General features: G+C 68.1%; 67 protein-coding genes (2 of these 67 only partly in view). 55 read left to right on the top strand and 12 right to left on the bottom strand.

Going from position 1 to position 52,664, the window contains the following annotated elements; all coding sequences use genetic code 11:
* On the bottom strand, positions 1 to 787 hold the 5' portion of the coding sequence (locus D8I30_RS10020; RefSeq protein WP_162938856.1) for a hypothetical protein. The gene continues 383 nt to the left of window position 1, outside the view; only the first 787 of its 1,170 coding nucleotides appear in the window; its start codon is at positions 785 to 787; the stop codon falls past the left edge of the window.
* Between the two features lie 560 nt (positions 788 to 1,347).
* Here D8I30_RS10020 and rpsL point away from each other — a divergent pair.
* The 7 genes from rpsL (at position 1,348) to D8I30_RS10055 (ending at position 9,234) form a co-directional block, all read left to right on the top strand.
* A complete protein-coding gene (gene rpsL, locus D8I30_RS10025; protein WP_003165508.1) occupies positions 1,348 to 1,722 on the top strand; it encodes a 30S ribosomal protein S12 in 375 nt (124 codons plus the stop codon).
* A 69-nt stretch (positions 1,723 to 1,791) separates the two neighbouring features.
* Entirely contained in the window at positions 1,792 to 2,265 is a 474-nt protein-coding gene (rpsG, locus tag D8I30_RS10030) for a 30S ribosomal protein S7 (RefSeq protein WP_121482613.1), read from the top strand.
* A 152-nt stretch (positions 2,266 to 2,417) separates the two neighbouring features.
* Positions 2,418 to 4,496: an elongation factor G gene (gene fusA / locus D8I30_RS10035; protein WP_121482614.1), complete on the top strand. Its 2,079-nt coding sequence runs from the start codon at positions 2,418 to 2,420 to the stop codon at positions 4,494 to 4,496.
* Positions 4,497 to 4,607: 111 nt separating this feature from the next.
* Entirely contained in the window at positions 4,608 to 5,798 is a 1,191-nt protein-coding gene (gene tuf / locus D8I30_RS10040; RefSeq protein WP_121482615.1) for an elongation factor Tu, read from the top strand.
* 348 nt (positions 5,799 to 6,146) lie between these two features.
* The gene (locus D8I30_RS10045) at positions 6,147 to 7,304 is read left to right on the top strand and encodes a GNAT family N-acetyltransferase (RefSeq protein WP_121482616.1); all 1,158 of its coding nucleotides are present in this window, start codon (positions 6,147 to 6,149) and stop codon (positions 7,302 to 7,304) included.
* A gap of 15 nt (positions 7,305 to 7,319) precedes the next feature.
* Entirely contained in the window at positions 7,320 to 8,252 is a 933-nt protein-coding gene (locus D8I30_RS10050; protein ID WP_121482617.1) for a cupin-like domain-containing protein, read from the top strand.
* A gap of 85 nt (positions 8,253 to 8,337) precedes the next feature.
* Positions 8,338 to 9,234 carry a GIN domain-containing protein gene (locus D8I30_RS10055; protein WP_121482618.1) on the top strand — a complete coding sequence of 299 codons (897 nt, stop codon included), beginning with the start codon at positions 8,338 to 8,340 and terminating at the stop codon, positions 9,232 to 9,234.
* Positions 9,235 to 9,379: 145 nt separating this feature from the next.
* On the opposite strand, the gene D8I30_RS10060 is transcribed toward D8I30_RS10055, so the two are convergent.
* Positions 9,380 to 10,126: a hypothetical protein gene (locus D8I30_RS10060; RefSeq protein ID WP_121482619.1), complete on the bottom strand. Its 747-nt coding sequence runs from the start codon at positions 10,124 to 10,126 to the stop codon at positions 9,380 to 9,382.
* Positions 10,127 to 10,693: 567 nt separating this feature from the next.
* Here D8I30_RS10060 and rpsJ point away from each other — a divergent pair.
* From rpsJ to D8I30_RS10205, 29 genes are all read left to right on the top strand, one after another.
* Positions 10,694 to 10,999 carry a 30S ribosomal protein S10 gene (gene rpsJ / locus D8I30_RS10065; RefSeq protein ID WP_003164367.1) on the top strand — a complete coding sequence of 102 codons (306 nt, stop codon included), beginning with the start codon at positions 10,694 to 10,696 and terminating at the stop codon, positions 10,997 to 10,999.
* A 23-nt stretch (positions 11,000 to 11,022) separates the two neighbouring features.
* Complete coding sequence (gene rplC / locus D8I30_RS10070) at positions 11,023 to 11,769, top strand: 50S ribosomal protein L3 (RefSeq protein WP_121482620.1); 747 nt, start codon at positions 11,023 to 11,025, stop codon at positions 11,767 to 11,769.
* A complete protein-coding gene (gene rplD, locus D8I30_RS10075) occupies positions 11,769 to 12,407 on the top strand; it encodes a 50S ribosomal protein L4 (protein ID WP_121482621.1) in 639 nt (212 codons plus the stop codon). Before rplC ends, rplD begins: the two co-directional genes overlap by 1 nt.
* Positions 12,407 to 12,712, top strand: a complete 306-nt coding sequence (locus D8I30_RS10080) for a 50S ribosomal protein L23 (RefSeq protein ID WP_003164370.1) — start codon at positions 12,407 to 12,409, stop codon at positions 12,710 to 12,712. Before rplD ends, D8I30_RS10080 begins: the two co-directional genes overlap by 1 nt.
* 4 nt (positions 12,713 to 12,716) lie before the next feature.
* The gene (gene rplB, locus D8I30_RS10085; protein WP_121482622.1) at positions 12,717 to 13,553 is read left to right on the top strand and encodes a 50S ribosomal protein L2; all 837 of its coding nucleotides are present in this window, start codon (positions 12,717 to 12,719) and stop codon (positions 13,551 to 13,553) included.
* 2 nt (positions 13,554 to 13,555) lie between these two features.
* Positions 13,556 to 13,834: a 30S ribosomal protein S19 gene (rpsS, locus tag D8I30_RS10090; RefSeq protein ID WP_003164372.1), complete on the top strand. Its 279-nt coding sequence runs from the start codon at positions 13,556 to 13,558 to the stop codon at positions 13,832 to 13,834.
* Between the two features lie 3 nt (positions 13,835 to 13,837).
* Positions 13,838 to 14,218 carry a 50S ribosomal protein L22 gene (gene rplV, locus D8I30_RS10095; protein ID WP_121482623.1) on the top strand — a complete coding sequence of 127 codons (381 nt, stop codon included), beginning with the start codon at positions 13,838 to 13,840 and terminating at the stop codon, positions 14,216 to 14,218.
* On the top strand, positions 14,218 to 14,964 hold the full coding sequence (rpsC, locus tag D8I30_RS10100) for a 30S ribosomal protein S3 (protein WP_003164374.1): 747 nt from the start codon (positions 14,218 to 14,220) through the stop codon (positions 14,962 to 14,964). The genes rplV and rpsC overlap by 1 nt, the downstream gene beginning before the upstream one ends.
* A gap of 6 nt (positions 14,965 to 14,970) precedes the next feature.
* The gene (gene rplP, locus D8I30_RS10105; RefSeq protein ID WP_121482624.1) at positions 14,971 to 15,408 is read left to right on the top strand and encodes a 50S ribosomal protein L16; all 438 of its coding nucleotides are present in this window, start codon (positions 14,971 to 14,973) and stop codon (positions 15,406 to 15,408) included.
* On the top strand, positions 15,408 to 15,605 hold the full coding sequence (rpmC, locus tag D8I30_RS10110; RefSeq protein WP_003164376.1) for a 50S ribosomal protein L29: 198 nt from the start codon (positions 15,408 to 15,410) through the stop codon (positions 15,603 to 15,605). Before rplP ends, rpmC begins: the two co-directional genes overlap by 1 nt.
* A gap of 10 nt (positions 15,606 to 15,615) precedes the next feature.
* Positions 15,616 to 15,858 carry a 30S ribosomal protein S17 gene (rpsQ, locus tag D8I30_RS10115; RefSeq protein ID WP_121482625.1) on the top strand — a complete coding sequence of 81 codons (243 nt, stop codon included), beginning with the start codon at positions 15,616 to 15,618 and terminating at the stop codon, positions 15,856 to 15,858.
* Positions 15,859 to 15,876: 18 nt separating this feature from the next.
* Positions 15,877 to 16,245, top strand: coding sequence for a 50S ribosomal protein L14 (rplN, locus tag D8I30_RS10120; protein WP_003164378.1), 369 nt, complete (start codon positions 15,877 to 15,879; stop codon positions 16,243 to 16,245).
* 2 nt (positions 16,246 to 16,247) lie between these two features.
* Positions 16,248 to 16,556, top strand: coding sequence for a 50S ribosomal protein L24 (gene rplX / locus D8I30_RS10125; protein ID WP_121482626.1), 309 nt, complete (start codon positions 16,248 to 16,250; stop codon positions 16,554 to 16,556).
* Positions 16,556 to 17,113 (top strand): 50S ribosomal protein L5, encoded by a 558-nt coding sequence (rplE, locus tag D8I30_RS10130; protein ID WP_121482627.1) that lies wholly within the window; start codon positions 16,556 to 16,558, stop codon positions 17,111 to 17,113. Before rplX ends, rplE begins: the two co-directional genes overlap by 1 nt.
* Positions 17,114 to 17,132: 19 nt before the next feature.
* Positions 17,133 to 17,438: a 30S ribosomal protein S14 gene (gene rpsN, locus D8I30_RS10135; protein ID WP_003170022.1), complete on the top strand. Its 306-nt coding sequence runs from the start codon at positions 17,133 to 17,135 to the stop codon at positions 17,436 to 17,438.
* A gap of 15 nt (positions 17,439 to 17,453) precedes the next feature.
* The gene (gene rpsH / locus D8I30_RS10140; RefSeq protein ID WP_121482628.1) at positions 17,454 to 17,852 is read left to right on the top strand and encodes a 30S ribosomal protein S8; all 399 of its coding nucleotides are present in this window, start codon (positions 17,454 to 17,456) and stop codon (positions 17,850 to 17,852) included.
* Between the two features lies 1 nt (position 17,853).
* Entirely contained in the window at positions 17,854 to 18,387 is a 534-nt protein-coding gene (gene rplF / locus D8I30_RS10145) for a 50S ribosomal protein L6 (protein WP_121482629.1), read from the top strand.
* 3 nt (positions 18,388 to 18,390) lie between these two features.
* Positions 18,391 to 18,747 (top strand): 50S ribosomal protein L18, encoded by a 357-nt coding sequence (gene rplR / locus D8I30_RS10150; RefSeq protein ID WP_121482630.1) that lies wholly within the window; start codon positions 18,391 to 18,393, stop codon positions 18,745 to 18,747.
* Positions 18,748 to 18,760: 13 nt separating this feature from the next.
* A complete protein-coding gene (rpsE, locus tag D8I30_RS10155; RefSeq protein ID WP_121482631.1) occupies positions 18,761 to 19,360 on the top strand; it encodes a 30S ribosomal protein S5 in 600 nt (199 codons plus the stop codon).
* Between the two features lie 3 nt (positions 19,361 to 19,363).
* Positions 19,364 to 19,558: a 50S ribosomal protein L30 gene (gene rpmD / locus D8I30_RS10160; protein WP_121482632.1), complete on the top strand. Its 195-nt coding sequence runs from the start codon at positions 19,364 to 19,366 to the stop codon at positions 19,556 to 19,558.
* Positions 19,559 to 19,723: 165 nt separating this feature from the next.
* On the top strand, positions 19,724 to 20,317 hold the full coding sequence (gene rplO / locus D8I30_RS10165) for a 50S ribosomal protein L15 (RefSeq protein WP_121482633.1): 594 nt from the start codon (positions 19,724 to 19,726) through the stop codon (positions 20,315 to 20,317).
* Positions 20,318 to 20,476: 159 nt separating this feature from the next.
* Positions 20,477 to 21,853 carry a preprotein translocase subunit SecY gene (gene secY, locus D8I30_RS10170; RefSeq protein ID WP_121482634.1) on the top strand — a complete coding sequence of 459 codons (1,377 nt, stop codon included), beginning with the start codon at positions 20,477 to 20,479 and terminating at the stop codon, positions 21,851 to 21,853.
* Between the two features lie 24 nt (positions 21,854 to 21,877).
* The gene (locus D8I30_RS10175; protein ID WP_121482635.1) at positions 21,878 to 22,441 is read left to right on the top strand and encodes an adenylate kinase; all 564 of its coding nucleotides are present in this window, start codon (positions 21,878 to 21,880) and stop codon (positions 22,439 to 22,441) included.
* A 67-nt stretch (positions 22,442 to 22,508) separates the two neighbouring features.
* Positions 22,509 to 23,219, top strand: coding sequence for an energy transducer TonB (locus D8I30_RS10180; RefSeq protein WP_205570693.1), 711 nt, complete (start codon positions 22,509 to 22,511; stop codon positions 23,217 to 23,219).
* A 141-nt stretch (positions 23,220 to 23,360) separates the two neighbouring features.
* Positions 23,361 to 23,729, top strand: coding sequence for a 30S ribosomal protein S13 (gene rpsM, locus D8I30_RS10185; RefSeq protein ID WP_003164389.1), 369 nt, complete (start codon positions 23,361 to 23,363; stop codon positions 23,727 to 23,729).
* Between the two features lie 16 nt (positions 23,730 to 23,745).
* On the top strand, positions 23,746 to 24,135 hold the full coding sequence (gene rpsK / locus D8I30_RS10190) for a 30S ribosomal protein S11 (RefSeq protein ID WP_003164390.1): 390 nt from the start codon (positions 23,746 to 23,748) through the stop codon (positions 24,133 to 24,135).
* 87 nt (positions 24,136 to 24,222) lie between these two features.
* Positions 24,223 to 25,242 carry a DNA-directed RNA polymerase subunit alpha gene (locus D8I30_RS10195; RefSeq protein WP_121482637.1) on the top strand — a complete coding sequence of 340 codons (1,020 nt, stop codon included), beginning with the start codon at positions 24,223 to 24,225 and terminating at the stop codon, positions 25,240 to 25,242.
* A 114-nt stretch (positions 25,243 to 25,356) separates the two neighbouring features.
* Positions 25,357 to 25,776, top strand: a complete 420-nt coding sequence (gene rplQ / locus D8I30_RS10200) for a 50S ribosomal protein L17 (RefSeq protein WP_121482638.1) — start codon at positions 25,357 to 25,359, stop codon at positions 25,774 to 25,776.
* Between the two features lie 130 nt (positions 25,777 to 25,906).
* Entirely contained in the window at positions 25,907 to 26,380 is a 474-nt protein-coding gene (locus D8I30_RS10205) for a GNAT family N-acetyltransferase (protein WP_121482639.1), read from the top strand.
* A 131-nt stretch (positions 26,381 to 26,511) separates the two neighbouring features.
* Here the strand turns inward: D8I30_RS10205 and D8I30_RS10210 are convergent, their stop codons facing one another.
* Together D8I30_RS10210 and D8I30_RS10215 are read right to left on the bottom strand one after the other, a co-directional pair.
* Positions 26,512 to 27,372 carry a hypothetical protein gene (locus tag D8I30_RS10210; protein ID WP_121482640.1) on the bottom strand — a complete coding sequence of 287 codons (861 nt, stop codon included), beginning with the start codon at positions 27,370 to 27,372 and terminating at the stop codon, positions 26,512 to 26,514.
* Positions 27,362 to 28,282, bottom strand: a complete 921-nt coding sequence (locus tag D8I30_RS10215; protein ID WP_121482641.1) for an ABC transporter ATP-binding protein — start codon at positions 28,280 to 28,282, stop codon at positions 27,362 to 27,364. The genes D8I30_RS10210 and D8I30_RS10215 overlap by 11 nt, the downstream gene beginning before the upstream one ends.
* A gap of 102 nt (positions 28,283 to 28,384) precedes the next feature.
* Between D8I30_RS10215 and D8I30_RS10220 the strand changes: the two genes are divergently transcribed.
* The 3 genes from D8I30_RS10220 (at position 28,385) to D8I30_RS10230 (ending at position 32,619) form a co-directional block, all read left to right on the top strand.
* Positions 28,385 to 29,623 (top strand): ectonucleotide pyrophosphatase/phosphodiesterase, encoded by a 1,239-nt coding sequence (locus D8I30_RS10220; RefSeq protein ID WP_121482642.1) that lies wholly within the window; start codon positions 28,385 to 28,387, stop codon positions 29,621 to 29,623.
* A gap of 270 nt (positions 29,624 to 29,893) precedes the next feature.
* Complete coding sequence (locus D8I30_RS10225; RefSeq protein WP_121482643.1) at positions 29,894 to 31,135, top strand: TCR/Tet family MFS transporter; 1,242 nt, start codon at positions 29,894 to 29,896, stop codon at positions 31,133 to 31,135.
* A gap of 95 nt (positions 31,136 to 31,230) precedes the next feature.
* Positions 31,231 to 32,619: a Do family serine endopeptidase gene (locus D8I30_RS10230; protein ID WP_121482644.1), complete on the top strand. Its 1,389-nt coding sequence runs from the start codon at positions 31,231 to 31,233 to the stop codon at positions 32,617 to 32,619.
* Positions 32,620 to 32,621: 2 nt separating this feature from the next.
* Here D8I30_RS10230 and D8I30_RS10235 read toward each other — a convergent pair whose 3' ends face one another.
* Both D8I30_RS10235 and D8I30_RS10240 read right to left on the bottom strand, forming a co-directional pair.
* Positions 32,622 to 32,993, bottom strand: a complete 372-nt coding sequence (locus tag D8I30_RS10235; protein WP_205570694.1) for a VOC family protein — start codon at positions 32,991 to 32,993, stop codon at positions 32,622 to 32,624.
* A 75-nt stretch (positions 32,994 to 33,068) separates the two neighbouring features.
* Positions 33,069 to 33,488 (bottom strand): VOC family protein, encoded by a 420-nt coding sequence (locus tag D8I30_RS10240; protein ID WP_121482646.1) that lies wholly within the window; start codon positions 33,486 to 33,488, stop codon positions 33,069 to 33,071.
* A gap of 67 nt (positions 33,489 to 33,555) precedes the next feature.
* Between D8I30_RS10240 and D8I30_RS10245 the strand changes: the two genes are divergently transcribed.
* The 9 genes from D8I30_RS10245 (at position 33,556) to D8I30_RS10285 (ending at position 40,131) form a co-directional block, all read left to right on the top strand.
* The gene (locus D8I30_RS10245; protein ID WP_121482647.1) at positions 33,556 to 34,866 is read left to right on the top strand and encodes a replication-associated recombination protein A; all 1,311 of its coding nucleotides are present in this window, start codon (positions 33,556 to 33,558) and stop codon (positions 34,864 to 34,866) included.
* A complete protein-coding gene (locus tag D8I30_RS10250; RefSeq protein ID WP_121482648.1) occupies positions 34,863 to 35,246 on the top strand; it encodes a VOC family protein in 384 nt (127 codons plus the stop codon). The genes D8I30_RS10245 and D8I30_RS10250 overlap by 4 nt, the downstream gene beginning before the upstream one ends.
* Before the next feature lie 78 nt (positions 35,247 to 35,324).
* The gene (locus D8I30_RS10255; RefSeq protein ID WP_121482649.1) at positions 35,325 to 35,768 is read left to right on the top strand and encodes a hypothetical protein; all 444 of its coding nucleotides are present in this window, start codon (positions 35,325 to 35,327) and stop codon (positions 35,766 to 35,768) included.
* A gap of 11 nt (positions 35,769 to 35,779) precedes the next feature.
* A complete protein-coding gene (locus D8I30_RS10260; RefSeq protein WP_121482650.1) occupies positions 35,780 to 36,505 on the top strand; it encodes an RluA family pseudouridine synthase in 726 nt (241 codons plus the stop codon).
* 257 nt (positions 36,506 to 36,762) lie between these two features.
* On the top strand, positions 36,763 to 37,257 hold the full coding sequence (locus tag D8I30_RS10265) for a CC0125/CC1285 family lipoprotein (protein ID WP_121482651.1): 495 nt from the start codon (positions 36,763 to 36,765) through the stop codon (positions 37,255 to 37,257).
* 50 nt (positions 37,258 to 37,307) lie between these two features.
* The gene (crcB, locus tag D8I30_RS10270; protein ID WP_121482652.1) at positions 37,308 to 37,694 is read left to right on the top strand and encodes a fluoride efflux transporter CrcB; all 387 of its coding nucleotides are present in this window, start codon (positions 37,308 to 37,310) and stop codon (positions 37,692 to 37,694) included.
* A complete protein-coding gene (locus D8I30_RS10275) occupies positions 37,691 to 38,686 on the top strand; it encodes an RluA family pseudouridine synthase (protein ID WP_121482653.1) in 996 nt (331 codons plus the stop codon). Before crcB ends, D8I30_RS10275 begins: the two co-directional genes overlap by 4 nt.
* Positions 38,683 to 39,357, top strand: coding sequence for an HAD-IA family hydrolase (locus D8I30_RS10280; protein WP_121482654.1), 675 nt, complete (start codon positions 38,683 to 38,685; stop codon positions 39,355 to 39,357). The genes D8I30_RS10275 and D8I30_RS10280 overlap by 4 nt, the downstream gene beginning before the upstream one ends.
* A gap of 9 nt (positions 39,358 to 39,366) precedes the next feature.
* Complete coding sequence (locus tag D8I30_RS10285; RefSeq protein ID WP_121482655.1) at positions 39,367 to 40,131, top strand: ATP12 family chaperone protein; 765 nt, start codon at positions 39,367 to 39,369, stop codon at positions 40,129 to 40,131.
* Here the strand turns inward: D8I30_RS10285 and D8I30_RS10290 are convergent.
* Positions 40,121 to 40,879 carry a pseudouridine synthase gene (locus D8I30_RS10290; protein WP_121482656.1) on the bottom strand — a complete coding sequence of 253 codons (759 nt, stop codon included), beginning with the start codon at positions 40,877 to 40,879 and terminating at the stop codon, positions 40,121 to 40,123. The two genes, D8I30_RS10285 and D8I30_RS10290, sit on opposite strands and share 11 nt — an antisense overlap.
* 396 nt (positions 40,880 to 41,275) lie before the next feature.
* Here D8I30_RS10290 and D8I30_RS10295 point away from each other — a divergent pair, with 396 nt between their 5' ends.
* Entirely contained in the window at positions 41,276 to 41,677 is a 402-nt protein-coding gene (locus D8I30_RS10295; RefSeq protein ID WP_121482657.1) for a hypothetical protein, read from the top strand.
* Positions 41,678 to 41,806: 129 nt separating this feature from the next.
* Here D8I30_RS10295 and D8I30_RS10300 read toward each other — a convergent pair whose 3' ends face one another.
* Positions 41,807 to 42,445 carry a DUF938 domain-containing protein gene (locus D8I30_RS10300; RefSeq protein ID WP_121482658.1) on the bottom strand — a complete coding sequence of 213 codons (639 nt, stop codon included), beginning with the start codon at positions 42,443 to 42,445 and terminating at the stop codon, positions 41,807 to 41,809.
* Positions 42,446 to 42,652: 207 nt separating this feature from the next.
* Here D8I30_RS10300 and D8I30_RS10305 point away from each other — a divergent pair, with 207 nt between their 5' ends.
* A complete protein-coding gene (locus tag D8I30_RS10305) occupies positions 42,653 to 44,497 on the top strand; it encodes a phosphoenolpyruvate carboxykinase (GTP) (RefSeq protein WP_121482659.1) in 1,845 nt (614 codons plus the stop codon).
* 52 nt (positions 44,498 to 44,549) lie between these two features.
* A complete protein-coding gene (locus tag D8I30_RS10310; protein ID WP_121482660.1) occupies positions 44,550 to 45,572 on the top strand; it encodes an NAD(P)/FAD-dependent oxidoreductase in 1,023 nt (340 codons plus the stop codon).
* On the opposite strand, the gene D8I30_RS10315 is transcribed toward D8I30_RS10310, so the two are convergent.
* Positions 45,569 to 46,306 (bottom strand): energy transducer TonB family protein, encoded by a 738-nt coding sequence (locus tag D8I30_RS10315; protein ID WP_162938857.1) that lies wholly within the window; start codon positions 46,304 to 46,306, stop codon positions 45,569 to 45,571. The genes D8I30_RS10310 and D8I30_RS10315 overlap by 4 nt on opposite strands.
* Positions 46,307 to 46,455: 149 nt before the next feature.
* Between D8I30_RS10315 and D8I30_RS10320 the strand changes: the two genes are divergently transcribed.
* Both D8I30_RS10320 and D8I30_RS10325 read left to right on the top strand, forming a co-directional pair.
* Positions 46,456 to 47,250 carry a transglycosylase SLT domain-containing protein gene (locus D8I30_RS10320; protein WP_121482661.1) on the top strand — a complete coding sequence of 265 codons (795 nt, stop codon included), beginning with the start codon at positions 46,456 to 46,458 and terminating at the stop codon, positions 47,248 to 47,250.
* Between the two features lie 93 nt (positions 47,251 to 47,343).
* A complete protein-coding gene (locus D8I30_RS10325; protein ID WP_121482662.1) occupies positions 47,344 to 48,486 on the top strand; it encodes a DUF2336 domain-containing protein in 1,143 nt (380 codons plus the stop codon).
* Positions 48,487 to 48,679: 193 nt separating this feature from the next.
* Here D8I30_RS10325 and D8I30_RS10330 read toward each other — a convergent pair whose 3' ends face one another.
* From D8I30_RS10330 to D8I30_RS10340, 3 genes are all read right to left on the bottom strand, one after another.
* Entirely contained in the window at positions 48,680 to 49,150 is a 471-nt protein-coding gene (locus D8I30_RS10330) for an Hpt domain-containing protein (RefSeq protein WP_162938858.1), read from the bottom strand.
* 66 nt (positions 49,151 to 49,216) lie between these two features.
* Positions 49,217 to 49,996 (bottom strand): NAD kinase, encoded by a 780-nt coding sequence (locus D8I30_RS10335; RefSeq protein WP_121482664.1) that lies wholly within the window; start codon positions 49,994 to 49,996, stop codon positions 49,217 to 49,219.
* A gap of 31 nt (positions 49,997 to 50,027) precedes the next feature.
* Complete coding sequence (locus D8I30_RS10340; protein ID WP_121482665.1) at positions 50,028 to 51,134, bottom strand: DUF2336 domain-containing protein; 1,107 nt, start codon at positions 51,132 to 51,134, stop codon at positions 50,028 to 50,030.
* Between the two features lie 174 nt (positions 51,135 to 51,308).
* On the opposite strand from D8I30_RS10340, the gene D8I30_RS10345 reads away from it, so the two are divergent.
* A complete protein-coding gene (locus D8I30_RS10345) occupies positions 51,309 to 52,070 on the top strand; it encodes a class II aldolase/adducin family protein (protein WP_121482666.1) in 762 nt (253 codons plus the stop codon).
* Positions 52,067 to 52,664, top strand: the 5' portion of a protein-coding gene (locus tag D8I30_RS10350) for a hypothetical protein (protein WP_240387215.1). The gene runs 209 nt beyond the window's last position; only the first 598 of its 807 coding nucleotides appear in the window; it begins with the start codon at positions 52,067 to 52,069; the stop codon falls past the right edge of the window. Before D8I30_RS10345 ends, D8I30_RS10350 begins: the two co-directional genes overlap by 4 nt.

Raw genomic sequence — 52,664 nt, forward strand, 5'->3', positions numbered from 1 at the left:
AGGTCCGCAGGGCGCGGGCGTTGCGGCCGTCCTGGCCTTCGGGGGCCACGCGCCAGGCGTCGGACACGCCCGCCACGCCCGAGGCGGCGGCCGAGGGCGCGCCGGGCGCCGGATTGGCCAGGCGCGGCGCGGGCGGCGCAGGCAGGCCGTCGCGGCCTTCCTCTTCGTCCTTTTTGCGCGGGCGGATCGGCGCGACGACGACGGGCGCGGACGGGGCCTGTTCCAGGGCGGCGGCGGGCGGAGCCGTGGCGGGCGCCTGTATCGGGGCGGGCGCCTGCTGCGGCGCGGCCTCGGGCGTCGGAGCGGGAACGGGCGCCACGCGCGGAAGGCTCTTGGGGGCGAGCGGCGGCGTCGGCTGCGCCGTGGGCGCCGTCACCGTGACCGGGGCGGGCTTCGGAACCGGGGCCAGCGTCGGCGCTGCGACGGGCGCGGGCACAGGCGTCGGGGCAGGCACGGGCACAGGCGCCGGCGCAGGCGCAGGCCTGGGAGGCTGCTCCTGCATCCGCTCGAGCGCAGGCTCGGGGAGCGGCGCTGGCGCGGGGACCGGCAGCGGGGGCCGGGGCTGGGGCGGCGTCGGCAGCGGCGGGACGGGGCGTTCGATCTCGAGGTGAAGGATCGTCGGAGGCGGGGGCAGGGGCGGAACGCCGCTGCGTTCGGTCTTCGCCAGGTAGATCATCCCGCCCAGCACGACCACATGCATCAACAGGGAGGCGCTCGCCGTCAGGGCTCGCCTGAGACCCGGACGCATGCGTTGGGCTGGAGGCCGGGTCAGAACGGCGATGCTCATGGCGGCTCCCCCAATCGTTGAAGCGAATGATGCCTATGCAAGCATGACGGTATATTGGCGCAATATCACTGATCCTTGAATAGGGAACGAAGACCCGGGTAAGGACCTTCGTCTCGCCTGTATCGACGCCTGGCCTCGTTGGCCGCCGCAGCGCGGGCGAAGGGATGGTCAGCGGGCAGGTCGGGGCGAGTCTCGACGGTGGGAAGCCAGCGTGACCGTTTTGAGGCGTCCGTGATCGGCGAACGAAAGTCGTTGTCTCCCGTAGGAAAGGGCGACGCGGGCGCGCATAGCCCGAATCTCTTGACCTCTTAACGGATCGCGCGTAGAAGCCGCGCACTTTCGAGACGTGGGCGGTTCGCCGTCCGCTGAGATCGTGACAATCGACGGACGGGCTGTGTCCCGCCGGAACGCCCGAAGCGCGCGTTCCGGTTTTTCTGTTTGAGCGCCACGGACTCGGCTCGATAACACCCGGGCGGGGCTTCGGCCCCATCCAAAAGAAGGCTCATGAGGCGCTCCGGCCGAAAGGCACACGCCTCCATATCGAAAAGAGACGAATTCGAATGCCCACGATCAACCAGCTGATCCGCAAGCCCCGCAAGCCGAAACCGGTCCGCAACAAGGTCCCGGCCCTGGAGGGTTCGCCCCAGCGCCGCGGCGTCTGCACCCGCGTCTACACCACGACCCCGAAGAAGCCGAACTCGGCTCTGCGTAAGGTCGCCAAGGTCCGTCTGGCCAAGAACGGCGTCGAAGCCGTGTGCTACATCCCCGGCGAAGGCCACAACCTGCAGGAGCACTCGGTCGTGCTGATCCGCGGCGGCCGCGTGAAGGACTTGCCCGGCGTTCGCTACCACATTCTGCGCGGCGTGCTCGACACCCAGGGCGTCAAGGACCGCAAGCAGCGTCGTTCGCACTACGGCGCCAAGCGTCCGAAGTGATCTGAAGCGAAGTGAAAGATCATCCCGGCGCAGGCCGGGATCCAGACCAAGAATTCAAGGGAATAACCCATGTCGCGTCGTCACCGCGCCCAGAAGCGTGAAGTTCTGCCGGATCCGAAGTTCGGAGACCTGGTGGTCACCAAGTTCATGAACTACGTCATGTACGAAGGTAAGAAGGCCGTCGCCGAGAACATCGTCTATGGCGCCTTCGACATCCTGGCCGAAAAGAAGAAGGAGCAGACCGCGGTCGAGACCTTCCACGCCGCCCTGGACAACGTCGCTCCGGCGGTCGAAGTTCGTTCGCGTCGCGTCGGCGGCGCCACCTATCAGGTGCCGGTCGAGGTCCGTCCGGACCGTCGTCGCGCCCTGGCCATCCGTTGGCTGGTCAACGCCGCTCGCAACCGCGGCGAAAACACCATGACGGAAAAGCTGGCCGCCGAGCTGCTGGACGCCTCGAACAACCGCGGCACCGCGGTCAAGAAGCGCGAAGACACCCACAAGATGGCCGAAGCCAACCGCGCCTTCAGCCACTACCGCTGGTAACCGTCTTAAAACCGTCCCCCTTTCGAGGGTATGGGGCGGTGATTACCTGACGATCCGCGGCGCGGGTGGCTGATACGCAGTCGCCCGCGCCGACCTATCCGATACTCTCCAGGGCGCTCTTCGCGTCCGCGAAGCACCCGAAGGCAACCCAAATGCCCCGCACGCATAAAATCGAAGACTACCGCAACTTCGGCATCATGGCCCACATCGACGCGGGCAAGACGACGACGACCGAGCGGATCCTGTTCTACACCGGCAAGAACCATAAGATGGGCGAGACGCACGACGGCTCGGCCACCATGGACTGGATGGACCAGGAGCAGGAACGCGGCATCACCATCACCTCGGCCGCGACGACCGCCTTCTGGAAAGAGAAGCGCCTCAACATCATCGACACCCCCGGCCACGTGGACTTCACCATCGAGGTCGAGCGTTCGCTGCGCGTCCTCGACGGCGCCGTGACCGTGCTGGACGGCAACGCCGGCGTCGAGCCGCAGACGGAAACCGTCTGGCGCCAGGCTGACAAGTACAACGTTCCGCGCATCGTCTTCGTCAACAAGATGGACAAGATCGGCGCCGACTTCGAGAAGTCGGTGGAGTCGATCCGCGACCGCCTGGGCGCCAAGGCTGTGCCGATCCAGCTGCCGATCGGCTCGGAGGCCAACCTCAAGGGCGTGATCGACCTGGTCGAGATGAAGGCCCTGGTTTGGGAAACCGATCAGGTCGGCGCCAACGCCGACGTGCGCGACATCCCGGCCGACCTGGCCGACGCCGCCGCCGCGGCCCGCCAGTACCTGGTCGACAACGCCGTCGAGATCGACGACGAGGCCATGGAATCCTACCTCGGCGGCGAAGAGCCCTCGGTTGAAGTGCTGAAGCGCTGCATCCGCAAGGCCGTCATCAGCGGCGCTTTCTACCCGATCCTGTGCGGCTCGGCCTTCAAGAACAAGGGCGTGCAGCCCCTTCTGGACGCCGTCGTCGACTACCTGCCGTCGCCGGTCGATATCCCGGCCATTCCGGGCCTCGACTTCAAGACGGAAGAGCCGGTTTCGCGCAAGGCGTCGGACGACGAGCCCCTGTCGGTCCTGGCGTTCAAGATCATGGACGACCCCTTCGTCGGCTCGATCACCTTCTGCCGCGTCTATTCGGGCACGATGGAGACCGGCCAGTCGCTGCTGAACTCGTCGCGTGACAAACGCGAGCGCGTCGGCCGCATGCTGCAGATGCACTCCAACAACCGCGAAGACATCAAGATCGCCTACGCTGGCGACATCGTGGCCCTGGCCGGCCTCAAGGAAACCCGCACCGGCGACACCCTGTGCGACCCGCTGAAGTCGCCGGTCATCCTCGAGAAGATGGAATTCCCGGCCCCGGTGATCGAGATCGCCGTCGAGCCCAAGACCAAGGCCGACCAGGAGAAGCTGGGCGTCGCCCTGGCCAAGCTGGCTGGTGAAGACCCGTCCTTCACCGTCTCGACCGACCACGAGTCGGGCCAGACGATCCTGAAGGGCATGGGCGAGCTGCACCTGGACATCAAGATCGATATCCTGAAGCGCACCTACAAGGTCGAAGCCACCATCGGCGCCCCGCAGGTCGCCTATCGTGAATCGATCAGCCGCAAGGTCGAGATCGACTACACCCACAAGAAGCAGACCGGCGGTACGGGCCAGTTCGCCCGCGTCAAGCTGGTGTTCGAGCCGGGCGAGCCGGGTTCGGACTTCGTCTTCGAGTCGGCCATCGTCGGCGGCGCCGTGCCCAAGGAATACATCCCGGGCGTGGAAAAGGGTCTGAAGTCGGCCAAGGAAAACGGCCTGCTGGCCGGCTTCCCCGTCATCGACGTCAAGGCGACCCTGATCGACGGCGCCTTCCACGACGTGGACTCCTCGGTGCTGGCGTTCGAAATCGCTTCGCGCGCCGCCTTCCGCGAACTGCGTGAGAAGGGCGGGCCGAAGCTGCTCGAGCCGATCATGGCCGTCGAGGTCGTGACCCCGGAAGAGTACCTGGGTTCGATCATCGGCGACCTGAACGGCCGTCGCGGCATGATCCAGGGGCAGGACATGCGCGGCAACGCCGTGGTCGTCCACGCCTTCGTGCCGCTGGCCAACATGTTCGGCTATGTGAACACCCTGCGCGGCATGTCTCAGGGCCGCGCCCAGTTCACCATGCAGTACGACCACTACGAAGCGGTGCCGCAACACGTCGCCGACGAAGTGATCAAGAAGTACGCCTAAGTCCGTCGCTTCTGACGGGCCCACTTGAAAACGGGGCGATTTGCGCGCAGATCGCCCCACCTATCCCCAAACCTATTTGGACCCCGGTTCGGGGAATCCAGGAGCTAGAGAATGGCCAAGGAAAAGTTCGAACGCACCAAGCCGCACTGCAACATCGGCACGATCGGCCACGTTGACCACGGCAAGACGACGCTGACGGCGGCGATCTCGATGACGCTGTCGAAGGCCGGCGGCGGCAAGGCGATGAACTACGCCGACATCGACAACGCGCCGGAAGAGAAGGCGCGCGGCATCACCATCAACACCTCGCACGTCGAGTATGAGACGGAAAACCGTCACTACGCTCACGTCGACTGCCCGGGCCACGCCGACTACGTGAAGAACATGATCACGGGCGCGGCTCAGATGGACGGCGCGATCCTGGTGTGCTCGGCCGCTGACGGCCCGATGCCGCAGACCCGCGAGCACATCCTGCTGTCGCGTCAGGTCGGCGTTCCGGCCCTGGTGGTGTTCCTGAACAAGGTCGACATGGTCGACGACGAGGAGCTGCTCGAGCTGGTCGAGATGGAAGTTCGCGAACTTCTGTCGTCCTACCAGTTCCCGGGCGACGACATTCCGGTGATCAAGGGCTCGGCCCTGGCCGCGGTCGAAGACCGTGACCCGCAGATCGGCGCCGAGCGCATCCTGGAGCTGATGGCGGCGGTCGACGCCTACATCCCGCAGCCGGAACGTCCGGTCGACATGCCGTTCCTGATGCCGGTCGAAGACGTGTTCTCGATCTCGGGCCGCGGCACCGTCGTCACGGGTCGCGTCGAGCGCGGCATCGTCAAGGTCGGTGAAGAAGTCGAGATCGTCGGCATCCGTCCGGTTCAGAAGACGACCTGCACGGGCGTCGAAATGTTCCGCAAGCTGCTGGACCAGGGCCAGGCCGGCGACAACGTGGGCGTGCTGCTGCGCGGCACCAAGCGTGAAGACGTCGAGCGCGGCCAGGTGCTGTGCAAGCCGGGTTCGATCACCCCGCATACCAAGTTCGTGGCCGAGGCCTACATCCTGACCAAGGAAGAAGGCGGCCGTCACACGCCGTTCTTCACGAACTACCGCCCGCAGTTCTACTTCCGCACGACCGACGTGACCGGCATCGTGAAGCTGAAGGAAGGCGTGGAAATGATCATGCCGGGCGACAACGCCGAGCTGGACGTCGAGCTGATCACCCCGATCGCCATGGAAGAGAAGCTGCGCTTCGCCATCCGTGAAGGCGGCCGCACCGTCGGCGCCGGCGTCGTGGCCAAGATCGTCGAGTAATCGACGATCTTCGCCACGCGAGACCAAGGGCTAGGCGGGAGCCTCCGCTCCCGCCGGGGCCAAGATCGTCGAGTAATCGACGTTTGGAATGGGCGAGAGCCTCGGCCCTCGCCGGTTTGACAGTAAGAGTAGCGTAAGCGTACCGGCCTCGAGCCGCCCGCAAGGGTGGTAGGCCGAAAGTAAAGCGTAACAATGCGGCCCCCCGGAGCGATCCGGGGGGCCGTTTTGGTTTGCGGCCGGTTCGCCGGTCGCGGGTCGGTCGTCGCACGCCGATCTTCTCCCGGACCGCGACATGGGTCAGGATGGCCGCTGGAACGGGTTTTGCAGGGCCCGCCCGCGAGGAGAGCCATGTCGGGTCATTTGACATCGGAAATGCGCGACCTGGCCGAGTTGTCGGAACAGGAAAAGGCGCAGTGGAACGATTGGGCGCGCGGGGATCCGGCCCTGTCGAGCCCGTACTTTCGCGTGGAGTTCGCCCAGTCTGCCGCACGGTTCAGTCCGGGGTCGGCCGTTGCCGTGTTCAAGCGGGATGGCGAGACTGTCGGCTATTATCCACATCAGAGGCGGGGGGCGACGATCCAGCCCCTGGCGGCGCCGATGAGCGACTATCACGGGGTGATCGGCCCGCGCGAGGCCAAGCCGACCCTGGCCGAGGCCGCGGCGTTGATGCAGGCGCGGAGGTTCGCCGTCAGCGCCTGGGTCGGCCAAGCGCCGACAGGCGCGCTGAGGGACGAGAGCATACTCTCGGAGGTGGCCGAGGGGGGCTATGCCGCATGGTACGCCGCGCGCCGCCGAGCCTTCCCCAAATACTTCAAGGACAAGGAGCGCGCCCGGCGTGGGCTGGACGCGGCCTTCGGTTCGGTGGAGTTCGAGGTGGGGCTGCGCGACCATGACCTGCTGGACGGACTGATCCGCCAGAAGAGCGCGCAATACGTCCGCACCGGGCGGCACGACATCTTCGCCTGCGGCTGGACGGCCCAGGTGCTGCACGCCCTGATGGACGCGGACGGCGAGGACGGCTTCGGCGGGTCGCTGGCTGTTCTGCGGGTCGACGGCCGGGTCGGCGCCGTGGAATATTCCCTGCACGCAGGCCGCACCTTCCACATGTGGTTCCCGGCCTATTCGGCCGATCTGGCGCGCTGGGCGCCCGGCATATTGCTGAGCATGGAGACGATCCGGATCGCCTCGGAGCGAGGCTATCGCGAGTTCGACTACGGCGTCGGCGGGGGCAACGCCTACAAGAAGCACTTCAGCGATCGGACCGCGCCCGTGGCCGAGATCACGCTGCGGCAGCCCGGCCTAGGCGCGGCTCTGACCGCAGCGGGATCGGCGATGACGCAGGCGGTCGGCGCTGACCGGGCGGGACGAATCCGCGACAGCCTGCGCCGCCGCTGGGCGGTCATCGAGGCGTGCGAGACGCATCCGCTGGCGCGGCTGAAGGGCGCGGGACGCGCCGGACTGGCCGCCCTCGGCAAGGCGCGCGGCCGCGCCGCCCTCAAGGCTTGAACAAGGAAATCGGCGATGACTGAACGCAGGACGCGCTATCCCGGCCCGATCGCGGCGGCGGCGGTGCATCCGCACGGCCTGGTCGCCCAGGGTTTCGCCGAGGACGCGGCGCTGGCCGCCGTGCTGGACCGCTATCCGGCCGACCTCTTCGACATCAATCTGTATGACTACGACGACGAGGGCCAGGTCTCCCTGCGCACCGGCGCGCGGGGGCGGTTGGACGGCGGCCAGCTGCTGGAGGCGATCCAGCAGGGGCGCCTGTGGGTCAATATGCGCGACGTCGAGCGCGGCTGGCCCGAGCTGTGGCGGGCGACCATGGCCGAGTTCGACCGGGTCATGGGCGACGCCTATCCCGGACTGAAGGCGGCCAGCCGCAACGGCCAGCTGATCCTGTCCTCGCCCAAGGCGCGCGTGCCCTATCACTTCGACGCGTCCGGGGTGATCCTGTTTCACTTGCGCGGCCGCAAGCGGCTGTTCGTGTTTCCCGGCGACGAGGCCCACCTGCCGGAACGCAGCATGGAGCAGGTGATCGCCCGTCAGACGACTGAGGAAATTCCCTACGTCCGCGCCTTCGAGCAGGACGCCCAGGCGATCGACCTAGAGCCCGGCCAGGCGCTGACCTGGCCCTTCTTCGCGCCGCATCGGGTCGAGAACCTGGATCGGTTCTGCGTCTCCCTGTCGGTGGATTTCCAGACCTGGGCCTCGCGGTTCAGGCGGGGCGCGCTCTACACCAACGCCGTGCTGCGCAGCCGGGGCGGGACGCCGCGCTCGACCGACCGGATGGGGCAGGCGGAGCTGGCCGCGCGCTGGGCGGCGTCGGTGCTGCTGAAACGGACCGGCGCGCTGAAGAGCCGCCTGGAGGGGTTCGAGCGGGACTTCGAGCCCGATGTCGGCGCCGTGGACGGCGCCGGGCGGCTGAGCGTCGATCCTGCGGGGGGCCAAGGTTAAAAGGGGTTCATGACCTCGATTTAAACTGACATTCGGCCTCGCGGCGCTCAGCTTCCTCTCACAACGAACCTAGGGGAAGCTTGTGATGAAGCCCGCTGTATCCGCCGCCGCCGCCCTGTCCGTCCTGGCCGCATCGGCCGTTCTGGCCGCGCCGGCCATGGCCCAGGATGTCGAGATTCGCCACGCCGTGGCCCGAGTCATCGTGATTCCGGAAGACCGGACCGACGTGGCCGTGGAGATCACCCAGGGGACGTCCGGCCTGCCGCAACTGCAGGTCGATCGCCGCGGCGGCAAGGTGCGCATCGACGGCGGCCTGGGGCTGACGCGCGGCTTCGGCTTCGGCGCCGACGAGATCCGCAGCTGCCGCAGCGGGGCGGCCGAAGCGCGCCAGCCGGGCGAGGGGGCCTCGGCCCAGGTCCGGCGCATCGGCTGGGTCCGGCTGGAGGACGCGCCGCTGATCGTGCTGCGGACGCCTCGCGATGTCGACGTCAGCGGCAGCGGGGCGGTGTTCGGCGCGGTCGGGCGGGGCGCGCGCTCGGTCGATCTGGGCAACGCAGGCTGCGGCGCCTGGACGGTGGCCAATGTCGAGGGCGCTGTCGATCTGTCGGTGGGGGGCTCGGGCTCGATCCGGGCGGGCAGTTCGCAGACGCTGTCGGCCTCCGTCGGCGGTTCGGGTTCGATCTACGCCGGGTCGACGGGAGCTCTGGCGGCCAATGTCGGCGGTTCGGGCGCGATCGACGTGGCGCGGGTGGACGGCGATGCGAAGGTCGCCATCGGCGGATCCGGCGACGTGCGGATTCGCGGCGGCCAGGCTTCGCGGCTGGCGGTCTCCATCGGCGGTTCGGGCGACGTGCGGTTCGACGGCCAGGCGGGCGACGTCTCTGTCTCCATCGCCGGCTCGGGCGACGTGCAGGTGGCCGAGGCTACGGGCCGGGTATCGCGCTCGGTCGTCGGTTCGGGGACTCTGCGGATCGGCCGCTGACGCCGACGCGATCCCACGAGAGAAGGCCCGGGAGCGTGGAACCCCCCGGGCCTTTTTCATGTCTGCCTGCGCCCACGAAAAAGCCCCGGCGGATCGCTCCGCCGGGGCTTCGTCGTTACGACAGCCGAGGCCGTCGAGACGAGGCTTAGTTGCCCAGCAGCTGGGCCACGCCGGCCGAACGGCCCAGGTTGGCGCCGGCTTGGTCGCGGGCTTGCAGACCGCCGCCGAAGCTGTAGCGCATGCCGATCGAGAAGACGTTGGCGTCCATGTCCAGGTCCGACGACTTCACGTAGTCGTAGCCGCCGAACACCGAGTACGGCGAGTTGGCGAACTGGTACTCGGCGCCGACGCCGGCGGCCCAGCCCTCGACGTCGCCGCCGACGAACAGGTTCTCGGCGTTCGAGTACGAAGCGCCGGCGTTCAGGCGCAGCTGCGGCGTGGCGTAGAAGGCGGCGTCGCCGGCCACGGTCCAGATGTCGGCGTCATGCACGGTGCCGTAGGAGGCCACGCCCGTCAGGGTGGCGCGGTCCAGGTACTTCTGACCTTCCAGGCCGAAGGTGGTCATGGTGCCGCCCAGGACTTCCGAAGCGCCGACGAAGCCGCCGAAGCGCATGTCTTCGATCTTCTTGGTCAGGTGCACGGCCCCGGCCAGGGTGGTGTCGTCGCCCATGCCGTCCACGTCCGTGTAGGCGCCTTCAGCGTTGAAGGTCACGGTCCAGTCGCCGAACACCGGCGAGGCCACCGTGCCGTCGACCACGGCGCGGTTCACGTCCGTGCCTTCGACGTCGGCGTAGTTGTAGGCGACGCCGACCGAGCCGATGGCGTTCTGAGCGAGGGCCGGAGCGGCGATCAGGGTCGCGGCGGCGACCGAAGCGAGAAAGACGGTTTTCATTTTCTTGTCCTTATGGATTGCCGCCGCGGCGCCTGAGCTCCTCGGCGGATGTGCGAGAGATAGGTTGGAAAACGCGCCTTTGCCGTAACAAACTTGTCATTCTTCGGCGTCATGGGGATCGATGTTGCCCAAATGCGACGCATTGCGGCATAACTGCGTCATTCCTCGGCAGCGATTGCGGCGGCGCCTTTCCGTCGTGTTCATGTGGCCGCTTTCTGGTCCCAGTCGTTAATCGGGGGCAGGGAGGCGGCGGCGAAGGCGGTTGCCTCTGCGGAGTCGCAAACCCCGACGGGGCGGGCATTTGCACGCTTGACGGAAACGGAATCGGAGGGCATAAGCGCCCCTCTTGTTGGACCGGCTGTGCACTTTCGGGTGCAGACGCGGTTCGCAGGGACGACCTAAGTTACTGTTCTTTGCAGCTTCTTGGGACTTTACGGCCTTCGCGGGGGACTGCGTGGGCCGCTCGTTTTTGCGGATTTGCGTTTCCTGGGGGCTCTGCCCCAGGGCTTCGGTCTTTGAAATGGTTCACAGGGACGCGGTTCCGGCCGCATGGGAATAACAACCGATATGGATCAAAGCATCCGCATCAGGCTCAAGGCCTTCGATCATCGCGTCCTCGACTTTTCGACGCGCGAAATCGTCAACACCGCCAAGCGCACCGGGGCGACCGTTCGTGGTCCGATCCCGCTGCCGACCCTGATCGAAAAGTTCACCGTGAACCGCTCGCCGCACGTCGACAAGAAGTCGCGCGAGCAGTTTGAAATCCGCACGCACAAGCGCGTGCTCGACATCGTCGACCCCACCCCGCAGACCGTGGACGCGCTCATGAAGCTCGACCTGTCCGCCGGCGTGGACGTCGAGATCAAGATCTAAGAAAGAAAGAGGCGGGATCCGACATGCGCACGGGCGTGATCGCCAAGAAGCTGGGGATGACCCGCGTGTTCGCCGATGACGGCGCGCACGTTCCGGTCACTGTGCTCCAGCTCGACGGCTGCCAAGTCGTCGGCCAACGTACCAAGGAGCGCGACGGCTACGTCGCCCTTCAGCTGGGCGCTGGCGTTAAGAAGGCCAAGAACACGGCCAAGGCTCAACGCGAAGCTTTCGCGAAGGCCGAGGTCGAGCCGAAGGCCTATGTTACCGAGTTCCGCGTGGGCGAAGACGCCCTGCTGGACGTGGGCGCCGAACTGTCGGCCGACCACTTCCTCGCGGGTCAGAAGGTCGACATCCAGGGCCATACCATTGGTAAGGGCTTTGCCGGCGCCATGAAGCGCTGGAACTTCGGCGGTCTGCGCGCGTCGCACGGCGTGTCGATTTCGCACCGCTCGCACGGTTCGACCGGCCAGCGTCAGGATCCGGGTCGCGTCTTCAAGGGTAAGAAGATGGCCGGTCACCTGGGCCAGGAAGTCGTCACCACCCAGAACCTGACCGTCGTCCGCGTCGACGCCGAGCGTGGCCTGATCCTGATCAAGGGCGCTGTCCCGGGTCACGACGGCGCCTACGTCAAGATCAGCGACGCCATCAAGAAGGCCCGCCCTGCGGACGCCCCGTTCCCGGGCGCCGTGAAGTCGGCCGCTGCTCAACCCGCTTCGACGCCGGCTGAAGAAGCTCCGGCCGTGGAAGCGACCGAAGGCGGTGAAGCGTAATGAAACTCTCGGTCATCAAACTCGACGGCAAGGCTGCTGGCGACGTTGAGCTGTCGGACGCCGTCTTCGGCATCTCCGACATCCGCGGCGACCTGCTGGCCCGTTACGTCAACTGGCAGCTGGCCAAGCGCCGCGCCGGCACCCACAAGGTTCAAACCCGCAACGAGAACTCTCGTACGGGCAAGAAGATGTACAAGCAGAAGGGCACGGGCGGCGCCCGTCACGGCTCGCGTCGTGCGCCCCAGTTCGTCGGCGGTTCGCCGGCGTTCGGCCCGGTCGTCCGCGACCACGGCTTCTCGCTGCCCAAGAAGGTCCGCGCCCTGGCCCTGAAGCACGCCCTGTCGTCCAAGGTTAAGGCCGGCGACCTGGTCGTCGTCGACAGCGTCTCGGTCAAGGAGCCGAAGACGGCCGCCCTGCGCGACACCTTCGGCAAGCTGGGCTGGACCAAGGCCCTGATCATCGCGGGTCCGGAAGTCGACGCTAACTTCGGCCTGGCCGCGCGCAACATCCCGCACATCGACGTGCTGCCGAACGCCGGCCTGAACGTCTATGACATCCTGCGGGCGGACAAACTGGTGCTGACCAAGGCCGCCGTTGAGGCGATCGAGGCCCGCTTCGCTGAGAAGGAAGCCGCATAATGGCCGCCGCTCAACCCACCGCCAAGCACTACGACACCATCCTGGCTCCGGTGATCACCGAGAAGGCCACGATCCTGTCGGAGCAGAACAAGGTCGTGTTCCGCGTCGCCGGCACGGCGACCAAGGACGAGATCGCCGCTGCGGTCGAAAGCCTGTTCAAAGTCAACGTCCTCAAGGTCAACACCCTGGTTCAAAAGGGCAAGACCAAGCGCTTCCGGGGCATCCTCGGTCGCCGCGTGGACATCAAGAAAGCGATCGTGACGCTGGCCGAAGGCCAGTCGATCGACGTCACGACGGGGCTCTAAGAACATGGCTCTGAAGCACTACAATCCGACGTCGCCGGGCCGCCGCGCCCTGGTGCTGGTCGATCGGTCCGAGCTCCACAAGGGCCGTCCCGAGAAGTCGCTGACCGAAGGCCTGACCAAGTCGGGCGGTCGCGGGCAGGGCGGTCGCATCGCGGTCCGCTTCCGCGGCGGCGGCGCCAAGACCCTGTACCGCAAGATCGACTTCAAGCGTCGCAAGTTCGACGTGGTCGGCACGGTCGAGCGTCTGGAATACGACCCGAACCGCACGGCCTTCATCGCCCTGGTGGTCTATCCGGACGGCGAGAAGACCTACATCATCGCTCCGCAGCGCCTGCACGCCGGCGACACCATCGTCGCGGGTGAAAAGGTCGACGTGAAGCCGGGCAACGCCATGCCCCTGCGTTCGATGCCGGTCGGCACCATCATCCACAACGTGGAGATGAAGCCGGGCAAGGGCGCTCAGCTGGCCCGTTCGGCCGGCGCCTACGCTCAGCTGGTCGGCCGCGATCAGGGCTACGCCCAGATCCGTCTGGGCTCGGGCGAGCTTCGCATGGTTCTGGACGGCTGCATGGCCGTTGTCGGCGCCGTGTCGAACCCCGAGCACATGAACCAGAACCTGGGCAAGGCGGGCCGCAAGCGTCACATGGGCTGGCGTCCGCACGTCCGCGGCGTCGCCATGAACCCGATCGATCACCCGCATGGTGGTGGTGAAGGCCGGACCTCTGGTGGTCGTACCCCGGTTACGCCGTGGGGCAAGGACACCAAGGGCACCCGTACCCGCAAGAACAAGGCCACGGACAAGTTCATCATCCGTAGCCGTCACGTGAAGAAGGCTCGCTAAGAATGGCCCGCTCCTCCTGGAAAGGCCCGTTTGTCGACGGGTATCTGCTCAAGAAGGCCGACGCCGCTCAATCGTCGGGCCGCAAGGACGTGATCAAGACCTGGTCGCGCCGCTCCACCATCCTGCCGCAGTTCGTCGGTCTGACGTTCGGTGTCCACAACGGCCAGAAGCATGTGCCGGTGTCGGTCTCCGAAGAAATGGTCGGCATGAAGTTCGGCGAGTTCGCCCCGACCCGGAACTTCCCGGGCCACGCGGCGGACAAGAAGGCCAAGAGGAAGTAATCCATGGCCCAGACCAAGAACCCCCGTCGCGTTGCGATGACCGAGGCCCGCGCCAAGCTGGTCAACGTCCGCATCAGCCCGCAGAAGCTGAACCTGGTCGCCGCCTCGATCCGCGGCCTGCCGGTGCAGAAGGCTCTCAACGAGCTGGAGTTCAGCCGCAAGCGCATCGCCGGTGACGTCCGCAAGGTCCTGTACTCGGCCATCTCGAACGCCGAGAACAACCACAACCTCGACATCGACAACCTGGTCGTCGCCGAGGCCTTCGTGGGCAAGAACCTGGTGATGAAGCGTTTCGCGAGCCGCGCTCGCGGTCGCTCCTCGCGCATCCTGAAACCCTTTAGCGAGATCACCATCGTGGTCCGCGAAGCCGGCGAGGCTGCCTGATGGGACAGAAAATCAATCCGATCGGTCTGCGCCTCGGCGTGAACCGCACGTGGGACAGCCGCTGGTTCGCCGGCGGCGCCGACTACGCCAAGCTGCTCCACCAGGACCTGAAGCTGCGCACGTGGCTGAAGGAACGCCTGTCGGCCGCCGGTGTGTCGCGCATCATCATCGAGCGTCCGCACAAGAAGTGCCGCGTGACGATCTACGCCGCCCGTCCGGGCGTCGTGATCGGCAAAAAGGGCGCTGACATCGAGAAGCTGCGCAAGGACATCTCGGCCCGCACCGAAGGCGAAGTTCACCTGAACATCGTCGAGGTCCGCAAGCCGGAAACCGACGCCCAGCTGATCGCCGAGAACATCGCTCAGCAGCTGGAGCGCCGTATCGCGTTCCGTCGCGCCATGAAGCGTTCGATGCAGTCGGCCATGCGCCTGGGCGCCAAGGGCGTCCGCATCAACGTCTCGGGCCGTCTGGGCGGCGCCGAAATCGCTCGTATGGAGTGGTACCGCGAAGGCCGCGTGCCGCTGCACACCCTGCGCGCCGACATCGACTACGGCTTCTATGAAGCCAAGACGACCTACGGCATCATTGGCGTGAAGGTCTGGGTGTTTAAGGGTGAAGTGCTCGAGCACGACCCGATGGCTCAGGACAAGCGCTGGGCCCAGGAAGCCTCGGGTCCGTCGTCCAACGAAGGCCGTGAGCGCGGCCCCCGCGGTGATCGCGGTCCGCGCCGTGGTCGTGAGGGCTGATAGGCCATGTTGCAACCGAAAAAGACCAAGTACCGCAAGGCCTTCAAGGGCCGCATCCACGGCTCGTCCAAGGGTGGTTTCTTGCTGAACTTCGGCTCCTACGGTCTGAAGGCCGTTGAGCCGGAGCGCATCACGGCGCGTCAGATCGAAGCGGCTCGCCGCGCGATCACCCGTCAGATGAAGCGTCAGGGCCGCGTCTGGATCCGTATCTTCCCGGACGTGCCGGTCTCCGGCAAGCCGGCCGAAGTGCGGATGGGTAAGGGCAAGGGCGCGGTGGACCACTGGGCCGCTCGCGTGGCCCCGGGCCGCATCATGTTCGAAATCGACGGCGTGCCGGACGACGTGGCTCGTGAAGCGCTGCGCCTCGGCGCCGCCAAGCTGCCGATCCGCACCAAGGTGGTCACCCGCCTGGACGCCGGCATCGTTACGGAGCAAGCCGCCTAATGACCAAGATCGCCGATCTCCGGTCGCAAACCGTCGACCAGCTGTCCGACGAGCTGCTGAAGCTCAAGAAGGAACAGTTCAACCTGCGCTTCCAGGCCGCCACCGGCCAGATGGAAAAGACCCACCGGGTCTCGGAAGTGCGCAAGGACATCGCCCGCATCTCGACGCTTCTGCGCGAGAAGCGTGCGGCCTCGTAAGGAAACACCGATGCCCAAACGCATTCTTGAAGGCGTGGTCGTCTCCGACAAGGGCGACAAGACCGTCGTCGTGAAGGTCGAGCGCACCCTGCTGCACCCGCTGCTTCGCAAGACGGTTCGTAAGTCCAAGAACTACCACGCCCACGATGAGGCCAACGCTCTCAAAGTCGGCGATATCGCGCGCATCATCGAATGCGCCCCCAAGTCCAAGCTGAAGCGCTGGGAAGTCATTTCCCCGGCCTCGGCTTCGTAAAAAGAAGGATCGGATCCCATGATCCAGATGCAAACTAACCTGGAGGTCGCCGATAACTCGGGCGCTCGCCGGGTCATGTGCATCAAGGTGTTGGGCGGCTCCAAGCGCCGCTACGCCTCGATCGGCGACACCATCGTCGCCTCGGTGAAGGAAGCGATTCCGCGCGGCCGTGTGAAGAAGGGCGACGTCGTTCGCGCCATCGTCGTGCGCACCGCCAAGGACATCCAGCGCAAGGACGGCTCTGTCATCCGTTTCGACAAGTCGGCCGCCGTCATCGTCAACAAGCAGAACGAGCCGGTCGGCACCCGTATCTTCGGCCCGGTTCCGCGCGAACTGCGCGCCAAGAACCACATGAAGATCATCTCGCTGGCTCCGGAGGTCCTGTAACCATGGCCGCCAAGATCAAGAAGGGCGACAACGTCGTCGTCCTGACCGGCAAGGACAAGGGACGCACCGGCCAGGTGCTGAAGGTCCTCCCGACCGAAAACCGCGTCGTCGTGCAAGGCGTCAACATGGTCCAGCGCCACACGCGCCCGACCCAGGCTGACCCGCAAGGCGGCATCAAGCACAAGGAAGCCTCGCTTCACCTGTCGAACGTCGCCATCGTCGACGCCAACGGCAAGGCGACCCGCGTGGGCTTCAAGGTCGAGGGGGACAAGAAGGTCCGCTTCGCCAAGTCGACGGGAGACGTCATCTGATGGCCGACACCAAGTACACGCCGCGCCTCAAGGCCGACTATCAGGCCCGCATCCGCGGCGTCCTGAAGGAAAAGTTCGGCTACACGAACGAGATGCAGATCCCCAAGCTGGACAAGATCGTCCTGAACATGGGCATCGGCGAAGCCGTGGCTGACTCCAAGAAGGCCAACGCGGCCCTCAAGGACCTGACGGCCATCGCCGGTCAGAAGGCCGTCCCGACGAAGGCTCGTAACTCCATCGCCGGCTTCAAGCTGCGCGAAGGCATGGTCATCGGCGGCAAGGTTACGCTGCGCGGCGCCCAGATGTACGAGTTCCTGGACCGGTTCATCACGATCGCCCTGCCGCGCGTGAAGGACTTCCGGGGCCTTAAGGGCACTTCGTTCGACGGTCGCGGCAACTACGCCACGGGTCTGAAGGAGCACATCGTGTTCCCGGAGATCAACTACGACCAGATCGACCAGATGTGGGGCATGGACATCGTTGTCTGCACCACGGCCAAGACCGATGAGGAAGCCAAGGCTCTCCTCACCGAGTTCAAGTTCCCGTTCGTGAACTGAGCGGGAAGGGAAGAGAACAATGGCTAAGAAAAGCGCCGTAAACCGCAACGAAGCCGTCAAGGCCCTGGTTGCGAAGTATGCCGCGAAGCGGGACGCCCTGAAGGCGATCGCCAACGACGAGAGCCTGCCGCTTGAGGAGCGCTTCGACGCGCGCCTGAAGCTGGCGGCCCTGCCGCGCAACTCGGCTCCGAGCCGCATTCGCAACCGTTGCGAAGTGACGGGTCGTCCGCGGGCTTACTACCGCAAGCTCAAGATGAGCCGTGTCGCCCTGCGCGAGCTGGGCAACATGGGTCAGATCCCCGGCTTGACGAAGTCGAGCTGGTAAGGGGAGCGAACAGATATGATGATCAACGATCCCCTGAGCGACATGATCGCTCGCATCAAGAACGCGGCCACCCGCAAGCGTTCGTCGGTGCTCACCCCGGCTTCCCGCCTGCGCCAGCGCGTCCTGGACGTGCTGCAGGACGAGGGCTACATCCGCGGCTACAACCTGGTTCAGAACCCGGGTGAGTTTCCGCAGTTCGAGATCGAGCTGAAGTACTTCGACGGCCAGCCGGTGATCGCCGAGATCGCCCGCGTGTCGAAGCCCGGCCGTCGCGTCTATTCGGCCATCGGCGATCTGAAGCCGGTCAAGAACGGCCTCGGCATCTCGATCCTTTCGACTTCCAAGGGCGTCATGTCTGACGCTGCCGCTCGCGACGCTAACGTCGGCGGCGAAGTCCTGTGCAGGGTCTACTGATATGTCTCGTATCGGCAAGAAAACCATCGCTGTGCCGAAGGGCGTGACTGTCACGCTCGACGGCCAGAACGTCACCGTGAAGGGTCCCAAGGGCGAACGCTCCTGGACCGTCGCCGAAGAGATCGAAGTCAAGCAGGAAGGCGACGAACTGTCGCTGACCCCGCGTTCGGACACGCAGCGCGCCAAGGCCATGTGGGGTCTGTCGCGCACCCTGGTCGCCAACATGGTGACCGGCGTGACCGACGGTTTCGAGAAGACCCTGGAACTGGTCGGCGTGGGTTACCGCGCCGCCCTGAAGGGCAAGGATCTGTCGCTGCAACTCGGCTTCTCGCACGACGTCGACATCGCTCCGCCGGAAGGCGTCACCTTCGCCGTGCCGAAGCAGACCGAGATCAAGATCTCGGGCGCCGACAAGCAGGTCGTTGGTGAAATCGCCGCCGTCATCCGCAAGATGCGTCCGCCGGAGCCCTATAAGGGCAAGGGCGTGCGCTACCAGGGCGAAACCGTCCGGCGCAAGGAAGGCAAGAAGAAGTAAGTCATGGCTCTCTCTCTTCAACAACAAGCCAAGCGCCGCGCCGAGCGCACTCGTCGTCGCCTGAAGGCTGTCGCCAACGGTCGCCTGCGTCTGTCGGTCCACCGTTCGGACAAGAACATCTCGGCTCAGATCATCGACGATGCCCAGGGCATCACGGTGGCCGCCGCCTCGTCGCTGGAAGGCGGCAAGGGTTCCAAGGGTTCGGACGTCGCAGCCGCCGCCAAGATCGGCAAGCTGATCGCCGAGCGCGCCATCGAGAAGGGCGTCACGGACGTCGTCTTCGACCGTGGCGGCTACATCTATCACGGCCGGGTGAAGGCGCTGGCGGAAGCCGCGCGCGAAGCCGGCCTGAACTTCTAAGGGAACGGCAAGCATGGCTCGTGAACCCCAACGCGGCGGCGGCGATCGCAACCGTCGCGACCGCAACGCTCCGGCGGCCGAAGGCCCTGAAAGCGACATCATCGAGAAGCTGGTGCACATCAACCGCGTCGCCGCCACCGTCAAGGGCGGCCGCCGGTTCTCGTTCGCGGCCCTGATGGTCGTCGGCGACGGCAAGGGCCGCGTCGGCTTCGGTCATGGCAAGGCGCGCGAAGTGCCGGAAGCCATCCGCAAGGCGACCGAAGAAGCCAAGAAGACCATGATCAAGGTTCCGCTGCGCGAGAACCGCACCCTGCACCACGACGGCTCGGGCCGTTGGGGCGCCGGCAAGATCATGATGCGCGCTGCCCCTCCGGGCACCGGCGTCATCGCCGGCGGTCCGATGCGTGCGGTCCTCGAAACCCTCGGCGTCCAGGACGTCGTGGGCAAGTCGACCGGCTCGTCGAACCCGTACAACATGATCCGCGCCACCTTCGAGGCGCTCAAGGTCCAGTCGTCGCCGCGCCAGATCGCCTCCAAGCGGGGCAAGAAGGTCGCCGACCTGATGGGCCGCCGCAACGACGGCGCTTCGGCGCCGGAAGCTGTGGAGGGCTGATAGATGGCCAAGCAGGACAAGAAGACCGTCACCATCCGCCAGACGGGCAGCCCGATCCGCCGCACGGCCGATCAGCGCGCCACCCTGGTGGGCCTGGGTCTGAACCAGATCGGCCGCGTGTCGACCCTGGAAGACACCCCCTCGGTCCGCGGGATGATCGCCAAGGTCGCCCACATGATCGAAGTGGTCGAAGGCTAAAAGTCGTTTCGCCCTCTCCCGCTCGCGGGGGAGGGCGTTTCGCTTTATGCAGGAAGCATCTTGCGATGCTGACGCGGGTCGCCTAATCAGCGGCCCTTCAATTTTTCCAACGCCGAGTCAGGATCGCCTGGCGGACCTGGCGCTAGAACCCGAAAGGATCAGGCAATGAAGCTCAACGAAATCCGTGACAACGAAGGCGCCCACAAGAAGCGCATGCGCGTCGGCCGCGGCCCGGGCTCGGGCAAGGGCAAGACCGCCGGTCGCGGCGTCAAGGGTCAGAACTCGCGTTCGGGCGGCGGCAAGGTCGGCTTCGAAGGCGGCCAGATGCCGCTGTACATGCGTATGCCGAAGCGCGGCTTCAACACGCCGAACACGCTGAAGCTGGCTGAAGTCAACCTGTGGCGCCTGCAGGAAGCCGTCGACGCCGGCAAGCTGGACGCCAAGGCCGAGATCAACGGCGAAGCCCTGGTGGCCGCCGGCGTGATCCGTCGCGTCAAGGACGGCGTGCGCGTCCTGGGCGAAGGCGAGCTGAAGGCCAAGCTGAACCTGGTGGTGTGGTCGGCCTCGGCCGGCGCCATCAAGGCGGTGGAAGCCGCCGGCGGTTCGGTGACCCAGCAGCGCATCGAAGCTGAAGCCAAGGCCGCCGCGCGCCTCGAGAAGCGCAACGCCGCCCGTGGCAAGGCCCCTGAGCCCAAGGCTCCGAAGGGCGACGCCAACAAGGTCTCGGCCCGCGCCAAGCGCACCGCCGCCAAGGCCTAATTCCGATATCGTCATCCCGTCGGAGGCGCGCTTCTCGCGTTTCCGCCGGGATCGTCCGGACCGGGATGACGATTTTCCGAAAGCGGCCCTCGCAAGAGCGCCGCTTTCCGCCTATCTGACGACGGGCATAGAGATGGTGACCGTCTGGGGGACCGCCTGATGGCTTCGGCCGCTGAACAACTTGCTGCCAATATGAACATGGGCTCGTTCGCCAAGGCGACCGAGCTGCACAAGCGCCTGCTGTTCACGCTGGGCGCGCTGCTGGTCTATCGGATCGGCACCTATGTTCCGATCCCTGGGATCAACGGCGAGGCCTTCCTGGCCTTCTTCCAGAACCCGGACGGCCAGCGCGGCATCCTGGACATGTTCAACATGTTCTCGGGCGGCGCCGTCGAGCGCATGGCCGTGTTCGCCCTGAACGTCATGCCCTACATCTCGGCGTCGATCATCGTCCAGCTGATGGGCGCGGTGTATCCGCCGTGGGAGAAGCTGAAGAAGGAAGGCGGCGAGTCGGGCCGCAAGCAGCTGAACCAGTACACCCGCTATCTGACGGTGTTCCTGGCCCTGGCGCAGTCCTTCGGCATCGCCGTGGGCCTGAACGCCCAGCCCGGCCTGATCGACCAGCCCGGCCTGTTCTTCATCATCTCGACGGTCACCACCCTGACCGGCGGCACCATGTTCCTGATGTGGCTGGGTGAGCAGGTGACGGCGCGCGGCGTCGGCAACGGCATCTCCCTGATCATCTTCGCCGGCATCGTGGCGGTCCTGCCGTCGACCGTGGCGCGCATGCTGGGCCTGGCTCAGCAGGGCCAGATGTCGGCCTTCACCCTGCTGTTCATCGCCATCATGGCGGTGGCGGTCATCGTCTTCATCGTCTTCATGGAGCGCGCCCAGCGCCGTCTCCTGATCCAGTATCCGAAGCGCCAGGAAGGCAACCGCATGACCGGCGGCGAGCGCAGCTTCCTGCCGCTGAAGGTCAACACCGCGGGCGTGATCCCGGCCATCTTCGCCTCGTCGCTGCTGATGCTGCCGACGACGGTGGCCCAGTTCACCGCCAATGCGAACCTGCCGGACTGGATGAGCTGGCTGCCCCTGGTGACGGCCCAGCTGACCCACGGCCAGCCGGTGTTCATGATCCTGTACGCCCTGCTGATCGTCTTCTTCTGCTTCTTCTACACCTCGATCACCTTCAACCCCGAGGACACGGCCGAGAACCTGCGCAAGTACGGCGGCTTCCTGCCGGGCATTCGTCCGGGCAAGCGCACGGCCGAGTATCTGGACTACGTCCTGACGCGCCTGACGGTGATCGGCGCCGCCTACATCACCGCCGTCTGCCTGCTGCCGGAGTTCCTGGTCAGCAGCCTGGGCAACAGCCTGTACTTTGGCGGAACGTCTATCTTGATCGTGGTCTCGGTGACGATGGACACTGTCGCCCAGATCCAGTCGCACCTGCTGGCGCACCAGTATGAGGGGCTGATCAAGAAGGCCAAGTTGCGCGGCCGTGGCCGGGGCGGTTCCGCTCCTGCCCGTCGCTGATCGGGTAGGGGGCCCGAAGACATAATGAACCTGATCCTGTTCGGGCCGCCCGCGGCCGGCAAGGGCACCCAGGCCAAGCGTCTGGTCGAGGGGCGAGGCATGGTCCAGCTGTCGACCGGCGACATGCTGCGCGCGGCCATCGCCTCCGGCTCCGAGCTGGGGCTGAAGGTCAAGGACGTGCTGGCGCGCGGCGACCTCGTCACCGACGAGATCGTCATCGCCCTGATCGAGGCCCGCCTGCCGGAGGCCGAGGCCGCCGGCGGCGCCATCTTCGACGGCTTCCCCCGCACGGTGGCCCAGGCCGAGGCCCTGGATGCCATGCTGGCCAAGCGCGGCGCCCAGATCGACCGCGTCATCCGCCTCAAGGTCGACGACGCCGCCCTGACCGACCGTATCGGCAAGCGCTTCGCCGAGCAGGGCCGGGCCGACGACAACCCCGAGACCTTCAAGGACCGCCTGGCCGTCTATAATCGCCAGACCGCGCCGCTGCTCCCCTACTATGAAGAGCAGGGCAAGCTGACCGAAGTGGACGGCATGGGCGACATCGCTGCGGTTGCCGGCGCCATCGACGCGGCCCTGGACGCCTGACGGCGACCAGATCTGATCCCGTCGCCGTCTGAAGCGTTAGCTTTCAGGGGCCGTGCGGGAGAGGCGATTGCAGCCGAAACGAATGAAGCATTGGCGCTGGGGCGCGGCGGGGCTTGTGGCTCTTCTGCACCTCGGCGCCTTTGCGCTTTTGGGGCAGGTGCGGCCCGAGGCGCGTTTCACGCCCGCCGTGGCGCCGATCATCGTCGACCTGGTCCGGCCGGAGGCCCCGCCGCCGCCGCCGCCACCGCCGCCGCCTGAACCGGCCCGCACTCAGGGCGGCGGCGCGCCCGCCGCGCCTTCCGTCGTCCGCCCTGCGCGCCCGCGTCCCGTCCAGCCGAGGCCGGAGGTCACGGCGCCGCCGCGACCTGCGCCCGAACAGCCCCTCGTCGTCGGCGCGGCGCCCGCGCCCAGCCCGACGCCCGGGCCGGGACAGGGCGGGCAGGGGACGGGCAGCGGCGGGGGAATCGGATCCGGCGTCGGGCCCGGCGTGGGCGACGGCCCGCCGCGCATCATCCGCGGGCCGTCGGTGGGGGAATTGCGCGACCTGCACCCGCCCGAGGCCTTCCGTCGTCGAATCGGCGGGCGGGCGACCCTGGCTTGTCGGGTCCGGCTGGACACCACCTTGTCGGACTGCCGCCTGGTTGACGAGACGCCGACGGGGATGGGATTCGGTCAGGCGGCTCTTGCGGCCGCGCGATATTTCCGCTTTCGTCCTCCGACGCAGAATGGAGCGCCGATCGATGGCCGAGAGGTCCGGGTGGGGGTCGAATGGCCTTGAGCCAGCCTGCCGACGGCCTTTGCCCGTTGACGCATCGGGAATCCCCTGTATAAGGACGGCCTTCCGCGAAGGGCGTACACGCTCCTGGTCTGTTGACCGGAGCGGTTTCTGCGTCTGATTAACGCGTACTTGGAGAATTTCGTGGCCCGTATCGCTGGCGTCAACATTCCGACCAACAAGCGCGTCGAAATCGCGCTTCAGTACATCCACGGCATTGGCGCGCACAACGCCAAGGAGATCACGGCCAAGATCGGCATCGAGCCGGCTCGCCGCGTGAACCAGCTGACCGACGCCGAGATCCTGCAGATCCGCGAGACGATCGACCGCGACTACACCGTCGAGGGCGACCTGCGCCGCGAGACGTCGATGAACATCAAGCGCCTGATGGACCTGGCCTGCTACCGCGGCCTGCGTCACCGTAAGGGCCTGCCGGTCCGCGGTCAGCGCACCCACACCAACGCTCGCACCCGCAAGGGTCCGGCCAAGCCGATCGCCGGCAAGAAGAAGTAAGAGAGAGGCCTGACCGATGGCTAAGGAACCGGGTCGCGTTAAGCGCCGCGAACGCAAGAACATCACTTCGGGCGTGGCCCATGTGAACGCCTCGTTCAACAACACCATGGTGACCATCACCGACGCTCAAGGGAACGCGATTTCCTGGTCGTCGGCCGGTCACATGGGCTTCAAGGGCTCGCGCAAGTCGACGCCGTACGCCGCCCAGATGGCTGCGGAAGACGCCGGCAAGAAGGCCGCCGAGCACGGCGTGAAGACGCTGGAAGTGAACGTCTCGGGTCCGGGTTCGGGCCGTGAGTCGGCCCTGCGCGCCCTGCAGGCCGTCGGCATGACGATCACGACCATCCGTGACGTGACGCCGATGCCGCACAACGGCTGCCGTCCGCCGAAGCGCCGTCGCGTCTAAGGTCACGCCGCCTACCCCTTCTCCCGGCGGCTCCTGTTGTTCTGAACGTGAGAACACGGAGCCGTCGAAACCCGTTCGAGGGACTTTATGATCGAAAGAAACTGGCAAGAGCTGATCCGTCCCGAGAAACCGCAAGTCGAGGGCGGGGCTGACCCGCAGCACAAGGCGCGTCTGATCGCCGAGCCTCTCGAGCGCGGTTTCGGCGTGACGCTCGGCAACGCGCTTCGTCGCGTTCTGCTGTCTTCGCTTCAAGGTGCGGCGGTCACGGCCATTCAGATCGATGGCGTGGTCCACGAGTTCTCGTCGCTGGAAGGCGTTCGCGAGGATGTCGTCGACATCGTCCTGAACATCAAGCAGCTGGCCCTTCGCATGCATGCCGAAGGTCCGAAGCGGATGACCCTGCGCGCCACGGGCCCCGGCCCGGTGACCGCTGGTCAAATCGACCTGCCGGCCGATATCGAGGTGCTGAACCCGGATCACGTGATCTGCACCCTGGACGACGGCGCTTCGGTCCGCATGGAACTGACGGTGCAGAACGGCAAGGGCTACGTCGCCGCCGAGCTGAACCGCCCGGAAGACGCTCCGATCGGCCTGATCGCCGTCGACGCCCTGTATTCGCCGGTGAAGCGCGTCGCCTATCGCGTCGAGCCGACCCGTCAGGGCCAGTCGCTGGATTACGACAAGCTGATCCTGGAAGTCGAAACCAACGGCGCCGTCTCGCCGGTTGACGCCGTGGCCTACGCTGCGCGCATCCTGCAAGACCAGCTGCAGATCTTCATCACCTTCGAAGAGCCGACCAAGGCTGTCGAGCAGGCGGACGGCAAGCCCGACCTGCCCTTCAACCCGGCCCTGCTGAAGAAGGTGGACGAGCTGGAGCTGTCGGTCCGTTCGGCCAACTGCCTGAAGAACGACAACATCGTCTACATCGGCGACCTGATCCAGAAGACCGAGGGCGAGATGCTTCGCACCCCGAACTTCGGCCGCAAGTCGCTGAACGAAATCAAGGAAGTTCTGGCGTCCATGGGCCTGAGCCTCGGCATGGATGTGCCGAACTGGCCGCCGGAAAACATCGAAGATCTGGCCAAGAAGTTCGACGACCAGATCTGATCATCAACCCTCCGCCCGGGTCCGTTGGATCGGTTGGGGCGGTTAGAATGAGAGGCCCTAGGTCTCGTCCAGCAAGTAGGGACGGGAAACCGGGGTTGAGTAGGAGAGACCTCGATGCGCCACGGCGCCGCCTATCGTAAGCTCGGCCGCACGGTCAGCCACCGCCAGGCCATGTTCGCCAACATGGCTGCCTCGCTGATCAAGCACGAGCAGATCACCACGACCCTGCCCAAGGCGAAGGAACTGCGTCCCTTCGTCGAGAAGCTGGTCACCCTGGCCAAGAAGGGCGACCTGCACGCTCGTCGTCAGGCCATCAGCGCCGTGCGCGACGTGCCGCAAGTCGGCAAGCTGTTCGACACCCTGGCGCCTCGTTACGCCGAGCGTAACGGCGGCTACATCCGCATCATGAAGGCGGGCTTCCGTCACGGCGACAACGCCGCGATGGCCGTCATCGAGTTCGTGGATCGCGACGTCGACGCCAAGGGCCAGGACTCCGGTCCGGTCTTCGCCATCGAGGGCGACGACGAGGCCTGATCAAACCTGACGGTTTGAGACAGATTGAAGGGCGGCCGGAGCGATCCGGCCGCCCTTTGTCTTGCGCCGCCTGGGTCTTGCGTCGCCTGGGTCTTGCGTCGTTTGGGCGCGCGGCGGCATAGAGGCGCCCATGACCGACGCAGCCATTCGTATCGTTGAGTATCAGCCCCGCCACGCCGAGGCCTGGCGGATGTTGAACGAGGCCTGGCTGGCCGAGGGCGGCTTTGCCGTCGAGGCCAAGGACCGCAAGGTTCTGGACGACCCCGAAGGGCAGATCCTGGCGCCCGGCGGCCGCATCTTCTTCGTCGAGCGGGACGGGGAGGCCGTGGGCTGCTGCGCCCTGATGGCCATGGACGACGGCGGCTTCGAGGTGGCCAAGATGACGGTCACGCCGACGGCGCGGGGGCTGGGCCTGTCGCGGCGTCTGCTGGAGGCCTGCGAGGCGGCCGCGCGCGAGGCGTGGGCGCCGCGCCTGTATCTGGAAAGCAGTTCGACCCTGGCGCCGGCGCTGGGGCTTTATAAGAGCTTCGGCTTCGCCGACCTGCCGCCGCGCGAGACCCCCTACGCGCGCGCCGACGTCTTCATGGAGAAGCGGCTGGGCTGAACTCCTCCCCATGCAAGGGGAGGTGGCGGCTATCGCCGCCGAGACGGAGGTGCCGCTTGGTTCCGCTGTCCCAGCCCCCTCCACCATTGCGTGGTCCCCCTCCCCATGAAATGGGGAGGAGAGGTGATCAGTTATTCCTTCGACAGGTCCTGGCGCTGGAACCACCACAGGGCGGCCAGGAACGGAGCCAGGCTCCACAGGGCCAGGCCGGCGATGGCGCGCCAGACGGCGCCGGCGGGCAGGACGGCCGCCTCCATGCCGCCCAGGACGGCGGCCTTTAGCACCCCATAGGCGTCGCCAGGCAGCAGCAGCATGGTCGCCCAGTCGCCCATCTGCCAGCCGAACAGGGGGCTCAGCTTGGCCAGGAAGAACTGGCCGACGCCGACGACCAGGGGCACGAACAGCGCCGCCAGCAGCGAGCGCGTCACCATCGCCGCCAGCAGGCTGAGCAGCAGGAATTGCACCACCCGCACATAGGACAGCAGCGTCAGCAGGCCGAAGGCCCGGGCCTCGTCCGCGCCGAAGCCGAAGGCGAAGCTGTGGCCGAAGATCACGCCCTTGGCGACGTCGGCGCCCATGCTGGCGATCAGGTAGAGGACGAGGCCGGCCAGGGCCATCAGCTTGACGGCGCCGGCCTTGCCCATGATCAGGTTGGGGCGGCTGTTGCGCGCCGTGATCAGGCGCCAGGTCTCCCAGCGATAGTCGCCGGCGAAGACGGTGGCCGCGCCGATGAGCAGGAAGGCCAGCACGCCCGGATTGGCCAGGCCGCCCGCCGCCTTGACCAGGGACGCGCCCAGGTCCAGGGCGCCCGCGTCCAGCTTCAACTCGGGCGGCAGGCCTTCTGCCGCGCCGCTCATCTTGGACTGGATGAACAGATAGCCGCCGGTGGCCAGGATCAGGGAGATCACCGGCACGAAGATCACGCTCCAGAACACCGCCGTGCGGTTGTGCAGCAGGCGCCAGGATTCGGAACGGATGGCGTCAGCCAGCATGGGCGGGCTCCTTGATCGGTTGCGCGGGCGGCGCGGCTGTTTCCGTCATGAAGACGCTTTCCAGATCGGCGCCGACCCAGCGGGCCTCGTCGATGTCGACGCCCTGTTCGATCAGGGCGCGCAGCAGGGCCGGGGCCTCGGCGCGGGGCACGGCGGCCATGACGGCGTCGTCCTCCAGTCGGCCGCAGTCGCCCAGGACGGCCATGATCTTGGCCAGGGGCGTGGCCGACAGGCGCAGCCGCTCGCCCGAGGCGGTCAGGTCGCTGACCTTGCCCTCGGCCGCCAGCTTGCCGCGGTTCAGGATGGCCACGCGGTCGCAGACGCGCTGAACCTCCAGCAACTGGTGGCTGGCCAGGAGGACGGTCACGCCGTCGTCGTCGGCCAGGCTGCGGATCAGGGCGCGCATCTCCTGGATGCCGGGCGGGTCCATGCCGCTGGTCGGTTCGTCCAGGATGACGAGGTCGGGCCGGGTCATCAGGGCGGCGGCCACCCCCAGCCGCTGCATCATGCCGACGGAGAAGCCGCGCACCTTGCGGTCCGCCGCCTCGGTCAGGCCCACGCGGTCCAGCCAGCGGTCGATCTCGGCCTCCGCCCCCATGCCGTGCGCCAGCGCCAGCCAGCGCAGCGCCTCGCGCGCCGTCAGATAGGGCGGATAGCGCGGCGTCTCGATCATCGAGCCCATGCGCCGGGTCACGGCCGGGTCGCCCGTGTGCTGGCCCAGCACCCGCACCGCGCCCGCCGTCGGGCGGATCAGGCCCAGAAGGATGCGGAACAGGGTCGACTTGCCCGCCCCGTTGGGGCCAAGCACGCCATAGACCCCGCCACGCGGGATGGTCAGGCTGAGGCCGTCCAGGGCGCGCACGGCGCCGTAGGTCTTGGTCAGGCCGGTCGTTTCGATAACGCTGGTCATGAAACGCAGCGTGGCTCGTCCAGGAAAAACCGGCAAGCCGTCTTCTGTCTGTCGCGGATTAAGCTTAGGCAATGTTCCCGAAAGCCGTTTTCGGGAGTCTCCATGTTTCATCGCCTGTTCGGCCTGGCCCGCGCCGCCGTCCTGACGCTGGCCGTCGCCGCTTGCGCCACCACGCCGCCCCCGGTCGAGACGGTCCAGACCGCCCAGGCGCCGAACGTCATCCTGATCTCGATCGACGGTTTCCGCGCCGACTATCTGCAGCGCGGGGCGACGCCGGTGCTGGCGCAACTGGCGGCCGAAGGGGCGTCGGGGCCGATGAAGCCGTCCTTCCCCAGCGTGACCTTCCCCAACCACTACACCCTGGTCACGGGCCTGCATCCCGACCACCACGGCATCATCGGCAACAACATGGTCGACGCCGAACTGGGCCGCTTCTCCCTGAGCAATAAGCAGGCGGTCACCGACCGGCGCTGGTGGGACCAGGGCGAGCCGATCTGGGTTTCGGCCGAGCGCCAGGGCGTGAAGACCGCCACCATGTTCTGGCCGGGGTCCGAAGCCGACATCCGCGGCGTGCGGCCCAGCTATTGGACGCCCTTCGACCAGGCCATGCCCGGCGACGCCCGCGTGGACCAGGTCCTGGCCTGGCTGGACCTGCCCGCCGCCGACCGCCCGGCCCTGACCACCCTCTATTTCGACATCGTCGACACCATGGGCCACAACCATGGCCCGGACGCGCCTCAGACACGGGAGGCCCTGCGCTCGGTCGACGCTTCCATCGGCCGCCTGGTCGAGGGGCTGAAGGCGCGGGGGCTGTACGAAAACACCATTCTGGTCATCGTGTCGGACCACGGCATGGCGGCGACCTCGCCGGATCGCGTGACGATGCTGGACGACATCATCGACCCGGAGGCGCTGCAGATCGTCTATTCGGGCGCGGTCACCTTCCTGAACCCCGTCGCCGGCCGCGAGGCCGAGGTGGAGCAGGCCCTGCTGGGGTCGCGTCCGCACCTGGACTGCTGGCGCAAGAGCGAGATCCCGGCGCGCTTCGTCCTAGGCTCCAACCCGCGCGTCTCGGCCATCGTCTGCGCCTCCGAGCCCGGCTGGCTGCTGGCCACCAGGGCGCGTCCGGTGACCAAGCCCGGCGGCGCCCACGGCTATGACAACGCCGCGCCCGAGATGCAGGCGATCTTCATCGCCCATGGTCCGGGCGTCATCGCCGGACGGCGGCTGCAGAACCTGGACAGCGTCGACGTCCAGCCCTTCCTGGCCCGCCTGCTGGGCGTCTCCGCGCCGCGCGGCGACGGCCGGCCGGAGGATACGCTGGCGGTGACGCAGCACTGAGCGTCATGGCCGCCTGAACCCGAGCTCAGATCAAAGCCCTCCCCCTCGATGGGGGAGGGTTGGGTGGGGGTGTTGGCGGGACGTCCTACAATGACGCGAGAGACGCGGGGGCGCCTCATGCGCCTAGGCGACCAAGGTCGAGCCCTCACCCCCATCCCCGACTCTCCATCGAGGGGGAAGGGAGCTGGGGCGTCGCCCAGCATGCTGCTGAAAATCGTCGCCCAACCGCTCGCCGCCATCTAGAACGGCGCTCCACCTCCGCGAGCGTCCATGTCCCTGCATATCCCCAAGGTCCGTCGCGCGGCGATCGCCTTCATCCTCGTGACGGCGGTGCTGGACATCGTGGCCATGGGCATCGTCATTCCGGTCCTGCCGCACCTGATCGAGCAGTTCGTCGGCTCCAACGCGCGGGCCGGTCTGCTGAACGGGGTCTTCGTGGCCCTGTGGGCGGGGATGCAGTTCCTGGCCTCGCCGGTGATCGGGGCGCTGTCGGACCAGTACGGGCGCCGTCCCGTCATCCTGATCAGCTGCGCCGGCCTGGCGGCGGACTATGTGCTGATGGCGCTGGCGCCGAACCTGTGGTGGCTGGCGGCGGGGCGGCTGATCGCGGGCGTGACCTCGTCCAGCTTCACCACCGTCTATGCCTATATGGCCGACATCACCGAACCGGAAAAACGCGCCCGCGCCTATGGGCTGATCGGCGCGGCCTTCTCGGGCGGCTTTGTCCTGGGGCCGGTGCTGGGCGGCTTCCTGGGCGAGTTCGGGCCGCGCGTGCCCTTCTGGGCGGCGGGCGCCATGTCGGGCGCGGCCTTCCTCTACGGCCTGTTCATCCTGCCCGAGAGCCTGGCGCCCGAGAGGCGGATGCCCTTCAGCTGGCGCCGGGCCAATCCCGTCGGGGCCATGATCCTGCTGAAGCGCCACGCCGAACTGGCCGGGCTCGCGGTGGTGAACTTCCTGCTCTACTTCGCCCATCACGTCTTTTCGGCGGTCTTCGTCCTGTACGCCGGGCTGCGCTACGGCTGGGGGCCGTGGCAGGTGGGGGCCCTGCTGGCCCTGGTGGGCGTGCTGGACATGATCGTCCAGGGCGTTCTGGTCGGCCCGGCGTCGCGGCGCTTCGGCGATCGGGCGACCATGGTCTTCGGCCTGTGCGGCGGGACGGTCGGCATCGCCCTGATGGGATGGGCGCCGACGGGCGTCGCCTTCATCCTCGCCATGTTCCCCAACGCCCTGTGGGGCCTGGCCATGCCGACGCTGCAGTCGCTGATGACCCGCCGCGTCGGCGAGAGCGAGCAGGGCCAGTTGCAGGGCGCGAACATGAGCGTCGCCTCCATCGCCGGCGTGGCCTCGCCCCTGTTCTTCGGCTGGGTCTATTCGGTCTCGGTGGGCGAGGGGATGTGGGCGCCCAATCCCGGCCTGGCCTTCTACCTGGCCGCCGCCGTCCTGGCCCTGGCGGCTCTGATCGGCTGGATCACGGCGCGGCGGGCGGAACGGGACGAGGTCACGGCCGTTTGATCGCCGCCGCGCCCCAGGTCGAACGGCGGCCTTGATCCTGTCGAAAAGCCGGGGCGGAATGAGATGAACGCCCAAGCTTGTAGAACCGGGACGAGATGAAGACTTCCAGACTGGCGCTCGCCGCCGCCGTGATGCTGTCCGCCTGCGGCCAGCCGCAACCGTCCAAGGCGCAGGAAGGCGTCTTCGCCGAACAGCCGCGCGTCGCCCCGCGCGACGCCGGGTCGCTGAAGACCAGCTTCGCCCCCGTGGTGCGCGAGGCCGCGCCCGCCGTGGTCAACATCTCGGCGCGCGGCGTGCAGCAGGTCCGCGATCCCTTCTTTGAACTGTTCGGCGGCGGGCCGCAGTCGCGGGTGACGGGCTCCATCGGCTCGGGCGTCATCGTGCGAGCGGACGGGATCGTGGTGACCAACAACCACGTCATCCAGAACATGCAGCAGATCCGCGTCACCCTGAACGACCGGCGGGAATATCCGGCCAAGGTGTTGCTGGCCGACGAGCGGTCGGACATCGCCGTGCTGCAGCTCGAGAACCTGGACGGCGCCTTGCCCGCCCTGCGCATCGACGACCAGGAGCAGCAGGAGGTCGGCGACCTGGTCCTGGCTATCGGCAACCCGTTCGGCGTGGGCCAGACGGTGACCAACGGCATCATCTCGGCGCTGAACCGGACCGAGACTGGCATCAGCGATTCCGGCTCCTTCATCCAGACCGACGCGCCGATCAATCCTGGCAACTCGGGCGGCGCCCTGGTCGACATGGACGGCGACCTGATCGGCATCAACACGGCCATCTTCTCGCGCACCGGCTCGTCCAGCGGCGTGGGCTTCGCCGTTCCGGCCGCCATGGTCAGGCGGGTGGTGGAGTCCGCCGTCGGCGGCGCCAAGTCGGTCGAGCGCCTGTGGCTTGGCGTGAAGGGCGACGCCGTCAGCGCCGACATCGCCCGCAGCCTGGGGCTGGAGCGGCCGCGCGGCCTGATGGTCACCGACGTCTATGCCGGCGGCCCGGCCGCGCGCGCGGGGATCGAGCAGGGCGACGTCATCACCGCCATCGACGGGGCCGAGGTCAACGACCAGGGCGGCCTCAACTTCCGCGTCGGCACCAAGGCGCCGAACGACGCCGTAGCCCTGACCGTGCTGCGCGACGGCCGGACGCGGACGCTGAACGCGCGCGTCTCGACCCTGCCGGGCGACGCCGATCCGGGGCAGGGGACCGTGGTGGGGCAGGGGGCCCTGGCGGGTCTTCAGGGCGTGGCCCTGAACCCGGCCCTGGCCGACCGCCTGGGCGGCGATCCCTTCACCAACGGCGTGGTGGTCACGGGCCTGCAGCGCAACAGCATCCCGGCCCGCATCGGCCTGCGCCCCAACGATCTGGTGGTCCAGGTCGACGGCCGCGCCGTCACCTCGGTCGCCGCCCTGGGGCGCGCTCAGCGCGGGTCCGAGCTGGTCATCGTGCGCGGCGGCAACCGCCTGACCGGACGCCTGCCCTGAGTTCAGCCCTTGGCCGGGCCGATGATCGACCAGACGTGGCCGTAGGGATCGCGCAGCTTGCCGTGGCGGCCGTAGAATTCGTCGGCGGGCGGGCGCAGCGCGGTCGCTCCGGCCTCAACGGCGCGGTCGAACCAGCGGTCCACGTCGTCCACCGACAGGTTCACCGAACTGGTCGTGCCGCCCAGGGTCTCGGGCGACGCCATGCCGGTGATCTCGGCCATCTCGGGGAACTCGTCCGACAGCATCAGCGAGCCGCCGTTCAGGTTGAGGGTGGCGTGGCCCAGCCGTCCGTCTTCCATGTCGTAACGCTCGACCACCTCGGCGCCGAAGGCGCGACGGTACCAGTCCAGCGCCTCCGGCCCGCGCTTGACCATCAGATAGGGGCTGAGCGGCGGATAGGCGGGATCGGAAATGGCGCGGTCTCCTGTGTAGGGGGATGGTCCTCGGGGTCAGCCCTTCTGCGGTCCGCCGATCGACCACAGATGGCCGAAGGGGTCGCGGACCTGGCCGTAGCGGTCGCCCCAGAACTGGTCGGCCAGCGGCATGACGGGGATGGCGCCGTTGATCAGGGCGCGGTTCCACCATTCGTCGGCGTCGTCGACCTGAAGGTGCAGGGTCACGCCCTTGGGCTCGATGTCGGCCTCGCCGGTCCATTCGGGGAATTCGTCGGCCAGCATGACGCTGCCGCCGTTGATGTGCAGATGGGCGTGCATCAGCCGCTCGCCGTCCTCGGCGGGCACGCGGCGCACTTCCTCGGCTCCGAAGGCGCGGGCGTAGAACTCGATGGCGGCAGCGCCCCCGCGCGAGGGAATGGTCAGGTGGGGCGTCACCCCGCCGCGTGGTCCCTGATCGGGCTTGGCTTCAGTCATGCGATTCCTCCTCGGAGGCCTTGTAACGGGTGCAGTCGCCCGAACGAACGCCTATCTAGACTGTTCCATGACTGATTTGTTCGAAGCCTCCGGCATCCATCCTCCTGACGCCCCTCTGGCCGACCGCCTGCGCCCGCAGGCGCTGGACCAGGTGGTGGGCCAGGATCATCTGCTCGGCCCCGGCGGGCCGATCCGCCGCATGATCGAGGCCGGGCGCCTAGGCTCCATGATCCTGTGGGGGCCGCCCGGCACCGGCAAGACCACCATTGCTCGCCTGCTGGCCAGGGCTTCGGGCTATGAATATCAATCCATTAGCGCCGTCTTCTCAGGCGTCGCCGACCTCAAGAAGGCGTTCGAGGCCGCGCGGATGCGCCGCGCGGCGGGCCAGCAGACCCTGCTGTTCGTGGACGAGATCCACCGCTTCAACCGCGCCCAGCAAGACGGCTTCCTGCCCTTCGTCGAGGAGGGGATCGTCACCCTGGTCGGCGCCACGACCGAGAACCCCAGCTTCGAACTGAACGGCGCCCTGCTGTCGCGCAGCCAGGTCTATGTGCTGAAGCGTCTGGACGATGCCTCGCTGGACCTGCTGCTGGAACGGGCCGAGGCCCTGATGGGCAAGCCCCTGCCGCTGACGCCCGAGGCGCGCCAGGCCATGTTGGCCCTGGCTGACGGCGACGGGCGCTATCTGCTGACCATGTCCGAGGTGCTGTTCGACCTGCCGGAAGGCGAGCCGCTGGACGTCCAGACCCTCGCGGGCGTCCTTCAGAAGCGCGCGCCCGCCTACGACAAGTCGCGCGAGGAGCACTACAACCTCATCTCGGCCCTGCATAAGTCGGTGCGCGGCTCGGACCCGGATGCGGCGCTTTACTGGCTGGCGCGGATGCTGAACGGGGGCGAGGACCCGTTGTATCTGGCGCGCCGCATCGTGCGCATGGCGGTCGAGGACATCGGCCAGGCCGACCCCCTGTCCATATTGGTCGCCAACGCCGCCAAGGACACATACGATTTCCTGGGCTCGCCCGAAGGCGAACTGGCCCTGGCCCAGGCGGTCGTCCACCTGGCCACAGCGCCGAAGTCGGTCGGCGTTTATGAGGCCTTCAAGGCGGCGAAGAAGGCGGCGTACGAAACCGGCTCCCTGACGCCGCCGGCCCATATCCGCAACGCCCCGACCAAGCTGATGAAGCAGCTCGGCTACGGCAAGGGCTACCAATACGACCCCGACATGCCCGAAGGCTTCTCGGGCGCGAACTTCTTCCCCGACGGGATGGAGCGCCGCACTTTCTACCAGCCCAAGGGCGAGGGCCATGAAGAGAAGGTCAAGGCGCGTCTGGAGCGCTGGGCGGCGATGCGGGCGCGGATGCAGAAGCAAACGCCATGAACCTCAATCAGGTCACGGTCGAGACCACGGACATTCCGCGCGCCAAGGCCTTCTATCAGCGGCTGGGGCTGACGCTGATCGTGTCCAGCGACCATTACGCCCGCTTTCTTTGTCCCGGCGACGGCTCGGCGACGTCCGCCACCTTCTCGGTTCACCTCGCGCAACGGATGACGCCCGGCGGCGCCGCGATCTATTTCGAATGCGCCGACCTGAACGAACGGGTCGCGGCGCTCCAAGCCGCGGGCGTGACGTTCGACCAGGAGCCGACCGATCAGCCCTGGCTGTGGCGCGAGGCCTGGCTGCGCGATCCGGACGGCAATCGGCTGTGCCTCTATTGGGCCGGCGACAACCGCGTGAACCCGCCATGGCGGGTTCCTTGAGTTTCTGATCGCCGTTCATTGTTAACCGTGACGGTTCGAGGCTAGCCTCGCGGAATCGGCAACCTGGGGAGGGAAACAATGACCGATATCGCAAGGCGCGCGTCCGCGCCCCGGCACCTGTGGCTGGTCGGCGTGGTGTCGCTGCTGTGGAACGGCTTCGGCGCCTACGACTACATCCAGACCAATATGCGCGGAGAGGCCTATATGCGGGCCTCGGGCTTCGGCGACGCCGCCGTGGCCTATTTCTTCGCCATGCCGACCTGGATGTACGTGCCCTGGACCATGGGCGTGTGGGGCGCGGTTCTGGGCTCGCTGCTGATGCTGGCGCGCAGCCGTTGGGCGGTCCACGCCTTCGTCATCTCGCTGATCGGCGCCGCCGTCAGCGCGATCTACACCTACTTCATCGGCAACGGCCTGCAGGCCCTGGGGCCGATCGCCCATCTGCAGCTGCTGATCCTCGCCATCGCCGCTTTCCTGGCCTGGTACGCCTGGACCATGGCGAAGAAGGGCGTGCTCCGCTAAAGGCTCGGCGGGTGAAGACCCGCCAGCCTTTTTCCCTGACCGACGAAGAGATCGCCGCCGTCCGCTCCTGGGTGGTGCACGAAGACGCGCATCTGATCGTCTTCAACAAGCCGTCGGGCCTGTCCAGCCAGGGCGGCCGCATCCAGGCGCACACCCTGGATGACCTGCTGTGGGCCTTCGCCCGCTCGAACGGCAAGCGGCCCGAGCTGGTGCACCGGCTGGACCGCGACACCTCGGGCGTCATCCTGGCCGCCAAGACCAAGCCCGCCGCCGGCTTCTTCGGCAAGGCGCTGCAGGCCCGCAAATTCCAGAAGACCTATCGCGCCCTGATCGCCGCCGCGCCCGAGCCGCGCGCGGGCCTGATCGACGCCCCCCTGCGACGCCAGGAGATCGGCCGCGAATCCTACATGCGCGTGGTCGAGGCCGACGCCGAGGGCGCCCAGGCGTCGCAGAGCCGCTATCGCACCCTGGCCGCCAACGAGCAGGGGGCGGTGGTCGAGCTCGAGCCCCTGACCGGCCGGATGCACCAGCTGCGCGTGCACATGGCCCACATCGGCCGGCCCCTGGTCGGCGACGTCCGCTACGGCGGGGCCCTGACCTTCGCCGGCCGCGCCGCGCCGCGCCTGATGCTGCATGCGGCCAGGCTCAGCTTTCCTCATCCCGACGGCGGCCGCGTGACGGTCGAGGCGCCGGAACCGGAGGACTTCGCCGCCTTGCGTCAGGCGGCGGGGCTTTAGCAGCTTTAATACGCCGTCACACAGGACGGCTGTCCCACCCCTCCGTCATCCTCGGGCTTGACCCGAGGATCGGACTGTCCGGCTGCACGACGTCGGAAAGGTCAAGCGCGCCCTGTGCTTGATCCTCGGGTCAAGCCCGAGGATGACGGCGGAAGCGGGAAGGTGAGGCGGAAGGAGCATGGCTTCATCCGCGGTTCAGCTTTGTCCCGGAACAATCCGTCGCGCCCGCGCGCTGTTCGGGCGTGGGAGACATGCGCATGAAACGCCTCGCCTTCGGATTGATCGCCGCCTCAGCCCTGGCCCTGTCGGCCTGCGCCAGCCTGGCGCCCTACGGCCCGCAGATGGGGCCGCGCGGTCAGGGCTATGCCGAGCAGCGCATCGAATCCAACCGCTTCCGCGTCACCTACAACGGCGTCGGCGCCCCCGGCCCGGTGGCCGACCGCGCCCTGTTCCGGGCCGCCCAGCTGACGGTCGATCAGGGCTATGATTGGTTCGAGGTGACGCAGCGCTGGATCGACGGCCGCCCCGACAGCGTGGGCGGCGTGCGTCCAAGCGTCTCGATCGGCGCCGGCTCCAGCCGGTACGGAGGCTATCGCGCCTCGGGCGTCGGCGTCGGCCTGGGCTTCGACCTCAGCGGCCCGCAGCCGACCTCGACCACGCTGGAGATCGTCATGGGCCGGGGCCAGCGCCCCGACCGCCGCGAAGCCTATGACGCGCGCGGGGTTCAGGACGCCATCCGTCCGCGCCTGTAGAGGGGCGCCAGCCCTTCGCAAATGACTGCGGAACAGTATAAGCCGCCAGCATGACACGTTTTCTGCTGGTCGCGAGCGGGGGCGCCCTGGGCGCAATGGCGCGCTACGCCCTGGGCCTGGCGGTCGGCCGCCTGGCGCCCGGCGCCGCCTGGCCGTGGGGAACGTTCGGCGCCAACCTGATCGGCGGCCTGCTGATGGGTCTGCTGGCCGGATGGCTGGCGCTGAAGGCGGGGGCGCATCAGGAGAGCATCCGCCTGTTCGCGGCGGTCGGCGTGCTGGGCGGCTTCACCACCTTCTCGGCCTTCTCTCTGGAGGCGGCCTTGATGATCGAGCGCCGCGAGATGGCCACGGCCGCCCTTTATGCCGCCGCCTCGGTCGCCCTGGCCGTCGCCGCCCTGTTCCTGGGACTTCTCATCGCCCGAAAGGCTTTTGCATGACCCGCGAGGTCAAGACTCTCTTTGTGGCGGAGGCCGAGGACGGCATCCGTCTGGACCGGTGGTTCAAGCGGCGCTGGCCGCACCTGTCGCACATCCAGGTGCAGAAGATGGCCCGCAGCGGCCAGATCCGCGTCGACGGCTCGCGCGTGAAGCCCGAGGACCGCCTGACCGCCGGCGCCGCCGTGCGCGTGCCGCCCATCCCCGAGGCGACCCCGCGTCAGCCCGGCGACAAGCATGAACTGAACGAACGCGACATCGCCTACGCCAAGTCCCTGGTCCTCTATGAGGACGACATGGTCATCGCCCTGAACAAGCCGCACGGCCTGGCCGTGCAGGGCGGCACCAAGACGACCAAGCACGTCGACCGCCTGCTGTCGGCCTGGGGCGAGGGGATGGAGCGCCCGCGCCTGGTCCACCGCCTGGACCGCGACACCTCGGGCGTGCTGCTGCTCGGCAAGGGGCCGGAGGCGGCCAAGCGCCTGGCCGGGGCCTTCGCCCGCCGTCAGGCCAAGAAGACCTATTGGGCCATCGTCATCGGCAATCCCAAGCCGTCGGCGGGCCAGATCGACATGGCGCTGAAGAAGACGGGCATCAACGACTTCGAGATGATGCGCCCCGCCGATCCCAAGGAGCATGGCGCCGAACCGGCCGAGACCGCCTACGCCACCGTCAGCCGCGCCGCCCACCGCGCCGCCTGGATGGCGCTGCGCCCCTTCACCGGCCGGACGCACCAGCTGCGCGCCCATATGAGCGCCATCGGCCACCCGATCCTGGGCGACCCCAAATACGGCAACGAGCAGTCGAAAGAGCTGTCCGGCCCGCTGAAGCTCCAGCTTCACGCGCGCCGCATCGAGCTGGATCATCCCGGCGGCGGCAAGCTGATCGTCGAGGCGCCGCTGAGCCCCGAGATGAAGGCCGGCTTCAACCATTTCGGCTTCTCCGAGGACGAGGCCGACGAGGACCCCTTCGCGGGCGTGCGGCGGATGCGATGAGGCCGCTGGCCGTTTTCGACATCGACGGCACCCTGGTCGACAGCCGCGCCTCTATCCACCGGGCCGCGTGCGAGGCGGCGCAGGTTCTGGGCCTGCCGGAGCCGGCATACGACCGGGTGCGCCAGATCGTGGGCCTGAGCCTGCATCACGCTCTGCACGTGCTGGAGCCGGCGCTGACCGACGCCGAACTGGCTGATTTCGTCGCGGCCTTTCAGGCCAGCTTCCGCGCGATGTATGAGGCGGGCCATGAAGAGCCGCTCTATCCGGGCGTCATGGACACCCTGCGTCGGCTGAAGCGCGACGGCTGGAGGTTGTCGCTGGCGACGGGCCAGAACCGCCGCGGCGTGGCCCGCAACCTGGCCCGGCCCGAGTGGAGCGACCTCTTCCTGTCCAGCCACTGCGCCGAGGACGGGCCGGGCAAGCCGGACCCGGCCATGCTGCGCGCCGCCATGGCCGCCTGCGGAGCCGACGCCGCCTCTACGACCATGATCGGCGACACCAGCCACGACATCGCCATGGCCGTGGCGGCGGGCGTCCATCCGCTGGGCGTCGGCTGGGGCTTCCATACGGTCGAGGAGCAGGCGGCCGCTGGCGCGCTGCACATCGCCGCTGATTTTCCTGATCTGGAGGCGGCGCTCGATCGTTTCGCCTCCGCCAGCTTGTTCGCCTAGAAATCCATCATGACCCACATTCCCCCGCTGGACCCCAACGTCGCCGCCCAGAAGGGCTTTCGTGAATCCGAGGAGCGCATCAAGCGCTTCTGGAAAAGCGCCGACGCCGAGGCGCGCGACGGCGGCTGGATCGTCCTGCTGGACGGCCGCGCGCCCAAGACGCCGGCCGGGAGCGCCATCGTTCTGCCGACCGAGGCTGCCGCCGGCCTGGTCGCCGAGGAGTGGAACGCCCAGGGCGAACACCTGCTGCCCGCGACCATGCCCGCCACCCGCCTGGCCTCGACGGCCATCGATCGGGTCAGCCAGACGCGCGCGCCTGTTGCCGAAGAGATCGCCCGCTACGCCGGGTCGGACGTGCTCTGCTACCTGGCCGAGGCGCCGTCGGGCCTGATCGAGCGCCAGCAGGCCGAATGGGGGCCGTGGCGCGACTGGGCCGCGCGCGAACTGGGCGTCGAACTGCACACGGTCGAAGGCATCATCCACCGGCCCCAGGCGCCCGGGGCCCTGGCGCGGGTCGAGGCCCTGGCGCTGGCGCTGGACGACTTCGCTCTGACCGGCCTGGCGATGGCGGTGCCCCTGTTCGGCTCGGCGGTGCTGGGGCTGGCGGTGCAGCGCGGGGCGCTGGCGGGCGAGGCGGCGCTGGACCTGTCGCGGCTGGACGAAGCCTTCACCGAGGAGCGCTGGGGCGTGGACGAGGAAGCCGCCGCCCGCACCGCCGCCCACCGCGCCGAAGCGGCCCTGCTGCAGCGGTGGTTCGAGGCGCTTACCCTTTGATCAGCGCCGCCCGCTCGTCCGCGGTCAGCATCCGCCACCGGCCTTCCGGCAGGTCGCCCAGCTTCACTGGGCCGATGCGGATGCGGTAGAGGTCGACGACCTCCAGCCCGACCAGTTCGCACATGCGGCGGATCTGGCGATTGCGGCCCTCGCGCAGCAGGAAGCGCAGGCGCTGGGGCTCCATCTGGGTGACGCGGGCGGGCTTCAGCTGGCGGCCGTCCAGCTCCAGCCCGTGGCGCAGCTTGGACAGCTTGGCCTCCGTCACCTGACCGGCGACGCGGACCAGGTATTCCTTGTCCAGGTCCGACTGCGGCCCGATCACCGCCTTGGCCACCACCCCGTCCGACGACAGCAGCAGCAGGCCGCGCGAATCCTCGTCCAGCCGCCCGACCGGGGGCAGGGAGGCGTCGCGCGCCGGGACTTCGCCTTCGCCGACCTTGTTGGCGGCGGTCAGCAGGCGCACGGCGGGGATCTTGCCGGGTTCCGGCTGGCCCGAGACATAGCCGACCGGCTTGTGCAGCAGGATGGCGACCCCCGCCGCCAGCGCGGCTTCGCCCTTGTCGTTCAGGGTCAGGGTCTGGCCCGGTTCGATCTTGCGGCCCGCGTCGCGCACCACCTCGCCGTCGATGCTGACCAGCCCTTCGGCGATCAGCCCTTCGGCCTCGCGGCGCGAGCAGACGCCGGTCTGGCCCAGCCACTTGTTGATGCGGACGGGTTCTGCGCCGTCATAGGTGCGGGTGAAGGCCATGGTCTGACTGACTCTCCGATGCGATCGGCTGTGTAGGACCCGCCTGCGCGTGGAGGCAAGGGCGGCGCCGCCGCGACCGAGTTCAGATTTTCCACGGCGCGGTTTTAGTTCACGTTTTCGTCGCTCAAGTTGACCTTGAGCATCATAAGCCTATATCAGCAGTCACCCTGATGATTTTGCCGAGTGCGCGGCCGATTATTTCGGATCGCGACGTTTGCCGTGTTTGATCCGGTTTCGGCGTGCAGGGCGCGACGATTTCTCTGAATTGCTCGCGACTATTGATCGATAACCTTCGAAGGAGACGTTTTGTACGCTCAACGCAAGACTGCGACCGCCCCTCGTTCTCGCCAATACGGTAATCGCCCCACGCCGACTCGGCTGCGCTTCGGCCTGATCATGCGCAAGGGCATGGAATTCGGCGACCTCGGCGACATGGAGACCGCCCTTCGGTTCGAAGGCGTGTCCCTGGCCCCCATTTCGACGGGCGAGGGCAGTCTGGTGTCGGGCGGACTGACGGTCCTGGCCACGGCGACTGCCGACGACATCAGCGGCGGCCGGGTTCAGGGCGTGGTGGTGCCGGGCGGCCTGGCGGACGAGGCCGGCCTGGTGCAGGTCAAGGCGCTGGTGAGCCTGGCCAAGGCGCACGGCCTGCCGGTTCTGGCCTTCGCCGACGGCGTGGCCGTGGCGGCCGAGATCTTCGGCCTGGCCGCCGAGGCGCCGGGCGCCGCCTTCCGCGACGGCAAGGTCGCCCTGCTGAACGACCGCGCTGAACTGACGGCGGTGGTCGCCGCCATCTAAACGCGGCCTCTTTTCGTCATCCCCGGGCTTGTCCCGGGGATCCAGAAACACAAGGGGGGCGACTGAACGAGGCCTCGAGCCTGGATTCTCGGCACAGGGCCGAGAATGACGAACTTAAAGAATGCCCTTCTAAACCCTACGGAAGATCAGGCTCAGATTGTTGGCGGGCATGGCCCGCCGCAGCGTCAGGGCCAGGCCATGCGACCGGGCGAGCGTCTCGACCTCGCCCCGGTCGCGCAGCCCCCAGGCCGGATCGCGCGCCTTCAGGCTCTCGTCGAAGGCGGCGTTGGACGGGGCCAGCGGCACCGCCGCCTCGCGATAGGGGCCGTAGAGATACAGCAGGCCGCCCGGCCGTCTCAGCGTGGCCTCGGCCAGCCGCATCAGGCCTTCGGCCGCCGACCACGGGCTGATGTGGATCATGTTGATGCAGACGACGGCGTCCAGCGGCTCGCTGGGCCAGAACGCCTGGTCCAGCATGTCGACCGCCAGGGCGGGATGCAGATTCGCGGCGCCCGCCGTCGCCCGCCACGCCTCGATGCTGGCCCGGGCCTCGGGGCTGGGGTCGCTGGGCGTCCAGTCCAGGCCCGGCAGGGCGGCGGCGAAGGTCGCCGCGTGCTGGCCTGAACCGGCCGCGATCTCCAGCACCCGGCCGCGCGCCGGCAGATGCGCCTTCAGCACCTCGAGAATCGCCAGCGCATTGCGCTCCGCCGCCGGCGAGACAAGGGCGCCGGTGGGAAACCCGTCCGGCGGCGACTGTACGGAATCCATGGTTTTCACGCCGAAGCAGATAGCCTTCCGGCCCTCTCTTAGCGACGAAAATGTGCTTTCGGGGCGGCTCATCTGAATAACAGGAGAATGAAAAGTGCGCCGGTTGACCTAACGTCCCGCTGGGTCCATTGCCCCGTAACACAGCGTGATCAGCTTGCGCGTCACGACGACGGCAGATCGTCGGGCGCACGTTCAGGAGAGCAAGACGTGACTCAATCGATTCCCGGACTCCATCCGGCGCCGACAGAACATAAGGGCCTCGTCGCCTGGGTGGAGCAGATCGCCGCCCTGACCAAGCCGGACCGTGTTCACTGGTGCGACGGTTCGGAGGCCGAGAAGTCCGCCATCATCGCCGAGCTGATCGGCAAGGGCACGCTGAAGGAGCTGGACCAGGCCAAGCGCCCCGGCTGCTACTACGCCGCCTCGGACCCCAAGGACGTGGCCCGCGTCGAGAGCCGCACCTTCATCTGCTCGCAAGACGCCGCCGACGCCGGGCCGACCAACAACTGGTCCGATCCGGCCGAGATGCGCGCGCGCCTGGACGGCCTGTTCGACGGCTGCATGAAGGGCCGGACGATGTATGTCGTCCCGTTCTGCATGGGCCCGCTGGGCTCCAAGATCTCCGCCCTGGGCGTTGAGATCACCGACAGCGGCTATGTCGCCGTGTCGATGGGCATCATGACCCGCATGGGCAAGGGCGCCCTGGACATGCTGGGCGCCGACGGCGTCTTCGTCCCGGCCGTGCACACGCTCGGCGCGCCGCTGGCCGAGGGGCAGGCCGACGTGCCGTGGCCCTGCAACGACGACAAGTGGATCGTCCACTTCCCCGAGACGCGCGAAATCTGGTCCTACGGCTCGGGCTACGGCGGCAACGCCCTGCTGGGCAAGAAGTGCTACGCCCTGCGCATCGCCTCGATCATGGCCCGCGACGAGGGCTGGCTGGCCGAGCACATGCTGATCCTCAAGCTGACCAGCCCCGAGGGCGTGTCCAAATATGTCGCCGCCGCCTTCCCGAGCGCCTGCGGCAAGACCAACCTGGCCATGCTACAACCGGCGCTGGACGGCTGGAAGGCCGAGACGGTCGGCGACGACATCGCCTGGATGCGCTTCGGCGACGACGGCCGCCTTTACGCAGTGAACCCGGAAGCGGGCTTCTTCGGCGTGGCGCCGGGCACCAGCCGCAACACCAACAAGAACGCGCTCGAGACCCTGGCGAAGAACACCGTCTTCACCAACGTCGCTCTGACCGCCGACGGCGACGTCTGGTGGGAAGGCCTGACCAAGGAAGCGCCGGAAGGCCTGACGAACTGGAAGGGCCAGCCGCATGACCCGGCTTCGGGCGAGCCCGCCGCCCACCCGAACGCGCGCTTCGCCGTCTGGGCCGGTCAGTGCCCGTCCATCGCGCCCGAGTGGGAAGACCCCGCCGGCGTGCCGATCGACGCCATCCTGTTCGGCGGCCGCCGCGCCTCGGCCGTGCCGCTGGTGACGGAAGCCTTCGACTGGGAGCACGGCGTCTTCCTGGGGTCGACCGTGGCCTCGGAAGGCACGGCCGCCGCCGAGAACAAGGTCGGCGAGCTGCGCCGCGACCCCTTCGCCATGCTGCCCTTCTGCGGCTACAACATGGGCGACTACTTCGGCCACTGGCTGAAGATGGGTCAGAAGACCGACGCCGCGAAGCTGCCGCGCCTCTTCTTCGTCAACTGGTTCCGCAAGAACGACGAGGGCAAGTTCGTCTGGCCGGGCTTCGGCGACAACGCCCGTGTGCTGAAGTGGATCGTCGAGCGTCTGGAAGGTCAGGCCGAGGCGGTGGACACCCCGGTCGGCCGCGTCCCGTCCAAGGATGCGCTGGACCTGTCGGACCTGACGCTGTCGGACGCCGATCTGAAGATCCTGCTGGATGTCGACGCCGACGTCTGGACCGAGGAAGCGGCTCTGATCCCCGCCTTCTACGAGAAGTTCGGCGATCGCCTGCCCAAGGCGCTGTGGGGCCAGCACGCCGCCCTGACCAAGCGTCTGGAAGAGGCGCGCGCGGCCAAGCTGGCGGCTGAATAAAAGACCGACTTCGACGGTTGAAATCGGGGCGCGGGAGGTCGAAGGACATTCCGTGCCCCTTTCTAATTCTCCCGAACCTTCCTTCGACGCTGTCGTCATCGGCGCGGGCGCTCTGGGCCTGTTCGCGGCGGCGGAGCTGAGACGACGCGGGCGCCGCACGGCGGTGGTCGATCCGGGCGGGGTCAACGCCTCGGCCGTGGCGGCGGGCATGATCGCCCCGGCCATGGAAAGCGCTGTCGACGACCTGCCGCCGGCGACGGCCGAGGTGCTGCGCCGGGCGCGCGACCTGTGGCCCGGTTTCGCCGAGGCGACGGGCGTGCGCCTGTATGGCGATCTGGCGGAATGGCGCGGCGGGAACGTCGCCGAACTGGTCGCGCGGATGCTGGCGCGGGGTTTTCAGCATGACTACGACGCCGCCGCGGCGCGCCTGACGACGCGGGAGGATGCGAAGGTTGATCCGCCGCAGGCCCTGGCTGTCCTGGCGCGGGGGCTGGCCCTCATCGCGGGTCGGGCGCGGGGCGTGGCGCGGGACGGCGAGGGCTGGCGCGTCGAGACGACGGCGGGCGTCGTCCGCGCAGATCATCTGGTTCTGGCCACCGGGGCCGAGGCGGTGGTCGCGGGCCTGCCGCCCGAGGCTCAAGCGCTGATGGCCCTCGTCACGCCGGTTCGCGGTCAGATCGGCCTGGTTTCGGAGGCCCTGGTCGATCACGTCGTGCGCGGGCCGGGGGCCTATGTCGCGCCGATGGGCGAGGGCTGCGTGATCGGGGCGACGATGGAGCCGGGCGAGCGCTCCCTCGTCCCCGACGCCGCGCGTTGCGAGGCCATGCTGGCCGCCGCCTGGGCGGTGCTGGGCCAGGCGCCGCGCCCGTTGACGATCGACTGGCGGGCGGGCGTGCGCGGGACGACGCCGGACGGCCTGCCCATGGCGGGGAAGGTCGCGCCCGGTATGTATTTCGCCCTGGCGCCGCGTCGCAACGGCTGGCTGCTGGGGCCGCTGGTCGGGGCGGTGGTCGCCGACGCGATCGAGGGCCGGCCCGTCGCCGAACCGACCCTCTCTCCGGCGCGCTTTCGTTAATCCTTCGGCGGATCGAAGCGGATCGCCATGGTGACGCGGGCGCCGTCGACCGCCTGGCCGTCCACGGTGCGCGGGCTCAAGCGGAAGTAGCGGCTCAGGCTCATCGCCGCCCGGCCGAACCCCTGATTGCCCGGCGTCTCGGACGTGACCGAACAGCCGGTCAGGCTGCCGTCCACCCGAACCACGCAGGTCAGGTTCGCCACCCCGCCGATGCCGCGCGCCTCGGCGGCGGAAGGATAGGCCCGTATCAGCTGGTCGGCCGTCGGCTTCCTGACCCAGTCGGGGTTGGCGATCACCGGTATGCGCGGCGGCTCGGCCGTCACCGCCGTTCCGGCCGAGGGTTCGGCCGCGGGCGCGGTCAGGTTGATAGCCGGCCCGGCATCGGCGCTGACGACAGGCGCGACCGGAACTTCCAGCGGGGCGACGTCGCTGGGCATGACGCGCTCCGGCCGGTGGATCGGCGGCGTCGGGGCAGGCGGGACCGTCGGCGCGGCTTTGGGCTCGGGCGGCTTGGGCATGGGCAGCAGGTCCACGACCGTCGTCGGCCGTTCCTCCAGCGTGGCGGGCGTCTCGGCCGGTTCGAATCTTTGATGATAAAGCCAGATTCCAGCGCCGACATGCACCAGGGCCGAGGCTCCGATCGCCGCCCACATCCAGCGGGGCAGGGCCTTCTTGCGTTCGTTGAAGTCGAGGGGGCTGACCACGCCGTGGCCGCCGGCGATACGCATCATCATGACTTTACGCGCCTCCTGTCGCGGGCCCTCCCCAGAACCCATGGAACAGAGTTCGCGCTTCCGTTGCGGCCTTAATGTGGCGCTTGCAGTCCTTAACGCCGCCTTCGCGCGTTAGGCTTCTGTTAACCTTGGTTAGCGACCGTTCACCTATGAGCGTGAAATCGATTCCATCATCCGGCGGCGTGGAGGCGGCCATTCGGCGCGCCTCGACCTCGACCGGCGTGGACTTCGATTTCCTGATGAAGACCGCGCGCCGCGAAAGCGCGATGAACCCCAATGCGCGGGCGCCGACCTCCTCGGCCTCGGGCCTGTTCCAGTTCATCGAGCAGACCTGGCTGGCGACGGTGAAGCGGCACGGCGCCAAGCACGGCTACGGCCAGTACGCCGACCTGATCCACCAGGGCGGCGACGGGCGCTGGCAGGTGCGCGGCTCGGCCCGCAACGTGGTGCTGGACCTGCGCTTTGATCCTCAGGCGGCCTCGACCATGGCCGCCGAGCTGACGGCCTCCAACGCCGCCTATCTGCGCGGCCGCACGGGGCGTGAGCCGGGGGCGGGCGACCTCTACGCCGCCCATTTCCTGGGGCCGGCCGGCGCGGCCAAGCTGATCGAGACGGTCCAGGCGCGGCCTCATCTCAATGCGGCGGCCCTGTTCCCCGAGGCGGCCGCGGCCAATCGCTCGATCTTCTATCGCGGCGGTCGTCCGGCCACGGTGGCCGAGGTCCACGCCAACCTGCAGCGCACCGCCGGCGAGGCGTCGCCCGCCCTCGGGGTCGACTCGCCCAAGGGGCCGGACCTCAGCGAAAAGGACCGGATGTTGGCCGCTCGGCTGGATCGGCTGAAACAGGATCAGAGCCTCCTGGCCCTGCTGCTGGGCCAGGACGGCGAAGGGCGCGGCGGCGGGTTCGGCGGCGCCTTCGCCCCGCCTGCGGACAAGGTGGCGTAAAGACCCTCGTTCGGCCTTATTCCTAACGAGGTGTTAACTATGTAACGCTAGGGCTGAAGACTGATTCTTTCGCCAGCCCTGAGCCCTCGAGCCATGACCGCCTACCGCGCCAGACTGACGGAAAGCGACATTCGGCGCCTGATCAAGTCCGACCTCGAGGACGAGCGCGCGGCCGCCGCGCACAAGCTGTGCCGCAGCATGGACCGGATGGCTCTGGATGACGCGGGGCGCGAGGCGGCCAAGAAGATCCTGGCGGTTCTGGCGGCGGACGCGGCCGAACTGGTGCGGCGCGCCGTGGCGGTGACGCTGAAGGCGTCGGACGTCATGCCGCGTGAAACGGCGCGCAGGCTGGCCGGGGACGTCGACAGCGTGGCCCTGCCGATCATCAACTGCTCCCCGGCCTTCAGCGACGACGACCTGATCGAGATCGTGCGCGCGGGAACGGCGCTGCGCCAGGTCGCGGTGGCGTCCCGGCCGCGCGTGCCGCGCGACGTGGCCACGGTCCTGGCCGCCGAGGGGCGGCGCGAGGCGGTCAAGGCGCTGGCCGCCAACGACAACGCCGACCTGTCCGAAGCCGCCCTGGGCATGGTCATCGACCGCTTCAGCGATGCGCCGGAGGTGATCTCGGCCCTGGCCTATCGCCAGGTCCTGCCCTTGTCCGTGACCGAGCGGCTGGTGGTCCTGGCCAGCGACGCGGTGCGTGAACATCTGGTCACCCGCCACGCCGTGGCGCCCGAGACGGCCATCCAGTTCGCCGAGTTCGCGCGCGAGCGGGCGACCGTCGACCTGGTGGATCAGGCGCGGGTCGTCGACGACCTGGCGGGCTTCGTGGCGGGGCTTAACAGCCGCCGCGTGCTGACGCCGTCCTTGCTGCTGCGGGCGCTGGCGCGGGGCCAGATCGGCCTGTTCGAGCACGCCTTGGCCGAGCTGGCGGGCACGCCGCACCATCGCGCCTGGCTGATGGTGCATGACGCCGGACCGCTGGGGCTCAAGGCGATCTATGATCGGGCGGGCCTGCCGCCGCGCCTGTTCCAGGCCTTCCGCGCCGGGGTCGACACCTGGCGCGCCCTGCAGGCCGAGGGCGGGGATACGGGCAGCGCGGCCTTCCGCCAGCGCATGCTGGAGCGGTTCCTGAGCCAGCGGCCCGACGCCGCGCGCGAGGACCTGGCCTATCTGCTGGAGCGGCTGGATCGCCCGGCTGAAGACGGCTGGCGCGGCGCGGTCAGCGCGGCGTAGGGGGACTTGATCCAAAGCCCTCCCTCTCGATGGGGGAGGGTTGGGTGGGGTGGAGGCAGAACGGTTTCTGGAAAGTCTGGGAGACGCCGACGACGCCTCATGCGCCCTTTCAGAAGCGTCGCGCCCGCACCCCCATCCCCATCCTTCCCCCATCGAGGGGGAAGGGTGCAGGAAGTGTGGAGCCCCTCCGGCCCTAGCCCAGGTGCTCCGCCACCCGCGCTTCCAGCGTTTCAGCCAGGACGCGGCCGACCGGGTGGTCGTCGGTCTGGATCTGGTCGCGCACCACGGCCTTGATGGCGTCGATGTGGGCGTCGACCACGGCCAGGGGCGCCTGCATCCGCTTGTCGGCGTCGTCCAGCATCCGACACAGGGATCCGGCGATGCGGGTGACCAGGGGATACTGATAGGTGGCGCCCAGCCCCTTCAGGTCATGGGCGCGGAAATACAGGGCCTCGGCCGTTTCGGACGTATAGCCCTGGCTGCGGATGTCGGTCTGGGCCTTGTCCAGCTTGGACACCTCATCGTTCAGCCACTGGCCGAACTGGGCCGACATGGCCTTCAGCGCCTCTTCCGCCTTGGCGATGGCGCTGGCGTCGATGCCGCCGAAGCCGCCGCCGACCTTGGCGCGCAGGGGATTGGGCGGGCGAATGACTTGGTTGGTCACGGAACGGCTCCTCAACAGCGACGGTCAGTCTGCAAGGAGAGGCTTAAAAACCCGTGACATTCCGGATCAGGCGGAGAATTGCTCGGCCATGACCCGCTCCTCATAGGAGCGCCCGACGTCGAACAGCATGGTCAGGGTGATGTCGCGCCGCTCGCGCACCTCGACGCGCGACACGCCGCGCACCTCGAAATTGTCGGCGGTGGCGCTGACCGGCCGCTTCTCGGGCTCCAGCACGTCGAAGCGCACTCGCGCCGTATGCGACAGCAGGGCGCCGCGCCAGCGCCGGGGCCGGAAGGCGCTGATCGGCGTCAGCGCCAGGCTGGGCGCGTCCAGGGGAATGATCGGCCCGTGCGCCGACAGGTTGTAGGCGGTCGACCCCGCCGGCGTCGCCACCAGGCAGCCGTCGCAGGTCAGTTCCTCCAGCCGCACCTTGTCGTTGATGCTGATGCGCAGCTTGGCGCTCTGGCGGGTCTGGCGCAGCAGGGAGACCTCGTTGATGGCCAGGCCGCTGTGCACCTGGCCGCTCTCGACCCAGGCGTCCATCTGCAGCGGATGCAGCACCGTGCGGTCGGCCTGGGCCAGCCGGTCCAGCAGATCGTCCTCCTCATAGTCGTTCATGAGGAAGCCGACCGAGCCGCGGTTCATCCCATAGACGGGGGTGCGCAGCTGAAGATTGTTGTGCAGGGTCTCCAGCATGAAGCCGTCGCCGCCCAGGGCGACGATGACCTCGGCCTCGGCCGGAGGGACGGAGCCGTAGCGTTCGCTCAGCCGTCTGCGGGCGGCCTCGGCCTCGGGCCGATCGCTGGCGACAAAGTTGATGGCGGTGGGCTGGAACGGGTGAGTCACTCCGCTACGCAAGCGGAGCGAAGGCCCGCTGTCAAACCGAAGGGCTGTCTTCGGGCGCCATCAGCAGACGAAACTCATAGGCCGCCTGGGCGGCGGACCGCTGGGCCGGGCGCCAGGCCTCGCCGTCGGGATCGTGCGGCAGGCCGCGGTTCAGCTGGCGAATCTCGCGCAGCACGGCCGGGAAGGTGGCGCGGTCCAGGCCGGCCGCCGTGCAGGCCAGGAACAGCGGCCGGGCCGTGTCGCCCCGCAGCGCGCGGCGGACCTGCTCCACCTCCAGCCCGCCCAGCAGGGCCAGGGCGTGGACAAAGAGGTCCAGCTTCTGTTCCCGCAGCGCCCGGATCAGGGTGGCGGGGCGTAGTTGATCCGCCGCGTGCAGCTTGGCGGCCAGGCGCGCGGCGGCTTCGTCCGGCGAGGACAAGGCTGCGGCCCGTGCGGCTTCCGACACGGTCTGGTTCAGGCGCGAGGGGTCGAGGTCGAACCGCTCCGAGATCGCCTGCTTCAGGGCGTCTCCGACCCACTGATAGAGGCGCAGGGCCAGATCCTCGCTAAGGGCGGGGTGCCGCGTCAGGGGGGCGCGCAGGGCGGCCATGAAGCGGGCCCCGTCCACCAGGCGGATCATGTCGGCCCCGCTCAGCCGCGCGGTCCGGTTCGAGGCGAGGGCGGTCATGACGGCAGGGTCGCCGCGATCGAGGATGGCGCGCGCCACCTCGGCGCCCAGGCCGGGACGCAGGGCGACCTGGACCTGATGATCCAGCGAGGCCTCGTCCAGCAGGGCCAGAAGGTCGGCGTCCAGCAGCAGGGGGCTGGCGGCGATAACCGGGCGGGCGATTTCGATGGCGTCGGCGGCCAGCAGACGCACCAGGTCGGCCGGCGCCCAGGCCGCGTCGGCCAGGCGCTCGGCCAGGGCGCGACGGATGTCCCGTTCAGCCGCGCGGACCAGGGCGATGAAGACCTCGGTCAGGGCGCCCGGCGCGCGGGTCTGCCCGCCGACCGAATGATAGAGGTCGGCCACGCCGAACAGAAGCCGCTGCTGCTCCTGCGGCGGGCGGCCCGCCGCGAGGTCGAGCAGCTGGTGAAGGCTGGCGAGCGGCAGGGGCTCGTCAGGCCTGGACGGCTCGAACGCCTCGATTGAGCCCACGGAACATCCCCTCGTTGGCGCGGCTGCACGGTCGGGCGGCAGTGTTCGCGCGCGGCGATGAAAACAGGGTTAACCAAGTCTTCCCGCTCATGACTTTCGTCACGGCGTTCGGCGACTTGACGCGGGGCGGGGGCGGGGTGAGGCTCCATCTGAACGCTGATAAGGGGAAGGCTCATGGCGGACGCGGCATTGTCGCTCAAATCCCAGGTGTCCGAGGCGGAGTGGAAGGCGCGGGTCGAACTGGCCGCCCTCTATCGGCTGGTGGCGTTGCAGGGGTGGGACGACATGATCTTCACCCACATCTCGGCGCGTGTGCCGGGGCCGGAAAAACATTTCCTGATCAATCCCTATGGCTGGTATTTCGATGAAATTACAGCCTCTTGCCTGGTGAAGGTCGACCTCGACGGCAACATCGTCCAGGACACGACCAGCTTCATCAACCCGGCGGGCTTCACCATCCACTCGGCGGTCCACGCCGCGCGCGATGACGCCCATTTCGTCATCCACCTGCACACCGTGAACGGCGTCGGCGTGGCGGCGCAGAAGGACGGGCTGCTGCCGATCAGCCAGAACGCCTGCCTGCTGCAGCATCAGGTGGCTTATCATGGCTATGAAGGCCTGGCCCTGCACCACGAGGAGCGCGAACGCCTGGTGGCCGATCTGGGCGACAAGCCGCTGATGTTGCTGCGCAATCATGGAACCCTGGCGGTCGGCGAAACGGCGGCTCAGGCCTGGGTGGGCATCTTCTTCCTCGAGCGCGCCTGCGCCCAGCAGGTGGCCGCCCTCTCGGCTGGGCGCGACAACGTCCTGATCGCTCCCGACGCCGCCCAGGCCGAGACGAAGGAGCAGGGACGGGGGATCGGCTTCGTCTCGGCCCTGGCCTGGCCGGGCGCCTTGCGGCAGTTGGAGCGGAAGTCGCCCGGTTACGACGAGTGATCCGGGCGGGGGGCGGCCCTTTCTGGGGGCGAAGCGTCGGCCTTCTGGCCGGCCTGGCGGCGCTGTCGTCGGCCGAGACGGCGGGCGCCGGCGCCTGGAACCTGCCCAAGGGCGAAGGGCAGGCCATCGTCAAATATGAAGGCATCCGCGCCGACGCGGCCTTTTCGCCTGATGGGAGACGGGTCGATCTGCCGGGCGGACGACGCGACAGCGCGGCTTCCGTCCTGGTCGAATACGGGCTGGACGACCGCTTCACCCTGCAGATGAAGGGCGAGGGGCAGGACGGACGCGACGCCTATGTCGACTATCAGGCGCTCGGTCCGCTTGAGATCGGCGTCCGCTGGCAGGCCTATCGCGACGATCACAACGTCGCCGCCGTCTATGTCGGATACGCCCAGGGCGGCGCGGGGCGCAACGCGGGTTATGCCCTGCCCGGCGCGGGCGACAGCGACTGGGAGGTCCGCGCCCTGGCCGCCCGCGCCTTCGGCGGCGAGGGCGGCTGGCTGGGGCAGGGCGGCTTTATCGAGGTCCAGGCGGCGCGACGCTGGCGTGGCGGCCTGCCGGACGAGACGCGGCTGGACCTGACGGCAGGCC

The sequence above is a fragment of the Brevundimonas naejangsanensis genome (assembly GCF_003627995.1).
Lineage (GTDB): Bacteria > Pseudomonadota > Alphaproteobacteria > Caulobacterales > Caulobacteraceae > Brevundimonas > Brevundimonas naejangsanensis_B.

Coding starts and splice junctions, on each gene's coding strand:
- D8I30_RS10240 (WP_121482646.1), bottom strand. CDS start 33,488: ATGACTGAAGCCAAGCCCGATCAGGGACCACGCGGCGGGGTGACGCCC.
- D8I30_RS10255 (WP_121482649.1), top strand. CDS start 35,325: ATGACCGATATCGCAAGGCGCGCGTCCGCGCCCCGGCACCTGTGGCTG.
- crcB (WP_121482652.1), top strand. CDS start 37,308: ATGACACGTTTTCTGCTGGTCGCGAGCGGGGGCGCCCTGGGCGCAATG.
- rpsQ (WP_121482625.1), top strand. CDS start 15,616: ATGCCCAAACGCATTCTTGAAGGCGTGGTCGTCTCCGACAAGGGCGAC.
- D8I30_RS10295 (WP_121482657.1), top strand. CDS start 41,276: ATGCGCAAGGGCATGGAATTCGGCGACCTCGGCGACATGGAGACCGCC.
- rpsH (WP_121482628.1), top strand. CDS start 17,454: ATGATGATCAACGATCCCCTGAGCGACATGATCGCTCGCATCAAGAAC.
- rpmC (WP_003164376.1), top strand. CDS start 15,408: ATGACCAAGATCGCCGATCTCCGGTCGCAAACCGTCGACCAGCTGTCC.
- rplN (WP_003164378.1), top strand. CDS start 15,877: ATGATCCAGATGCAAACTAACCTGGAGGTCGCCGATAACTCGGGCGCT.
- rplC (WP_121482620.1), top strand. CDS start 11,023: ATGCGCACGGGCGTGATCGCCAAGAAGCTGGGGATGACCCGCGTGTTC.
- D8I30_RS10245 (WP_121482647.1), top strand. CDS start 33,556: ATGACTGATTTGTTCGAAGCCTCCGGCATCCATCCTCCTGACGCCCCT.
- rplD (WP_121482621.1), top strand. CDS start 11,769: ATGAAACTCTCGGTCATCAAACTCGACGGCAAGGCTGCTGGCGACGTT.
- rplQ (WP_121482638.1), top strand. CDS start 25,357: ATGCGCCACGGCGCCGCCTATCGTAAGCTCGGCCGCACGGTCAGCCAC.
- rplO (WP_121482633.1), top strand. CDS start 19,724: ATGAAGCTCAACGAAATCCGTGACAACGAAGGCGCCCACAAGAAGCGC.
- rpsL (WP_003165508.1), top strand. CDS start 1,348: ATGCCCACGATCAACCAGCTGATCCGCAAGCCCCGCAAGCCGAAACCG.
- D8I30_RS10290 (WP_121482656.1), bottom strand. CDS start 40,879: ATGGCCTTCACCCGCACCTATGACGGCGCAGAACCCGTCCGCATCAAC.
- rplV (WP_121482623.1), top strand. CDS start 13,838: ATGGCCCAGACCAAGAACCCCCGTCGCGTTGCGATGACCGAGGCCCGC.
- D8I30_RS10280 (WP_121482654.1), top strand. CDS start 38,683: ATGAGGCCGCTGGCCGTTTTCGACATCGACGGCACCCTGGTCGACAGC.
- D8I30_RS10215 (WP_121482641.1), bottom strand. CDS start 28,282: ATGACCAGCGTTATCGAAACGACCGGCCTGACCAAGACCTACGGCGCC.
- D8I30_RS10060 (WP_121482619.1), bottom strand. CDS start 10,126: ATGAAAACCGTCTTTCTCGCTTCGGTCGCCGCCGCGACCCTGATCGCC.
- rpsS (WP_003164372.1), top strand. CDS start 13,556: ATGGCCCGCTCCTCCTGGAAAGGCCCGTTTGTCGACGGGTATCTGCTC.
- D8I30_RS10220 (WP_121482642.1), top strand. CDS start 28,385: ATGTTTCATCGCCTGTTCGGCCTGGCCCGCGCCGCCGTCCTGACGCTG.
- rplX (WP_121482626.1), top strand. CDS start 16,248: ATGGCCGCCAAGATCAAGAAGGGCGACAACGTCGTCGTCCTGACCGGC.
- D8I30_RS10230 (WP_121482644.1), top strand. CDS start 31,231: ATGAAGACTTCCAGACTGGCGCTCGCCGCCGCCGTGATGCTGTCCGCC.
- D8I30_RS10045 (WP_121482616.1), top strand. CDS start 6,147: ATGTCGGGTCATTTGACATCGGAAATGCGCGACCTGGCCGAGTTGTCG.
- D8I30_RS10050 (WP_121482617.1), top strand. CDS start 7,320: ATGACTGAACGCAGGACGCGCTATCCCGGCCCGATCGCGGCGGCGGCG.
- rplE (WP_121482627.1), top strand. CDS start 16,556: ATGGCCGACACCAAGTACACGCCGCGCCTCAAGGCCGACTATCAGGCC.
- D8I30_RS10195 (WP_121482637.1), top strand. CDS start 24,223: ATGATCGAAAGAAACTGGCAAGAGCTGATCCGTCCCGAGAAACCGCAA.
- D8I30_RS10055 (WP_121482618.1), top strand. CDS start 8,338: ATGAAGCCCGCTGTATCCGCCGCCGCCGCCCTGTCCGTCCTGGCCGCA.
- rpsC (WP_003164374.1), top strand. CDS start 14,218: ATGGGACAGAAAATCAATCCGATCGGTCTGCGCCTCGGCGTGAACCGC.
- rplB (WP_121482622.1), top strand. CDS start 12,717: ATGGCTCTGAAGCACTACAATCCGACGTCGCCGGGCCGCCGCGCCCTG.
- rplR (WP_121482630.1), top strand. CDS start 18,391: ATGGCTCTCTCTCTTCAACAACAAGCCAAGCGCCGCGCCGAGCGCACT.
- D8I30_RS10265 (WP_121482651.1), top strand. CDS start 36,763: ATGAAACGCCTCGCCTTCGGATTGATCGCCGCCTCAGCCCTGGCCCTG.
- D8I30_RS10225 (WP_121482643.1), top strand. CDS start 29,894: ATGTCCCTGCATATCCCCAAGGTCCGTCGCGCGGCGATCGCCTTCATC.
- rplP (WP_121482624.1), top strand. CDS start 14,971: ATGTTGCAACCGAAAAAGACCAAGTACCGCAAGGCCTTCAAGGGCCGC.
- rpsG (WP_121482613.1), top strand. CDS start 1,792: ATGTCGCGTCGTCACCGCGCCCAGAAGCGTGAAGTTCTGCCGGATCCG.
- rpsE (WP_121482631.1), top strand. CDS start 18,761: ATGGCTCGTGAACCCCAACGCGGCGGCGGCGATCGCAACCGTCGCGAC.
- D8I30_RS10210 (WP_121482640.1), bottom strand. CDS start 27,372: ATGCTGGCTGACGCCATCCGTTCCGAATCCTGGCGCCTGCTGCACAAC.
- fusA (WP_121482614.1), top strand. CDS start 2,418: ATGCCCCGCACGCATAAAATCGAAGACTACCGCAACTTCGGCATCATG.
- secY (WP_121482634.1), top strand. CDS start 20,477: ATGGCTTCGGCCGCTGAACAACTTGCTGCCAATATGAACATGGGCTCG.
- rpsN (WP_003170022.1), top strand. CDS start 17,133: ATGGCTAAGAAAAGCGCCGTAAACCGCAACGAAGCCGTCAAGGCCCTG.
- D8I30_RS10285 (WP_121482655.1), top strand. CDS start 39,367: ATGACCCACATTCCCCCGCTGGACCCCAACGTCGCCGCCCAGAAGGGC.
- rpsK (WP_003164390.1), top strand. CDS start 23,746: ATGGCTAAGGAACCGGGTCGCGTTAAGCGCCGCGAACGCAAGAACATC.
- D8I30_RS10235 (WP_205570694.1), bottom strand. CDS start 32,993: ATGGTCAAGCGCGGGCCGGAGGCGCTGGACTGGTACCGTCGCGCCTTC.
- rpsJ (WP_003164367.1), top strand. CDS start 10,694: ATGGATCAAAGCATCCGCATCAGGCTCAAGGCCTTCGATCATCGCGTC.
- rplF (WP_121482629.1), top strand. CDS start 17,854: ATGTCTCGTATCGGCAAGAAAACCATCGCTGTGCCGAAGGGCGTGACT.
- D8I30_RS10300 (WP_121482658.1), bottom strand. CDS start 42,445: ATGGATTCCGTACAGTCGCCGCCGGACGGGTTTCCCACCGGCGCCCTT.
- D8I30_RS10345 (WP_121482666.1), top strand. CDS start 51,309: ATGGCGGACGCGGCATTGTCGCTCAAATCCCAGGTGTCCGAGGCGGAG.
- D8I30_RS10080 (WP_003164370.1), top strand. CDS start 12,407: ATGGCCGCCGCTCAACCCACCGCCAAGCACTACGACACCATCCTGGCT.
- D8I30_RS10250 (WP_121482648.1), top strand. CDS start 34,863: ATGAACCTCAATCAGGTCACGGTCGAGACCACGGACATTCCGCGCGCC.
- D8I30_RS10320 (WP_121482661.1), top strand. CDS start 46,456: ATGAGCGTGAAATCGATTCCATCATCCGGCGGCGTGGAGGCGGCCATT.
- D8I30_RS10325 (WP_121482662.1), top strand. CDS start 47,344: ATGACCGCCTACCGCGCCAGACTGACGGAAAGCGACATTCGGCGCCTG.
- rpmD (WP_121482632.1), top strand. CDS start 19,364: ATGGCCAAGCAGGACAAGAAGACCGTCACCATCCGCCAGACGGGCAGC.
- D8I30_RS10275 (WP_121482653.1), top strand. CDS start 37,691: ATGACCCGCGAGGTCAAGACTCTCTTTGTGGCGGAGGCCGAGGACGGC.
- D8I30_RS10205 (WP_121482639.1), top strand. CDS start 25,907: ATGACCGACGCAGCCATTCGTATCGTTGAGTATCAGCCCCGCCACGCC.
- tuf (WP_121482615.1), top strand. CDS start 4,608: ATGGCCAAGGAAAAGTTCGAACGCACCAAGCCGCACTGCAACATCGGC.
- D8I30_RS10315 (WP_162938857.1), bottom strand. CDS start 46,306: ATGATGATGCGTATCGCCGGCGGCCACGGCGTGGTCAGCCCCCTCGAC.
- D8I30_RS10175 (WP_121482635.1), top strand. CDS start 21,878: ATGAACCTGATCCTGTTCGGGCCGCCCGCGGCCGGCAAGGGCACCCAG.